This is a genomic window from Yersinia frederiksenii ATCC 33641 (assembly GCF_000754805.1).
GTDB lineage: Bacteria > Pseudomonadota > Gammaproteobacteria > Enterobacterales > Enterobacteriaceae > Yersinia > Yersinia frederiksenii.
Genome location: NZ_KN150731.1, coordinates 4715671 through 4773341 on the forward strand (window position 1 = coordinate 4715671; position 57671 = coordinate 4773341).

Genomic DNA, 57671 nt, shown 5'->3' on the forward strand with positions numbered 1-57671 from the left:
ATGTAATATCCATATAATAAAAAAGACGCTATTTTTATCGGCACTCTGCAATGATACTTTACGCTTTAGTCTTTAACTCCCTTATCTGGCACGTTAAAAGAGCTGCCCTTGCAGTTATGACCTCCAGCAACCCCTGTTGTGTACCCCCTTGAGCACGGCACATTTTATGTGCTTTTAATATCTTTGCAGTCAATTAGCCATAGCCCTGTTATGGTAAATACGACCGAATAGTCTAGTGGTTATATCCTATAGCAGTAAAATTAACTTCCGTTCCTCGCTCATAGCTGACCGAGAGCAGCACACATTGTTCCGCTCTGTGCCAGAAGCGGATGTTTAAGCATTGCGCTATGTTAATTTACGGGGAGCCGATCAGGTCAGTCGTGTGCTTTCTCTTTCAAGCCGGAGTAAATATGGTTTATCCCTATGGGATCTTAGCAACTCGATACTACGAAACCTGCGAGGCGAACTAATCACCTATGCAATGAAAATGAGGGTGTAAAGGAAATGGATCTTAGTGGGTATAGTTTCGAGCAGAAACTTTCCGATCTTCTTCTGCCAAATAAAGAATTTTACGTTACCGTAAATGCTGCATACTTTAATACTGGTGGTGTGTACGTTCTACGGAGTTTTGACGATGCGGGGCAAGTGCTGACCATACCAAGAGTATTAGGTGATGACCATGATGGGATTTTGTACATCGGCAAGGCTAAACTATTTTGTCATCGCACAGGCGACCTTGCACGTTCTTTTAGCTTTCAATATCGGCAGAGTAAGCACCAGACCGGGCAGCGTTATTGGAGCGACGAACGATACCAGAAACGTTACCCGTATGAGCATCTAAGAATGTTTATGTGGGTTAGTGATTATCCCACCGAACTCGAACAGTCATTCTTTCAGAGCTACCTTACAAAATTTGGTGAGACTCCCCCGCTTAACCGAGTGTAGATGAAGGACGCACTTTATATTAGTGGATAATGTGTATGGGCTCAGATTTGGTATGACACTGTTACTGCACAGAGCAATCCCCTAATCTGAGCAGCAGTGTACTAAAAACGGACCTTGACGCTATAAATTTACCCGCCTGATTTTTTCTTGAGAATTGAACAGTACCCGGGTGCGGTATTTGGCTCCTTTGGCAAATCAACGCCCTCGTGAAAATCGCTGATCAAGTCTTTTCTCCGGATTTCATCGAACAAGAACTGATTTTCTGGCACGCCAGCAGCATACCCAGGCCTGGCAATGACATATCTTGCGTTAAACGCATCACAGGTTAGGATGTAGCACGAAAGATGTCGCTGAGCCATTCCCCTAACCTGCCACTTAGTACCTAAGTTCTGGCCCTTTAGAAATCGCTGGGCATGAGCTCTGGAGAGGAACAAGAAAGCTGTCATGATTTTGTTTTTCGTATCGATGTGTCCGAATGGTGAATATTCCTCAGTATCAAAAATAGTCCAGAAAGGCTGACCTACCGTGTCTTCATCGGGAATAACTACATTTGTCAGTCTTCGAGAAAGAAGATTGCCAATGGAGGGCAGCTCTGAGTAATCCATGAGCGTAACGTTATTTTGTTCAGCAAATTCGCGCGCTCCTTTCTGAAAACTACCTGAGGATACGATAATCCCATGGCTTAGGCAGCATTGGTGTATCTTGGCATGAAAGGCTAATACGCTATCTCGCTCCAGTGGCCGGGAGCGGTTCTTGCACTCTACAGCAACGCGATGACGTATACCTGCCATCTCAAATTCATAATAAACGTCTATCTGATAGCTGCTGCCTTCTCTACCCGAGATCTGCACATTACGGGCTACCATGGTCTTGTTACCTTGAATATCGAGCAGTTGCTGATAGACGCCCTGAACATGCGATTCCAGGTCCTGCCATTTTTCAGGTGGTGGTGAGGTGGGAGACTTACTGAGCAAATCTACTAAGGCTTTCATGGAGGGGCGAGTCATGTTGGTTCCTTAAGAGATTGTTAAGGATTTCAGATATAACCATACATTGCACGCACTGCCAAGGCCAAAGCTTGTCCTTACCGTCCCCTTAAAACCTTGAGTCCAATATGTAACTGGGCGTTCTGTTGGCCAGAATGCCCTGACAAATGGATGTAATGACCTTCTCCCTGTTGATTAATATTTGGCAATACAAGTAATACTCATGGCTATTCATTTGCCAACGTCCGCTTATCGCTCAAAGCTGACCTTCAGCTCAGTTAGCTTGTCCGCTCCGTGCCAGAAGCGGAAGTTCATCGTGATTTGTCATCTGCCTTCAGTTTAATGAGTTATGCATTATGGAATGTTTTCCGCCACTCCCTGGGACTGACACCGAATTTTTCCCGAAACTGCTGCCTAAAAGTTGGTGCGGACTGAAATCCCGATTGTTCAGCTACCTGTTCTATAGAAAGATCCATGTTCTCCAACAGCTCCTGACTGCGGTGCAACCGTGCCGCCGTAATCCACTCAACGACGGACATACCGGTCGCTTTCGTGAAATGTCGCGTCAGTGTCCTGCGACTCATTGAGGCGTATTCAGCCAGAGAATTAATATCGTGCGGCTTCTGAAGGTTTAGTAGCAGGTAATCAAGCACCATATTAATCCTACAGTCGGCAGTCTTTTGAGTTACTGGATGATCAATATACTGCGCCTGACCACCTTCACGGTGGGGAGGTGTGACCATCCTGCGGGCAATGTGATTAGCCGTTAGGCTGCCAAAATGTTGACGAATGATATACAGGCAGCAATCCATCGCTGCAGCTGTTCCGGCAGATGTAGTCAGTCCATCGTCATCAACATAGAGTTCGTTAAGATTCAAATGAACGGACGGAAACAACTTCCGAAAATCTTCCTCATACTCCCAGTGTGTTGCCGCCATATGCCCATCCAGCAAGCCTGCATAAGCCAGCACGAAAGTGCCTAAGCACAACCCCACAATCTGAACTCCCGCTTCGCGCGCTTTTATCAGCGTGTTCAGCAGATACTCGGATGGCCGTTTCCGCACATCTCCCCAGAAGGGCACAATGATGGTATCAACCTGAGTCAGAACGTCCAGACCATGATCGGCCTGTATTGCCGTTCCTTCGTCAGACCAGATGAGACCCGGCTTTTCAGCACATATCAGGCGGGTAAAAAGCCGCTGGTCTGTGACGGTATCGCCAAAAAGGATCAGCGGAACTGATACGTGATAAGTGCTGAAGCCTGGAGTAACAAGTATGGCAACTGAAATCACAGACATCGCGGCTCCTTAGTATCGGTTTGCGTCAGAACGTAACAGATTCACCGTCTGCAGGCGCTGAAACGTAATCCTGAATATGATTAATCTGCGCATATTCCAGGATTTCCTGTCGTGTGACCAGACAGTGGTTAACAGCTTCCATGTGAGTGGCAACAATTTGGGCTTCTGGTAATACAAAGTGCGCCTTCGAAATATCCTCTTTGCCAAATATGATTGCGCCGTAGCCCAGCACATGAGCCCAGCCAGTGTTCATAATCAACACACCCGGCATATATTTTCGCATGTTTTCTTCGACGGCTTTAATCCAGATAGAGTCACCAACAAGATATAAGGTTTTTTCTGATGGATGACGGAACACAACACCACTGGCATCGCCAAGAATTTCTGCCAACTGAGGGTTGGCATAGGCTTCATCGGAACCGTGCTGACATACTGTCTTAATCAGTTGAATATCTTCAAGGCTGCTAGTTTCGGTGAGAACAACCAGATTAGTGAAACCCTGATCACGCAGCAGCACTTTGTCACTCTCATTTTGGACGTAGATCAGCTTATCTTTTGGCACAATATCTGCAGCGGCCTGATCCCAGTGATCCGGGTGGGTGTGAGTGACAATGATTGCATCCACATCAAGCAGTGAGCTTATGTCCAGAGGCAATTCCACCATAGGGTTACGAATTTCTGAGCGAGCCGTTCCCTCAAAACCTTCCCATGCATCTTTGTCAGAAAGCATAGGATCGATAAGGAACTTCTTACCTGCATATTCGAGGATCTGAGTGGCATTACGGACCTGAGTGATTTTCATTATATGTTCTCCAAACGTTGTTTAAACCGGCAGGAGCCATGACAGTCATGACCCGATAACCAATTATAGTGATTATCGGGCAATACGACTGCGTCATAAGGGCCAAGTTTCGCGCATATCGGGTCAAGTTTCCGTTAGATTATGCAAATATGTGTAGCAATCTAAGCACCTCTTTTACGTCCGCTCTTCGCTCATAGCTGACAGCGAGCAGCGCTTCGGGCCGTTCAGAGCCAGAAGCATAAGTTGGCGCTATCGTCATCCGGTCGAGGTGAGTGATGCGCAAAGAGCAGCATTGTAAGATTCATTGATTTGGTTAGTGAAACAATGGCGGGTAATCTATCCACCATAAATGTGCCTAGTCACTGAAAGATTTTGACTGTCCTTGCCAACCTGTAGTACGCAGAAATTGCTCCCAAGTCAAAGTCTGGGGATTAATTTTCCGGCTCCATAACAAGTCACGATTTTTATGGTAATAACCATATTCAAATGCGTATTCAGCCATGCCCACAATTTCTGCCGTTAAGCCATCCATGCCTGAGTATGACGGGAAATGGTGCAATAATTCCTTGAGGGTGATGGCTGGACGGTACTGCGCTTTTATCCCCGTCACTCGAGTGAATGTTTCGACCATTTCTCGAGGCGAAAGAAATTCGCCAATAATCGGCAACGAACAACCTGCGTATTTATCTTGATTATCAAAAAGTTCCAGCACCGCCGGGCCGGTTGCCGTCAGCGGGTCAACAAAAGGCGCACAAAAATCTTCGGGTAAATAGAGAGGAAAAATTAATGTGTCACCTTCCTGATACGGCGGATAGTACTCCATTAAATTCGTATAAAAGAACCCCATATAAACAAACGAACTCTTGATTGGCAGCGTGCGAATATATTCCTCAACTTGTGCTTTATCCGTGAAATGTGGCACCCATTTTTTGCCTTCAGTAATTTTATCAACATTCTCAAGGCTGGTAAAAACCAGATGCTGCACACCCGCTTCCACCGCCGCATCGGCAATCTCCTGTCCTAATTCTCTTTCGTGCGTTAGAGCGAGTGGCGCGTCTGGCATGATACCTGGAGTCATCATAAATACCCCGTTAGCGCCTTTGAAAGCCTCAATGAACTCCGCTTTGTGGCCGAGTGAAAGGGGGACCTGAATCAGTTCGGCGCCCAAATCTTTCAGTTCTTTCGCTTCCGGTGAGCTGATACGACGAGTTAATCCGCGAACACGATAACGATGGCTTTCCAGCAATGAGCGTACAACGCTGCGCCCCTGTTTGCTGAGTGCGCCGACCACGGTGATGAGAGGTTTGGTATTCACTTGCATAATTTTACTCCTGACCTTTTTGATATTGAGCTTGAATTATCAGAAGCGGTGAGGGATAAGTAAAATCGATTGTTTTATATTTAGGAATCCACCCAATGGATACCACAAAGCTTGATCTAAACCTATTACTTACACTTGAAGCATTGCTTGCTGAACAGAATGTGACAAAAGCGGCAGTGCGATTGCATCTTAGCCAGCCTGCTGTCAGCGCCCAGCTAAATCGCCTGCGAGAAATGTTTGATGACCCATTATTGCTTCCTGCAAGGCGAGGAATGACGCCAACAGATAAAGCCCTTGAGCTGTTGATTCCGCTGCGCGAATCACTGGAGAAACTACGCCACACGCTGTATTCACATCAGAATTTTTATCCTGAACGGGCCAACCTGACAGTGACTATTGCCTGCACTGACTACATCCAGGCTGCCGTAATCATGCCGCTGGTGCTTGTTCTGCGAAAAAAAGCGCCGGGAGTGCGTATCGCTGTCCGGCATCTCGATATGGCACAGTTAGACCAGCAGTTAGCTCGCAGCGAGGTGGATCTTGTCTTTGCTTCTCATGATTCCTTTCACACGCAGTTACGAACCCGCTACCTGTTTGATGAGAGTTATGTACTGATTGGACGACACGACCACCCAGCACTTAAAACTAATCTGTCACTGGAAGAATTTGTGAAACTGGAGCACGTCATCGTCTCACCCTCTGGGGGCAGTTTTACTACGCCGATTGACGACGCACTTAAAGCATTCGGGCATAAGCGTAACGTGGTGATGTCGGCAGCTTCATTTTTATTTCTTCCTGAAATTGTTAATAAAAGTGACCTTGTTGCGCTTATTCCCCGGCGTTTATTGCAAGTACACTCGGGACCACTCACTGTCACAGAACTACCCTGGCTTGCCGAACAATTTGATATTTGTCTGATCTGGCACGAACGCAGTCACAGTCACGCGGGGCATCGCTGGGTGAGAGAGTTGATTATTGAAATGAATGGCTGAGAAACGTCCGTTTTTCGCTCTTAGAGGACTTGGTGTCCCTTCGTTCTGGCTGCTACGTGCCAGAAGCGGACATGGAAAATGTACAATTCTGATCCACAGGCGATTATCCTGTCTTACACAACGAATCTGTAATGTGTGCAATTCTGAGGATTTTGAGATGATTACTTTTCATCAACGTCTTACTGCTACCAGTCTGCGTGGCAAGCTCATTTCTATGGGTGACTATGCTGGCAAGGTGGTTCTGGTGGTTAACACTGCCAGCCATTGTCGCTTTACGCCCCAATACGCGGGCCTTGAAGCGCTTTACAGGAAGTACGCCGCACAGGGTCTGGTGGTGCTTGGTTTCCCCTGCAACCAGTTCGGTAAGCAGGAACCCGGCGGTGTCGATGAAATAGCGCAGACCTGTCACATCAACTACGGTGTGAGCTTCCCGATGTTCGAGAAAGTGAAAGTCAACGGCTCCGCAACGCACCCGGTATTTCGTTACCTGAAAGATGAGTTGCCCGGTTTACCGGGCGGGTGGATCAAATGGAACTTTACGAAGTTCCTGATTGGACGTGACGGTAAACCGCTCAGGCGTTTTGCACCGATCACCACCCCGGAGAAGATGGAAGCTGCAATCCTTGCTGCACTTGAACTCTGAGGGCAGCTGCGTGCCAAGAGCGGAAGCTGGAGTGCCAGAGGCCCTCTAAAAATTGATGGTTCGTTTGCAGGGATACTTACAGCCGTACTGGCTCAAGTCGGCTCTCGACCAAGCTATACCGGGGCGGTTAAGCTCAGAATCTGGATGAAATAAAGGATCCAGATGCGGATCCAATACCATTTTGACTTCCTATGTAGCAGGTGAAATGGTCAGTTCCAGTATTCATATTTCGCCGTCATTACGGCGTTATGTTTGTCCACGTACTGTTTACCTGTCCGATCAGTTGGGGTGATTGTGATATCCATATTGGCGCGTGTGCATTCTCCATGTGAGTTCCACTCCTCGCAGGTGGTCAGATTTTTTTCGATGGTGAAATACGTCTTGGTCTTGCTCAGGGTCAACTCACGGCCCTCGTTATCATAGCCATACTCTTCTATGGTTGAGGGTGATTGGGTTTTGATCAGGCGATGATTGCCATCATAACTATATACAATCGTATTATTATCTATCGCCATACTTCCTTTGCTTGCCGCGCTTGCCAGTAATCCTGATGAATTGAAATCGTAGTCGATTGTGCCTACTACGGTTTTATCTTTATCTTCCGGTTTTGTGGCCTCGATAACCAAACGATTAACTGCACGGCTGATAATTCCTTTATCGTTAAGCAGGTAAATTCCCTCAAGAGTCTGCCGATATGCCTGCGTGGTTTTCTGACTGTTTTTATCGGCTATGACCCCGTTTGAGTCCACCTGGATGCGCCAGCCAAATTCCGTTTTATTCAACTGAATTTCAGAGGTTGCAGTGAAAACTGCTTTCTGGCCTGTTGAGGTTTTGACCTCTTTCATACGGCCGCCAATTAACTCACCGCATTGACTGAAGTTGCTTTGAACCGATGTGCGAAGATACCCATCAGGACTATCAATAGTGATTGATACAGATTTGGGAATTTCAGTTCTTGTCGGCTGGCTCAGAAGGATGAAGTTGTTCAGTTTGTTTTTAGCGAAGATTTCCGCAGTGCATTGTGCTGCATAAGTCTGAAATGTGCAGAGGGATAAGAGAGTAATTAACAGTTTTTTATTATTGAATGACATTATTTGTTGTCCTCATGAACCGATCAGTTATCCAGATTTGGTTAAGTTGGCGAAGTTTTGTTTCATTGGCTGCTTGTCTGGTTTGACTCACTTGTCAATCAGTGGCTTCACTGTAATCTGGCTGCATGCTTTGTACAATAAGGTCCGCTTTTCGCTCACAGCTGCCCGTCAACGCCTGTCTGCTTAAAAACGAGTTTAACGTAGGTGTTTTCCGTTTTCTAAAGGATCCCTTAAACTAAACCGCGCAGGTCAAAACATACTAAGGAAGTAAGATGCTTTTGCCAGATTTGAGTTTTATAAAAACCGTATATCAATCGTCATTTCAAGAATGACTCCCCCCCTGTTTATTTCTCTGGATGGGCCCAAAGGGGTCGGCAAAACCACACTGTTGGAGGCCATTACGAAAGAACTAAGGGCTGACAACAAGAAGGTTATCCGACTTTGCGAGAAAAAAAGCGATCCCTATAGAAGGGAAACAATGGCCCTCGTTAACAGGCTCGCCAGAAATCCCTCGCTGGATTTGGAACGGCAGGTTTGTGAGCGCTTTGCTGATAGCCGTGCCTGGATTTCCCGGCATGTGCTGACTAAACAGCCCCCGGGAAGCATTATCTTGATGGATCGCTGGTACCCGTCGGATGCCGCGTTTCGCCGGATGGTGCCATTTGCAGATATTTTACAGCTTAACATTGAACGAAACGTGCGAGTGCCAGACCTGCATGTCGGGGTTGTTACTGCGCCTGATATCTCATGGGCGAGGGCCTCGGCCCGAACGCGTGGGCTGAGTAGTACGGTGATTCATAAGCTGGATGATCATGTCGCTTGTACCCAAGCGTTCGAGCGAGAAATTGCAGGTCAGGGCTGGTTTTTATGCCGTAATGAAGGAACGATCGAAGAAGCAACGATGCTGGTGATATCTGAGATCTACAAAGTGCTTGGATGCTCCACCGGCATCGGTTTTGCGGGCAGAACTTCTGCCGCATGCCGCCAGTAATTACGATAACCTATTCTGTCACCCTCCACCTCAGCGGGAGCCTCCGTTTTGGGGGGGCATATTTGTGCAAACAATCGAGAACTTCTGTTTTTCACCCAAAGCTAACATCAGATCAACAGAAAGCAAAAATCCCGCTTAAGTTTCCTTAAGCGGGATTTTCTAATTTGGCTCCTCTGACTGGACTCGAACCAGTGACATACGGATTAACAGTCCGCCGTTCTACCGACTGAACTACAGAGGAATCGTGTGAACGGGGCGCATGATATCTAGCATGCCTGATACTGTCAACGCTAAATTGGAGGATTTAGACTGACTGCTCAGCATATGAACAAATACTTCATATCTTTCAAATTGCAACGATATGGGTAACCTACAAACCTGCTCTAGGCGTGACCAAATCACTTAAATGATTAAACTTAGTTAGGCTCTCTTTTACGATCTTTGCAATCTGCTGGGTTATAGCTGGCTATTTTCCCCAGCGTTTTAGTCTGGCGAGTGGGTCTTGGCGATAGAAAGCACAGAAATGCCGATAAACAGCAGGAAAGCGATTTTCTAACAGTTCCGGTGCACTGAAAAAATACTCAGACAGTACCGCAAAACATTCTGCGGGGTCGCTGGCAGCATAAGCATCCATACTGGCAGCTTCGATACCCACCATATCTATCTCATCTTGAATATTGTCCATCGCCTGATGCAGGTCATATTCCCAGGCTGCAACATCACGCATAGCAATCGGCGGTACCCCATTAGAATGACCGCCATTACGCATATCAAGCTTATGAGCGGCTTCGTGGATGACAAGATTAAAGCCGGATAAATCGAATGAATCTTGAATATCTTGCCAATTCAACACAATCGGCCCCTGTTCCCAACTCTGGCCGGACTGCACGGTTTGACCTGAATGAATTAGGCCAGCATCATCTTGCCAGTCATCATCAACCACAAAAGGGGACGGATAAATAAGCACTTCATGAAAACCATCTAGCCATTTAGCGCCCAATTCCATGACTGGCAGCGCAAATAACAGCATCAAGCGAGCCTGCATTAATGGGGTCAATACCAAGCCTTGCAGCGGAACCAAGCGTTTTTGTTGCAGCAAATGACTTGCAATAGCGACCAGTCGCTGCTGTTCCTGCTCATTTAAAGGTGCCAGCAGGGGAATATTCAGCGCTTCACGCCACTGTGCAAGCATCTCCGCTTGCGGTTGGTTTGCTTTCCACAGCCACTTAATCATCAGGTTGCTCACAAAGTGATAATTCGAACGTCTAAAGCAGGGAAGTGTTGTTGTAAACATGCCGTAAAAAGGGGCATGAACGCAACCGTTTCATGGGGAGATACCCAAGCGGTTGAAAGGGGTGTCTCGAAAATCGTTGAAAAGAAAACCTTTCAGGGGGAAGAAATCCCTTTCGCTCTTTCATTATTCAAGCACTTATAGAAAAAAAATTCAGCGATCCTTATCACACTAAACCTGTTAATCGGGCTGATAAATAATACGCTGGCTCGGCACAGGCTTTTCAGATATTAGGTATATATTTAATCATAAGGGCAGGTTAGGGATTTCTTATTACTTACCTCATATACGGAAAAATATCATCTGGGGATTAATCTGCACTTTCTAACCCATTTTTTATTCCTTGATACGGAGTTGAACGATATGGCTGAGTATCGGTTTTCCACTATCTGGCGAATCAAAGCGCCATTACAGACCGTATGGGATACTCTTTCTCATCCTGATCTGTGGCCAGGTTGGTGGAAAAGCCTAGAGCAGGTCGTGGAGATAGAAAAAGGGGATGCTCTCGGTATTGGTGCTTTGCATCGCTATACTTGGAAAGGTGCACTCCCATATCGAATAACGTTCAATATTCATGTGGTTACCATTAAACCCTTATACTTGCTTGAGGGCGTGGCTAGCGGTGAAGTTGAAGGGATTGGGCTGTGGTCATTATTCTATGATGGTGCGAATACTGTCGTCCGTTACGACTGGCAGATTCGTACGAATACGTGGTGGATGAACTATTTGTCACCCATTGCAGCACCCTTATTTCGTTGGAATCACCATAGTGTAATGTGCGAAGGTGCTAAAGGATTAGCTCGTAAATTAGGCACTAAAGTTGATATTAGTTGATGTTGACCCATTAACTTTCGGGTAATACCGCGAATAATCGATAGAAATAGAGTTCCACACTGAAACCATTTTCAACTACAAAAATAAATAGCATTATTTTAAAGAGAAAAAATATAAATTTTATAGATGGAGATATTTCGACCAACACAGAAAAACATGGTTTATTTATATATTATTATTTAAGTTTATCTTGTCGTTTTATATGAGAAATAAGCACTCTAATTTTTTTAAAAAAATATCAATTGTTTGATTTTATTGATGTTTAACTATTTTTTCGAATTTTTTTTTGCGATTTATTTGTGGGTTAAAGAAAAAAATACAAGTATTTTCTCTCGAAAAATAAATGAAATACAGCATGTTAAATAATTTTACGTAGGATAATTCCTACAACAAGTCGGCCTGTAGTCTGATATACAAGGAATGTCTCAAAACGTTTAATGGCGGCATAAATTTTGTGTTCACGCTTTGATCTGAATCAATCAGATAAAAGTGAATTCAATTCCCAGGCACTAAGCCTATTAAAGTGTGGGTATCGCGACGCGATAAACGTTATATATCAGGATTATTTAAATGAAAAAGCAACTGGCTAAAATGACTGTACTGTCTTCTTTAATTTTTGGTATTAATGCTGCCAATGCAGAGGCGCCAACTGCAGAATTAAAAGTTGTCGGTACTTTGACGGTGCCAAGCTGCACCATTGTTGCCCCAGATGAGGGGGTTTATGATTTTGGTCATCTGTCTTCATCATTAGTGAAATCAGGTGTTGCGACAACGGCTCTGACACCCATCACTAAAACCTGGACGGTAAACTGTGATGCCGAGACTTACCTAAATTTCACGCCAGTTGATAACCGCACTGCTTCAGCAAGTGTTGTAGCAACAACTAACTTCGGTATGGGTAATGTGAATGGTAGTGGCAAGCTCGGTTACTACACTGCACAAATGAAGAACGGCACGGTTGATGGCAAAACATCTAATGTGTTCTCTTCTGCGACCACGACTTTCGCCGCTGCTAGCGCTGCTAATTTGACCACGGGTCTGCGAACTGGTTGGTCATCTGCGGCTAACACCCAGAGCACGGGTAAAGTGTTCACTGCTGACATCACTGTTAGCCCGACCTTGGCAGGTACGACTACCATGGGTGGCCCGATCACTGAAGATGCAGAGATCGACGGCTCAATGACGATGAACTTCGCATTCGGTATCTAACTTCCGCAGACGCTACTTCATAAAATAAGGGCAGAATTTTATCTCTGCTCTTATTTTAGTTTTTTTACTAATCAAGAAAATTCCGATAAATCAATCTGATATATCTAATTTCCCCTTTGTTTTTCCTGTTGGTCTCTTAGGCCACAAATGATACCTTTCTAGAATCATTTGGTGTGGAATATTCAAATACCCCCTCACCAGGCAATTGCTGACTTTCTCAGGGTCAATACACAGGTGTATTTATGACGCTTTATGATATTAAACCGCGATTTCAGGCGTTACTGCGCCCGTGTTTGGTTTGGTTGCATTTGCGGGGAGTTACGGCAAATCAGGTTACGTTGTTTGCCCTGATAGCCTCATTAGTGGTTGGCAGCCTATTTATATTATTTCCCTCGCGGATGATGTTTGTCCTACTACCCGTGTTCCTATTTTTCCGAATGGCTTTGAATGCCATTGACGGTATGCTGGCGAGAGAGTTTAACCAACAGTCGCAATTAGGGGCTTTATTAAATGAGATTGGCGATATCATCTCAGATGCTGCGCTCTACCTACCATTTGCTTTATTACCCTATGCCCGCCCTGAATTAGTGATATTGGCGGTATTTCTGGCCCTGCTGAGTGAGTTTTGTGGTGTTATGGCCCAAACATTGGGCCGCCCCCGTGGATATCAGGGGCCAATGGGGAAAAGTGACCGTGCGCTGTTATTCGGTACTTATGGATTGGCAATTGCCCTTTGGCCTGAGGCCTTGGTGTATTCCGGGGGGATGTTTGCGGTGGTATCCGCATTACTGCTATGGACTTGTATCAACCGCTGCCGGGCAGCACTAAAGCCAGAGGCATAATATGAACTCGACTCTTGTTGTCAGTCTGTCCGTTATTTTTGCTTTATTAGCTGTAGCTAGCGTCACTATTTGGGTCTTGATCTTGCGCTACCCACAAAAGGACTGGCTGGAATTACGCCAGCGCATTACCAGCTGGTGGCTGATTATTATTGTTTTTTCTGTCGCCATGGTTAGTCCAAAATGGCTGTCACTGGTTATCTTCGGTTTTATTAGTTTTTTGGCATTAAAAGAGTTCTTAACACTTATTTCAACTCGCCGCTCTGACAATATTCCTTTGCTGTGGATGTATCTCGCTATCCCCATTCATTATTTATGGATTGGGATGGGGTGGTACGGCATGTTTGTTATTTTCATTCCGATTTATGCTTTCTTATTCTTGCCGGTACGCATGGTGATGATTGGTGACACCAAGGGCTTCTTGCACGCGGCATCTAATATGCACTGGGGGTTAATGACCACAGTATTTGCACTCAGTCATGTTGCATTCCTAATGGTATTACCCGGGGGTATTGGCGGGCAGGGCGCGCTGTTAGTGGTGTTCTTGGTGGCATTAACCGAACTGAACGATATTGCTCAATACTTATGGGGGAAATCGTTAGGCCGCATCAAGGTCACGCCGAAAGTCAGCCCGAATAAGACGCTAGCCGGTTTGCTGGGCGGAGTGGCAACTACCATGCTATTAGCGGGTATTCTGGGGCCATTATTAACACCGATGAACCTCGCATTTTCACTACTTGCCGGGCTACTGATTGGTTTAACCGGGTTCTGCGGCGATGTAGTGATGTCAGCGGTTAAGCGTGATCTTGGGGTGAAAGATTCCGGCAAATTATTACCCGGTCACGGTGGTATTCTCGACCGGCTGGACTCGCTTATCTATACCGCGCCGCTCTTCTTCCATTTTATTCGCTATTTTTATTATTGAGGGTTGGCCGTGAACCGACTATTGCGCTGGATTTTTACGCTGTGTGTGGCGTATCCGGTAGTGCTGGTATGGCTGGGGGTTTCTGTCTGGCAGCGAAAACAGCTGCCACTTAAAGGGCCGGCAATTGTGGTGGCGAACCATAATAGCCACTTAGATATATTGACGCTGTTTACCTTATTCCCCTTATCAACTTTGTCACAGGTTCATCCGGTCGCAGCCGCGGACTATTTTCTACGTAACCGCGCTATCGCCTGGTTCGCCACTAAGGTAATTGGCATTATTCCGGTCACCCGTGGTGGCGCAGGCAAGGGCAGTGACCCTCTGGCCGGTTGTATCGAAGCACTTTCTAATAACAAAATTGTGATTTTGTTTCCTGAGGGAACCCGCGGCGAGCCGGAAAAGTTCTCCGAATTTAAATCCGGTCTGTGGTATTTGAGCCGCCAATTTCCCAGCGCGCCGATTACTCCTGTATATATGCATGGGTTGGGACGAGCGATGGGGAAAGGGCAGCGCATTCCAGTGCCATTCTTTATTGATATCTATGTTGATAAACCTTTCTATTTTCATGACGACAAACAGACATTCCGAACTGAATTACAGCAACGCTTTATCGCCCTGCAACAGCTCGCTACAAGGAAAATGCCGTGACTCAAGGAAATCGTATTGCTCAGGAACAGACATTTACCACCAGTGACCATGTCGCGCTATTTTACCGCTGTTGGCCGGCGCAACATGGCCCAGCCAAACGGGTAATTGTGCTGTTTCATCGTGGTCATGAACATTCAGGGCGTTTGCAGCATATTGTTGATGAATTGATGCTGCCGGATGTGACATTTTATGCTTGGGATGCCCGAGGGCACGGTCAGTCGCCGGGGGATCGCGGCTATAGCCCAAGCCTGGCGCGTTCAGTACAAGATGTTGATGAGTTTGTCCGTTTTGCGGCTAGTGATAGCCATGTGCCGCTGCAAGATATTATGGTGGTGGCGCAGAGCGTAGGGGCGGTGTTGGTCTCAACGTGGGTGCATGATTATGCGCCAAAAATTCGTGGAATGATCCTGGCGTCGCCAGCATTTAAAGTCAAACTGTATGTGCCGTTTGCTCGCCCAGGGTTAACCTTGATGCACCGCTTACGTGGGCTGTTTTACGTTAAGTCCTATGTCAAAGGTAAATTCCTGACCCACGATGCACAGCGTGTTGCCAGTTTTGATAACGACCCACTGGTCAGCCGGCCCATCGCGGTCAATATTCTGTTAGATCTCTACCGTGCTGCCGACCGAATTGTGCAGGATGCAGCGGCCATTACCTTACCGACACAATTGCTCATTTCAGGTGACGATTTTGTGGTCCATCGCGCACCACAGCAAAAGTTCTACCAGCGGTTGAGTAGCCCGGTGAAAGAGCAGCATGTTTTGCCCGGTTTCTATCACGACACCTTGGGTGAAAAAGAGAGGCAACTGGCGTTTGATAAAATGCGCATTTTTATTGAGCGCCTGTATACCGAAGAACTGCCTTACCACAATTATCGCTATGAAGATCGCTGGAGCGCGAGCGCGGACAGCTATCGTGCACTGCAAGTGCCGCTAAAACCCTATTGCGCTGAAGGATTATACTATCGCGCATTGCGCTATGGCATGAAGACGTTGGGTAGCAGTGCCACTGGGGTACGTTTAGGATTCGAAACGGGTTTTGACTCTGGCAGCACGTTGGATTATGTCTATCGCAACCAGCCGGAGGGCAAGAACACGCTAGGAAAGTATATTGATCAGCAATATCTCAATAGCATTGGCTGGCGCGGTATTCGGATGCGTAAAGTCCATTTACAACAGACGATTCAAATGGCTCTGACGCAACTACGTGATAAAGGGATGCCACTGCGAATTGTCGATATCGCGGCTGGTCATGGCCGTTATGTACTGGATGCCCTGACCGAGCAACCTGATGTTGAGCAAATCCTGCTACGTGATTACAGCGAGCTGAATGTCGAAAAAGGGCAGGCAATGATTGCGCAGCGTAATCTGGCTGAGGTGGCCCGTTTCGAAAAAGGCGATGCCTTTGACCGGGACTCTCTGGCGAGTCTGACGCCCAATCCTACACTGGCGATTGTTTCTGGCTTGTATGAGCTATTTCCGCAAAACGAGAGGGTTGCGGCTTCATTGGCAGGGCTGGCCGCGGCGCTTCCACCCGGTGGCGTGCTGGTCTATACCGGGCAACCTTGGCATCCGCAACTTAAGATGATTGCCCGTGCATTGACCAGCCATCAGGGTGGTCAGCCGTGGGTGATGCGGGTGCGTAGTCAGGGCGAGATGGATGCTCTGGTCGAGCAGGCCGGTTTTGATAAATGCCATCAGTTGATTGATGAGTGGGGGATTTTTACCGTGTCGCTGGCGGTACGTCGTGCGAATAGCTGAGGCTGATAGCGTGGTAAGCCGCAGGCAGCTCTGGCGACGAGCGGTGCTGTGGCTATTGTTGCTGGCCCCGCTATTCTTTATCAGCTACGGCCAGACCAACCATTTCACTGCCAGCCGAGTTGGTGTGGGCAGTGTGGTATATGGCTGGGAACACCATATTCCTTTTTTGCCCTGGACGATAGTGCCCTATTGGAGCATTGATCTGCTCTATGGTTTGTCGCTCTTTATCTGCACTTCGTTACGAGAGCAAACCCGCCATGCATGGCGATTGGTTATGGCCTCGCTGGTGGCCTGCCTCGGTTTTCTATTATTCCCACTCAAATTCAGTTTTGTTCGTCCAGTCACTGATGGGCCATTTGGTTGGCTGTTCCAACAGTTGGAACTGTTTGATTTACCTTACAACCAAGCCCCTTCACTGCACATCATGCTGGCCTGGTTGCTATGGTTGCGCTTTTGGCCGCACTGCCAAGGAATATTGCGTTGGTTAATGAGTGGCTGGTTTGCATTGATTGCAATATCAGTTCTGACCACTTGGCAGCATCATGTGATTGATATTGTCACTGGGTTGGCGGCAGGTGTGGTTGTCAGCTATCTGATTCCAATCAATAGCCGTTGGTGCTGGCAGCGACCATGTCGTTCGGCCCTGAAACTGGCACTTTGGTATGGCGCTGCTGCTTTACTTGTCGGGAGTTTGGCTCTGTGGCTGGGAGGCGACTGGTCAATATTGGGGTGGCTGGCATTGGCCCTGCTTGCGGTGGCTGCGGGTTATAGCGGTTGGGGGGTGGCGGTATTCCAAAAGCAGGAGAATGGCCAGATTTCACCTTCAGCCCGCTTGCTGTTATGGCCTTACCGGCTGGGAGCGTGGATCTCGATGTATGGCTTCACCCGCCGATTGCCCCAAGCTGTAGAAGTAGCGGACGGCGTATTTATTGGCAGTTACCCAAGAATACAGCTAATGCAGGCCGGTGTGTTGGATGTCACCGCAGAATTTAACCGTAGCCGTTATAGTCGCCATAAAGCCTATATATGCTGCCCATTGATGGATTTAGTGGTACCCACTCAGCAACGATTGGTTCAGGCAGTTGCGAGCCTTGACCAACTTCATCAGCAACAGGGGACGGTGTTGGTTCATTGTGCACTCGGCATGTCGCGCAGTGCATTGGTGATTGCGGCCTGGTTATTGGATACACAACGGGTCGCGACTGTGCCGGCGGCGCTGGAGTTGCTGCAACAAGCTCGCCCCCAAGTGGTGCTGCAGCCGCAGCATTTACGCACGCTCGCGCTATGGCAAAAAAGGAAAATCGCATGCTAAATCATCCTATCGCAGGGCAGGTTTTGACCATTCATCTTGCCAGTTGGCGGTATCTGGCCGCCTTGACGCTGCCCCCCATCATCTTTGCCCTATGGGGAGCTGATAGTATCATTGCGGCACTATTATTGCTGCTTGCCGGTGTCAGCCATTATTATTGCTGGCGTTTATGGCTTGATGAGCGACTTTTTACTTTGCTGTATAGCAGTGAGCCGCAAACCGATGATTTTGATATGGCGTTACAGCAATTATGGGGTGGAAAACCAGAAAATGGGCGCTCTCTCGACTCGCGCTGGCGGGGATCCACTAAGCTATTGCATCGCGCGATGTGCAGCATTTTATTATTGTGGCTGGTGATGGTGAGCGCGCCGTTGATTGACCTGATTTGGACGAGCGGAGGCAACATCTAGCAGGCTTTGCAGCCTGCCGGTGCTTTATATTCAGATTGTGGGTTCCTGATTACCCAACGGTGTGACGACCAGTTCCACCTGTTGTTGCTGCAAGAGTGCTGCCATTTGCGAAGGCGGTGGCACATTAGTGAATAGCGCCGTCGCTTTGGCGACATTCCCAATTTCTACCGCGGCAGAGGCATGGAATTTGGTATGGTCGGCGGCCAGTAAAATATGGCGGGAATGCGCCATCATTGCTTTTACCACTGTGGCCTCATTCACATCAAATTCCAGCAGGCTGCCATCAGTATCAATGGCTCCCATGCTGGTAATCAGATAATCAGCACGAAATCCCTCAACAAAAGAAACCGCGCTGGGGCCAATGATGCCGCCATTATTGGGCCGTAATGTTCCTCCCGGCACCATCACTTCAAAATCGGTATTCTTATACAGGATATGCGCCACCCGTAGGCTGTTGGTGATAATTCGCAAGTGGCTGTGATTCATTAATGCACGGGCAATGTGTTCAACAGTGGTACCAATGGTGATAAACACCGTGGAACGGTCGGGAATATAATCAGCAATCGCCTCGGCAATGGCCATTTTCTCTTCTGTATATGAAAGCTCGCGCTGCTCAAAAGCGGTATTCACGACACTAGAAGCGCGCCCGGCACCACCGTGATGACGAGTAATTAGCCCTTGTTCACTAAGCTTGCGGATATCTCGGCGCACGGTTTGAGTCGAAACATCCAGCAATTGCGCTAATTCATCAATATTCATATAGCCACGATTGGCGATCAGCTGAATCAGTTGATCGTGACGTGGGTTTCCGGTCAGTTCGGTCAGACTCATGCTTAGCTCTCTCTCATTCATCATACTATTGTTTATTTTATACAAAATGCGTCAGGAAAGAGTCAGTTTGATCACAATCAGGTATACCGGCTCGCCCGCCTGGGCGGGTACACTTCAACGCCGCGACGGCATTAGCATAGCGCACTGCCAGCGCAATAGTGCTTTTTTGCCCCAGAGCCACCGCCAGAGCACCATGAAACACATCCCCCGCACCTGTGGTATCGACCACATCCACCTTAAAGCCAGGCTGATGTTGCTGTTGCCCGTCCTCTAACCAATAACAGCCTTTTTGACCGCGAGTGACATAGACATGTCCGTTTGTGTCATTTGCGGCTAATAACAGTGCTATATCAGTGTCATTTTCCCCCGTCATCCGCTGTAGCCCCGGTTCAGAAAATGCAGCATGGTCGGCCAGAGCCACTAATGGGCGGATATCTTGTGGCGTCACATCGGCATCAAGCAATGTTGTTACCCCAGCCTGGCGCGCCAGGGTAAATGCCGTCAGTACCCCTTGATGCCAGCGGACATCTGCCAGTACCACATCATAAAGGCTAAAGTCTATCTCCATTAACCACTGGGCATCGTCCGGCAAATCGGGGCTAGGGTGGTTGATGATAATGCGCTCACCCTGGCCGTCGACCAATATGGCCGATTGTGATGAGCGGGCATTAGCGTAACGGCGACTCAGTCTGGTGTTAACACCATAACTTTCCAGCTCTGCCAACAGAGCATTACCGGTGGCATCATCGCCAACCCGGCCAATAAAATCGACCTGCGCACCCAATCTGGCTGCGGCCACAGCTGCTGTTGCCGCTGGCCCTCCGCCGATCTCTCGATAGTCATGGGCCACATATTTCCCCCCGCCATCAGGCAGCGTTGCCAGGTAGTAGAGGCGGTCCTGCACCGTAATTCCGACACATGCAATCCGGGTCATGGTTCTGAGTTCCTTGTTTAGCCAAAAAAGGGCGGTTGATCACGATGTGACCATTTTAATTCGTTCAAATGTTAAAAGAGTGACGAATGTCAATTTTTTGACTATAAATTACAAATACGATCAAAAACAGACAAAACATTCCAATTCAGTAACGAAAAATGACATCGAGTGACAGGAGAGAGTAATGGCACAGGTAGCATTCATTGGGTTAGGGCAAATGGGAACTCCCATGGCACACAACCTGATTAAACAGGGGCATCAGTTGCATGTCTTCGATATTAGCCCCGCCGCTGTCGCGGAGTTAGTCGCTTTGGGGGCGACAGGCTGCCGCGATGCTGGGCAGGCGGCTGAGGGGGCAGAGTTCGTTATCACCATGCTGCCTAATGGGGATCTGGTGCGTGAGGTGCTATTCGGCGCTGATGGGGTATGCAGCGGTTTGTCGCCAGACGCACTCGTGATTGATATGTCCACCATCCACCCATTACAGACTGACCGTTTGGCGCAAGAGATGCAGGCCAAAGGGTTCAGCTTTATGGATGCGCCGGTGGGGCGAACTTCCGACCATGCACAGGCGGGAACCTTATTAATACTGGCGGGAGGAACGCAGCAACAGGTTGAGCGGGCCACACCATTGCTGATGGCGATGGGGTCTGAGCTGGTCAATGCGGGGGGGCCGGGAATGGGGATCCGCGTCAAGTTGATTAACAACTACATGAGTATTGCCCTCAATACGCTATCGGCAGAGGCTGCGGTGCTGTGTGAGGCTCTGGGGTTGTCTTTCGATATCGCACTGCAAGTGATGAGCGGTACACCCGCCGGTAAAGGGCACTTCACCACCACCTGGCCCAATAAAGTGCTCAAAGGCGATTTGACTCCGGCGTTCATGATTGATTTGGCACACAAAGACTTAGGCATTGCCCTGGATGTTGCTAACCAGTTGCACGTCACTATGCCAATGGGGGCGGCATCGCGCGAAGTATACAACCAGGCGCGGGCCAATGGGCGCGGGCGGCAGGATTGGAGTGCCATCTTGCAACAGGTTCGCAGTCAGTCTGGTTTGTAATTAACTAAATGATTTTTCATTGATTTATTATTCAAAAGCGGCTGAAAACAGCACGCAGAGGGAGAGAAAATGCCTTATGTATCCGGTAATACCTTAGTTCAACACGCTTGGCAGCATGGCTATGCCATAGGTGCCTTTAGTGCCCACAACGCTGAAACCATCCGCGCCATCTTGTTGGCGGCGCAAGCAGAGCAAGCCCCCATCATGCTGCAAATAGGGCAGAAAGTAATCAGCGTCATGGGGCTCAAACCGATGAAAGAGATGGTCGATGCCTTTATGCATGACATCACGGTGCCGGTCTGTATCCATCTGGATCACAGTCGCAGTTTTGAGCAAACCATGGCGGCGGTTCAGGTCGGTTTCCAGTCGGTGATGTTTGACGGCTCCCACCTTCCATTTGATGAAAATGTGCGAATTACACGCGCAGTTGCTGATGTTGCCCGTGCATTAAACATTGGTTCTGAAGGTGAGATTGGCAAAATTGGAGGGACTGAAGATGATATCTCCGTTGATGAAAAAGACGCATTAATTACCAGCTGTGATGAGGCACTGAAGTTTGCCGAACTGACGACAGTCGACTATCTGGCGGTATCGATTGGTACTGCGCACGGTCTCTACAAGCAAGAGCCGAAACTGGCATTTGAACGCTTACAGGAAATCCGCGAAATCGTTAAAAAACCTATCGTGCTGCATGGCGGCTCCGGTGTGCCAGACGAGCAAATTCGCCGTGCAATTACGTTGGGTGTGGCCAAGATTAATGTCGATACCGAACTGCGTCAGGCCTTTACCCAAGGGGTCAGCGAGGTGCTGAGTCAATCCCCTGATGAGTATGTTTTGGCTGTTTCTCTGGGCCACGGACGAGATGTTATGCAGCAAAAAGTGGTTGAAAAAATCCGTCTCTTTGGCAGCCAGGGTAAAGCCCGTGCATTCACAGGCTAACAGCCACACGAAATATGAGGTTGAGGTTATGACAACAATTCAGCGCCAACCCTTTGGCGAGCATCAGGGTCAGGCCGTGTCACTGTTCACACTGACGAACCGCAGTGGCATGAAGCTTTGTGTCACTGATTATGGCTGCATTATCACTCAGCTTTGGGTGCCGGATCGCCAGGGCGAACTGGAGGACGTGGTGATGGGGTTTGATGATTTGGCATCCTATCAAGCCGGTCACCCATTCTTTGGTGCTATTGCAGGCCGCTGCGCTAATCGTATTGCAGGTGGGCGCTTCAAAATCGATGGGCAAGAGTTTCTGCTGGCAACCAATGAACTGACTACCGGGCAGCATTTACATGGCGGTATTCGTGGGTTTGATAAATATGTTTGGCAGGCGCAGGAGGATGGCGATGGCATTATTTTTAGCCGCACGTCGCTTGATGGTGAAGAGGGATATCCGGGGAATTTGCAGGTACGTCACCGTATCGGCCTGACGGAAGATAACGTGATGACGTTCAGTTTTGAGGCTCAGACCGATAAACCGACGGTGGTCAATTTGGTTAACCACAGCCATTACAACTTACGCGGTCATACCCATCTGATTCATGACCAACAGCTGAAAATTGATGCTGACTTTATGACACCAGTGGATGAAACCAGCATGTTGCCGACTGGAGAGATAGTCCGGGTTGCCGGTACGGCATTCGATTTCCGCCATGCCCGCCGTTTGGGTGATGCCATGCTGGCGCGGCCAGCACAAGATTTCGATGTTAACTATGTCTTGAAAAAAAACCAGCCCCTACCAAAACACGACTTATCGATAAAACAGCGCGCCAACTTACAACCGGCAGCATTGATGATTTGTCCGCATTCTGGCCGGGTGATGGAGGTCCATACCACATTGCCGGGTATCCAGTTTTACAACGCTTTTAAGCTTTCCAATAAGGTATGGAATGGCAAGTCGGGGCATCGGTATCAGGCGTTTTCAGGGATATGTCTGGAGACGCAAGCCTTCCCAGACAGCATTCATCATGAGCACTTCCCTGATGTGGTGCTACGGCCTGGAGAACAATATTACAGCAGTACCGAACACCGCTTTAGTGTTGTCGCCTGAGCCGCGCCAACCCATAAATTATTAAATTCACTGGAAGCAATATGATGAATAAAAAAGCAAAAGTGGGCGTATTGGCCTTAGGCCGAAGTACTTTCGATGTGCCCTATGCACAAGAAATGTTGGCATTGGCGTGGAACACACTGTCCATGATGGACATTGAATTAATTGGCGCTGCGGAATTACAGTTTGATGCCGAGTCTGCGCTACAGGCCTTGCCAGCACTGAAGCAGGCTAATCTCGATTTGTTGCTGATTTTGCAAGTGACGTTTACCGATGCCTCGTTGACGTGCGAAGTGGTACGCGATTTCCCGGTTCCCACGGCGATGTGGTCTTTCCCGGAAGCCCGTACGGGAGGGCGTTTGCGGCTGAACTCTTTCTGCGGCGTGAATCTGGCTTGCCATGCATTGAGTCGGGAAAATATTAAAGTGCAAACGGTGCATGGCCTACCGGACGATGCCCGTGTGGTGGGTGAATTGCAACAATTAGCCCAAGCTGCCGCTATCGTTAACCGCTTTAAACGCGCCAAAGTGATGGTCATTGGCGAGCATCCACTGGGCTTTGATGCCTGCAATTATAACCAGCAACAACTGACACAACACTTTGGCGTAAGTGTTGATCGCCAACCAGTGTTGGCGTTTATTGATGAAGTAAAAGCGTTGCCGGACAGCGTGGCTGATGCCCCTTATCAGCGCCGCGCTAAAGACTTCCCCAATCTGGCAGACATGGACCAAACTGCTACCTGCAAAACGTTGAAGGTTTATTCAGCCTTACGTGAGAAAGCTCAGCGGGAAGGTTATAGCGGTATTGCAGTGCGCTGTTGGCCGGACTTTTTTACCGACTATGGTTGTGCTGCCTGTGGCGCGTTGGCATTGATGAACGAAGACAAAGTGCCCTGCGGCTGTGAGGCCGATATGTTCGGCGTGCTCTCCTCTTTAATGGCGCAATGGGCTTCAGGCAATGCAGCGTTCAATACCGATCTAGTGGATATCGATCCGCTAACCAATAGCGTGGTGTTCTGGCACTGCGGCCAGGCCCCGATTGAAATGGCTGACTACGATGGCCCGGTACAGGCGACCATCCACTCCAATCGCAAGTTACCTCTGTTGTCCGAATTTGCCCTCAAACCGGGCCGAATCACGCTATGCCGTATCACTCAGGGCGAGGGCAAGTTGCGCCTGATGCTGGCAGGCGGCGAGATGATCAAAGCGCCATTAGCCTTCTCCGGTACTGCCGGGACCGCCCGATTGGATATCGATGCTGACAGTTACCGCCAGCGGCTGCTGGATGCGGGGATGGAGCACCATACCTCGCTGGTGTACGGCGAGCATCGTCCCCTGTTACGTAAAGTGGCCCAGTTACTCAACCTTGAGGTTATCGAACTGACTTAATTGGGCGATTTTGCTAACCCACTATTCGGATAACAAGGTATCTGGTCAGTGCCGGATACCTTAACAAAATCAACAGTATCTATATCTTTTGGGGATTTTATTATGACTTATCAATCAGGCGGTCAGTTGGGTCTGGAATTAATCGAGCAGGGTGATGGTTTTACCCTCTCATTTCAACAGCGTCTGCTGCTTAAACATAGCCGGCAAGCACCTTGCTTATGGATTGGTCGCGGTAAAGCCGACATCGACATGTTCCGTGGCAATTTCAATATCAAAGATTGTTTAAGTGAAAAGCTGGCCCTGACCGATGCGGTAATTACTGCCAATGGGCAGGGATGGGATATTCACTTCAGCCGTGGTGAGGTGGCCCAAGCCCACTTGCATATTGCCATTGATGCCGCCGGGCGTCTGGAGATGACCCTGAACAATGGAGATAAAGACAATAACCGCATGTGGCTGCGATTAGCAGCACAAAGCCAAGACCATATTTACGGCTGCGGTGAGCAATTTTCTTATTTTGATTTGCGCGGCAAACCGTTCCCGCTGTGGACCAGTGAACAAGGCGTGGGGCGCAACAAACAAAGCTATGTTACCTGGCAGGCAGACTGCAAAGAAAATGCCGGTGGTGATTACTACTGGACTTTCTTCCCACAACCCACCTTTGTTAGCAGCCAAAAATATTATTGCCACATCGACAACAGTTGCTACATGAATTTCGATTTCTCGGCCCCGGATTACCATGAACTGGCGATTTGGCAAGATAGTGCAGTACTGCATTTTGAATGTGCGGACAGCTATATCGGCCTGTTAGAAAAACTGACCGCGCTGCTGGGCCGCCAGCCTGAGCTACCGGATTGGGTCTATGACGGGGTGATTCTGGGCATTCAGGGCGGCACTGAAGTGTGCCAGCAAAAGCTGGATGTGATGCGCGAACATGGTGTGAAGGTCAGTGGCATTTGGGCGCAAGACTGGGAAGGTCGTCGTATTACCTCGTTCGGCAAGCGCCTGATGTGGAACTGGCGTTGGGACAGCGAATTGTACCCGGAGCTGGATACCCGGATTCCACAATGGAAAAAAGAGGGAGTGCGCTTCCTCGGTTATATCAACCCCTATGTGGCGATTGAAAAAGAACTCTATGCCGAAGCTGCCGAACAAGGCTATCTCACCAAAGATTACAGCGGCAATGATTATCAGGTGGAATTTGGCGAATTCTATGCCGGGGTAGTTGATTTGACCAAACCTGCCGCCTACGACTGGTTCAAGGAGGTGATCAAGAAGAACCTGATTGAGTTCGGACTTGATGGTTGGATGGCAGATTTTGGCGAATATCTGCCCACCGATACCCTGCTGGACAATGGCATCGATGCCGAAATTATGCATAACGCCTGGCCTGCGCTGTGGGCTAAGTGTAATTACGATGCGCTGGTTGAAACCGGCAAGCTAGGTGAAATCCTGTTCTTTATGCGTGCGGGCTACACCGGTAGCCAGAAGTACTCGGTCATGATGTGGGCCGGTGATCAGAACGTTGACTGGAGCCTGGATGATGGGTTGGCATCGGTTATCCCTGCGGCCCTCTCTCTGGCAATGACAGGGCATGGCTTGCATCACAGTGATATCGGCGGCTACACCACACTGTTTGATATGAAGCGCAGTAAAGAGTTGCTAATGCGCTGGTGCGAATTCTGCGCCTTCACTCCAGTAATGCGTACCCACGAAGGTAACCGCCCGGATGATAACTGGCAGTTTGATCACGATGTTGAAACCATCCGCCAGTTTGCCCGTATGACCCACATTTTTGCTGCGTTGAAACCTTATATCAAGCAAGCGGTGGCCCTGAACTCACAGTCAGGTTTACCGGTGATGCGTCCACTCTTCCTGCATTACGAAGATGATGCTCATACCTACAGCCTGAAATATCAGTATCTGTTTGGCCGTGATCTGCTGGTAGCGCCGGTCTATGAGGAGGGCCGCAGTGACTGGACTTTATATCTGCCTCAAGACAGTTGGGTCAACTTGTGGACGGGTGAGCCACATTGCGGTGGGGCAGAAGTGACCGTCGCCGCACCTATGGGGCAGCCGCCGGTGTTTTACCGTGCGGGCAGTGAATGGGCCGAATTATTTGCATCATTACGGGCGTTATAACACAGGTAGGGGCCTGCCAGAGGCGGGCCTTTCAGGAGAGTCACCATGAGTGAAATACATCAAGACCCGGTCAAACTGATACTTCCGCTGCGCGAGAAATTCTCCTACGGAATTGGTGATGTGGGGTCCAACCTGCTGCTGTGCGTGGGTACATTATATTTACTGAAATTTTATACCGACGTACTGGAAATCCCCGCCGCTTGGGGTGGGCTAATTTTCCTTATTTCCCGCTTTTTCACCGCATTTACTGATATTGGGACTGGCGTGATGCTTGATAATCGCCGCAATATCGGGCCAAAAGGTAAGTTCCGCCCATTTATTTTGTATGCCTCTATGCCGGTGGCTCTTCTGGTGGTGGCTAACTTTATTGGCACACCATTTAGCGTTACGGGCAAGACGATTACAGCCACACTGATCTTTATGAGTTTTGGCTTGTTTTTCAGCATGATGAACTGCTCTTACGGTGCAATGGTGCCCGCGATGACCAAAAACCCGCAAGAGCGCGCTCAACTTGCTGCCTGGCGTCAAGGCGGGGCGACTGTGGGGTTATTGCTGTGTACGGTGGGGTTTGTACCGATTTTGTCGTTATTTGAAGGGCGGGCGCAAACCGGCTACCTGGTGGCTGCTGCCATCTTTGCCTTTGTGGGCATGTTATGTATGTGGTGGTGCTACTCCGGTGTGAAAGAGCGCTATGTTGAGTTACCCAAACCGGGGGCGGCCAAACCGGGATTATTGCAATCTTTTAAAGCGATTACCGGCAATAAGCCCTTGTTTGTTCTCTGTATTGCCAATCTGTGCACCTTGGCAGGCTTTAATATCAAACTGGCAATTCAGATTTATTACACTCAATACGTGCTTAATGATGTGACGTTGCTGTCCTACATGGGGTTCTTCAGCATGGGCTGTATTTTGCTGGGAGTCCTGTTAGTGCCAACAGTCGTGAAGCGCTTTGGTAAGAAAAACGTCTATTTGGGTGGGTTGAGCCTGTGGATTCTGGGCGATGCGATGAACTACATGTGGGGCAACACCTCGACGTTGTTTGTCTTGTTCTCTTGTCTGGCCTTCTTCGGTACGGCATTTGTTAACAGCCTGAACTGGGCTCTGGTTTCAGACACCGTGGAGTATGGCGAGTGGAAAACCGGTGTGCGCTCAGAGGGGACGGTATATACCGGTTTTACTTTCTTTCGCAAGATTTCCCAAGGGCTGGCTGGTTTCTTCCCCGGTGTCATGCTGGCTTATATCGGTTATGTGCCTAACGTGGTTCAAGGAGAAAGGACGCTGGAGGGCTTAAGCCAGCTTATCTTCTTGTATCCTTGTGGGTTGGCTATTCTGACCGCTCTGACCATGGGGCTGTTCTACCATCTGACCGAGAAGAACTACATCAAGATTGTGACTGAACTGGAGGCACGCAAATGCGATGTCAGCCCGGCAGTTTAGTGTTGCCGATAGTAATCAAATGAATTAACACCACCAAAACCCTACAACCCGCTTATGGCAGGCTCTGGTATACGAGATAGTCCACCGGAGGTAAGCGGGTTAAAAAAATAAAAAGGACCTGTCAGATGTCGAATTCAACTTACCAGGACGCCGTAACACTCAGGTTGCCGTTGCGGGAGAAAATAGCTTACGGAATGGGCGATTTTGGCTCCAACCTGATGTTGTGCATTGGGACCCTGTATTTACTGAAATTCTATACTGATATTCTGGGGATTCCGGCTATTTATGGTGGCGTCATCTTCTTGATAGCGAAGTTCTTCACCGCTTTTACCGATATGTTTACCGGCGTACTGTTAGATTCGCGCCGTCATATTGGTGCCAAAGGCAAATTTCGACCGTTTATTTTATATGCTTCACTGCCGGTGGCATTACTCGCGGTGGCAAATTTTCTCAACACCGGTTTTAGTCTGAATATCAAAACTGTACTGGCGACAGTATTGTTTATGCTATTTGGTTTATTCTACAGCTTGATGAATTGCTCTTACGGGGCAATGGTTCCGGCCATGACGAAAAACCCGAATGAGCGCGCCCATCTGGCCGCCTGGCGTCAAGGTGGGGCAACGGTCGGGTTATTATTGTGTACCGTAGCTTTTATGCCGATCCAACTACTTTTTACTTCCTCACCTGAAGTCGGTTATTTGGTCGCAGCGATAATATTTGTCACTTTCGGTTTAGTTTGTATGTGGTGGTGCTATTCCGGCGTCAAAGAACGTTATGTTGAACCGGTATCGGTACACCATAAACCTGGTATTTTTAAATCATTCTGCGCCATATTTAAGAATCCACCACTATTGGTACTCTGTATTGCCAATCTGTGTACGCTGGCGGCATTTAATATCAAACTGGCCATTCAAGTTTATTATACGCAATATGTACTGCAGGATATCCATTTACTGTCCTATATGGGCTTCTTCAGTATGGGATGTATTTTGATTGGCGTGCTGTTGGTCCCGACGGCAGTGAAGCATTTGGGTAAGAAAACGGTTTACCTCGGTGGTTTAATGCTATGGGTTTTGGGAGATGTGCTGAATTACGTCTGGGGTTCCAGCTCAGTAACATTCGTGGCCTTCTCCTGTATGGCTTTCTTTGGCACCGCCTTTGTCAATAGCCTGAATTGGGCATTAGTCTCCGACACCGTAGATTACGGGGAATGGAAAACCGGTATTCGCGCCGAAGGGTCGGTATATACCGGATATACATTCTCGCGAAAGATTTCAGCCGCGTTGGCCGGATTTCTACCGGGTATTATGTTAACTCAGATTGGGTATATTCCGAACGTGGCACAATCTGAATCGGTACTGGAGGGACTACGCCAACTGATTTTTATCTACCCTTGTACTTTGGCATTAATTGCTGCCATAACCATGGGGCTGTTTTATAAACTCAATGAGCAACGGTTTGTTAAAATCATTGCTGAATTGAATTTGCGTAAAATGGCCACAGCAGAGTAAGACAGTTTCTCCATTAAAGACTGACATGCTGTTATTTCGATTGTGTTATTTCTCTGCCATATATTTATGGCAGAGGCGTAGCCATGACAATTACTTGTCAATTTTCATGATGTAAGAAAAATAAAAAACCTTCATTTATTGTTCTCAATAGGGATTTGTCATGAATAAATATAATTCAATTGTCTTGATTACCTCATTAGTATGCTCTGCCAGCGCATTTGCCGGCAGAGCTTACCTTGAAACCCGGGAAGCATACAATACGGCATCTGAACAGCATGAAGTCATCCTGCGCGGCGGGTATAACTTTGATAATGGCTCCGGATTAATGTTAACCAATGCTTATAATGCAGGAAAGCTGGATCAGTTAAAACACAGTTATAATGAGCTGGAGGGCTGGTATCCGCTATTTAAACCTAGTGATAAATTTACTATTTCTCCCGGTGGACTGATTAATTCTAGCAGTGCGGGATCGGGTGGTTCTGGATATATAGATTTTAATTATAAATTCTTACCCATTTTTAATTTAACTGCCCGCTATCGGTATAACCACAATAATTATGAATCAAAAGATCTTAATGGTGATTATGCCCATAATGATACGCATGAATTTGCGACTTATTGGAATTTCAAGCTGACAGATGCCCTATCATATACTCTTGAACCTCACTATTTTGTCCGGGTCAATGATTTCCACGGCAAAAATGGCAAAAGCTCTCATTGGGAAGTCACCAACAAATTCAGTTATAAAATTGATACTCACTGGATGCCTTATTTTGAGTTGCAATGGCTTGATCGTTGGAATGAATACAACCGTGAGCAGTACCGTTTTCGCCTCGGGTTACGCTATACATTCTGATAGTTGACAACATCCATCGCCACCACAAAAAAAGAGACGGCACCATTAAGTGCCGTCTTATACGATTAATTCAGAGAACTGAAAAGGCTAGCGGTCTTTTTTCTTAGCAAAAATCTTCAGTAAGGCACCGACGGCACAGCCAATAACGACACCCAGAATAACCCATTCAGTAAATGACATAATCAAACCCTTTCATTTGTTTGGCCTGATTATATAAATTATTCTCGGCTTGTCCATGTCAGGCCATCTCCACTTTTATAGCTTCGCCAGCATTTCTCGGGTGACAAGGACAATGCCATTGTCTGAACGATAGAAACGGCGAGCATCGTCATCTGCATTTTCACCAATAATCATCCCCTCAGGAATGGTACTGGCACGATCAATTACGCAGCGTTTTAATCGACAAGAGCGACCGACATTGACGTCAGGCAACAATACGCAAGAATCGATATTACAGAATGAGTTAATGCGAACTCGGGAGAACAATACGGAGTTAACCACCACGGAACCGGAGATAAAGCAACCGCCGGAAACCAACGTATTCATGGTCATGCCATGACTACCAGAGCGGTCTTGGACAAATTTTGCCGGTGGTAGCGGCTCGGCATAGGTACGTATCGGCCAATGTGGGTCATACATATCGAGCTCAGGTGTGATGGCGGCCTGATCGAGGTTAGCCTGCCAATAGGCATCCAGTGTTCCAACATCGCGCCAATAATCCGGGGCATCTGGCGAGGTGGAAACACAAGATAGAGAGAATGGATGTGCCCAAACATGGCCCTGCTCGGTGATTTTCGGCAGAATATCTTTACCGAAATCATGGCTACTACTTTCGTCCGCATGATCGCTTTCAAGTAGGCCAAACAGGAACTCGGCGTTAAACACATAAATCCCCATACTGGCTAGACTACGGTCTGGCTTGCCCGGTAGTGTCGGTGGGTCTTCGGGTTTCTCCCAGAACATTTTTACTTGCAGGTCTTCGGATACTTCCATCACGCCGAAAGCGGCCGCTTCTTCCTTAGGAACTTCAATACAAGCTACGGTGCAGGCTGCGCCACTCTCTGCGTGGTCCAACAGCATGCGCGAATAATCCATTTTATAAATGTGGTCCCCGGCTAAAATCACGACATATTCGGCACGATAGCGGCGGATGATATCCAGATTCTGGAAAACTGCATCTGCAGTACCGGTATACCAGTGCTCTCGCCCTTGACGTTGTTGCGCCGGTAATAAATCAACAAACTCATTCATCTCTTCACTGAGAAATGACCAACCATGCTGGATATGTTGTACCAAAGTGTGGGACTGATACTGAGTTATCACACCGATACGACGAATGCCTGAATTTAGGCAGTTAGATAGTGCGAAGTCGATAATGCGGTATTTGCCACCGAAGTGAACTGCTGGTTTTGCTCGGACAGACGTTAGATCTTTAAGGCGTGAGCCGCGGCCACCTGCAAGAATCAGGGCTACAGCTTTATTGGGAAGTTGTCTGGCCGACATGACTCTGTCGATATCGCCTGCTTTCCGCATGTCAGACTCCTTAATATTTGTCTATTGGATTATGGGTTATTTCCATCAACCCTACGGCGCTCGCTATTGATAGGATAGTAGGTCTGTCTGGTTTCTCCTTAAGTATAAACGTTGTTAATTACATAATCGGTTAATTACGGTTCTAACAATGAGAAGCGAATCAAGTTTAGCGCGTCTCAGTACAAAATTTTTTCATGTTAGCCCTTCATCCATTATGGGTATGCATGTTAGTTCCTTAAGTACATGGTGAGGCGAGTTATCATCGACCATACTCGGTAGGGCAAAAAAATTCGTAGTTTTAATAAGGATATAAAATTATGACAGTAGCAAAAAATCGTCTGCGGTTAGTCGCACTAACCTTGATACTGAGTAGTTTTACTATCAGTGCTACGCCGGTTGTCGCACAACCTGGTGGTTACACTTTGGAACGCGTGGTTATTTTGAGTCGCCATGGTGTTCGTTCACCGATAAAACAAACACAGCTAATGAATGATGTAACACCTGACAAGTGGCCGCAGTGGCCTGTAAAAGCAGGATATTTAACTCCCAGAGGAGCGCAATTAGTGACGTTGATGGGCGGATTCTATGGCGATTACTTCCGTAGTCAGGGGTTATTGCCTGCGGGGTGCCCGGCAGAAGGTGAGATTTATGCACAAGCAGATATTGATCAACGCACCCGATTAACCGGGCAGGCATTCCTCGACGGCGTCGCCCCGACTTGCGGTTTGAAAGTACATTATCAGGCTGACTTGAAAAAAATTGACCCACTATTTCACCCGGTTGAGGCGGGTATCTGCAAGTTAGACTTGGCACAAACCCGTAAGGCAGTTGAGGAGCGGTTGGGGGGGCCATTAAGCACATTGAGCCAGCGCTATGCCAAATCGTTTGCTCAGATGAGCGAGGTGCTAAATTTTGCCGCATCACCTTATTGTCAGTCGTTACAGCAAAACGGAAAAACGTGTGATTTTGCCACTTTTGCCACCAATGAAATTGAGATGAATAACGAAGGAACTAAAGTCTCATTAAATGGGCCACTGGCACTGTCATCCACATTAGGTGAAGTTTTCCTGCTACAGAATTCACAAGCTATGCCTGATGTTGCCTGGCATCGGCTCAGTGGGATTGAAAATTGGTTTTCTCTATTATCACTACACAATGTGCAGTTTGATTTGATGGCTAAAACACCCTATATCGCCCGCTCTAAAGGCACTGCGTTGTTACAGCAGATTGACACCGCGTTAGTGCTTCACCGCGATGGACAGGGGCAAAAACTCCCCTTATCACCACAAACTAAAGTACTTTTTCTCGGTGGGCATGATAGTAACATCGCCAATATTGCAGGTATGCTGGGGGCTAATTGGCAACTGCCACAACAACCGGATAATACGCCGCCAGGAGGGGGATTAGTATTTGAGCTTTGGCAGAACCCTAAGAACCATCAACGCTATGTGGCGGTGAAAATGTTTTATCAAACCATGGATCAGTTAAGAAATGCCGATAAATTAGATCTAAAAAATAATCCTGCCGGTATTGTTTCTGTAGCAATAGATGGATGTGAAAATAACGGTGATAACAAACTTTGTCAGCTTGACACTTTCCAACAGAAAGTGGCTCAAGTGATTGAGCCAGCTTGCCATATTTAAACCACACTTATCCGGCGGTTAATAACACCCGCCGGATAAGTGTGTTATTCTTGATTGTAAATTGATATTGTCATTATCATAATTACATTTTGCTATTAAATGGTTTTTTGATAATCACTGTTGTTATATAAATGACAATGACCGGAGCAACCGTCTAAATAGGGGGTGGCTCCGGTATAATAAGTATCGATACTAATAAATTGAGTTTCTAGCCTACCAATATTCTATGTGGAGAAGATGACTAGCCTAGCCTGACTAAATCGAAAGGCACATAGCGCTCACCGGTTTGCTGTAACTCAACAACTGGCTCACGCTCAGCTTGTACAGGTGCCAGACCTTCTGCATGGATAGCCTTCGCTACGTCGATCTCCCCGGTTTGCGCGACCATGACACGTTTGCCTGGGATAATTTGGTTTCTGTTTCTGTCATAGACTTTAACCATATTAACCTCCAATAGTTATCCGATAAGGTTTAACAACTATCGAGTGCAGCATTCGCACCTAATATCAAACCACTATCTAAGATATATACCTATAGCCAAAACAAAGATGAATAGCTAAATAACTGCCACACATAGGCTACGCTCGATGAGGTCAATTTCTTTGCCTCAGGTCAAACTATTATTGGGTTGGCTTACATTGCGGGGGAATGATATTAATTTTCGCGTCAGTGATCAAGTCGGATAAACACATTTTTATGCTTAATTTATCGTAAATATAATGTAGCCTATTGCTGTGATAAATCCGCCTTATCAGCTGATTTATCGCTGTCAGTGGCTCTAGTGAGCCACAAGTTATATCAGCTTTTTCTGGGTCAATGACTCCAGTATTTTTAACGGGGATTGCTGAGGGTGCTTCATTCCGTCCACTGGCAGTAGGAAGGTCTGCTCCAACATATATTGCCCACCCATTGCCGCATGGGGGGGTTGATCTGAAAAACAGATCCAACTGCTGCCCGAAGGGAAGTCAATGGCTTGTTGTTGACCATTCTTTTGATAATCCAAATCTGATTTCATCTTATCATGCAACTGCAGCATCAAATGATCGTAATGGCTGCGGCGGCGCTTGGTAATACCAACCTTATGTTGCAGCCAACTGCTAATAGGAGAATAGCTATCGAGCTGTGGCAAATAGCGGCTGGCAAGTTGTGTAAAATCTTCACCGACTCGCCATGATCGCGGTTCGCCATGAGGGTTGATATTGGTAAAAATTCGGATGATACGCTCGCCATAATTTGGCCGCGAAGGAAAAGCGTCAATATGTAAGCGGCTATCATCTTTACGCCACGATGTTTTCTCGCGCCAGGCGGTTACTGGATGTAGACGCAGACTGTTGGTTGGGTTGCGCAGGGCGGTAGTATATTCAGGCAATAATTGATTCACCAGACTGAGGCAACTCTGGTAGTAACGCTCAAGTAACTGGCGAGTTAATGCCGCTTTACTTGCATCAGTAACCCCGGTAAGTGTGCCTTCTTGTGGTTTAAAGCTGATATTTTTGCGTTTAACATCAACCAATGCAGGGTCGAGCAGTTGTTTTTCCTGCTCACTTAACTCAAAGGCCAGATGTGGTAAAAATAGCACTTTACCTTGCTCCAGCGCTTCGATGGCGCTGGTGCTTCCCGTGTTACTTTGATCCCAACTACTGTAGGGGAGCGTAAGAATCGATGAATCTAACGCATGACTTTGATTATAATCGTTCATCAACTATCCGCTTCTAGATATTAACTTTGTGGATCATAACTTTTTATTATAGGTAATGTGAGGTCTATAGCACAGATTTTAGATTTTGTTTGTCTTGGTTATCTGCACTAACGGCGGTAGCCGTCGCATAATAGGGGAGGATTTTACAATTGAAGTCTGGATTTCTGCATGCTCTGACCAGCGATCAATGATGGTATCCAATTGATCCATAGAGTGAATGTATAAACGGCTAACAAAACAGTCGTCACCAGCAACTTTATCACATTCAACACATTCCAACGTTTCCTTCATCATCTCCTCAGTGATTCTCAGCATTCCTGCCAAAGGCTTCACACGTACAATAGCTTGTAAACCATAGCCAAAGGCCCGTTGGTCTAAATCTAAGGTATAACTACGGATGATATTACGTTCTTCAAGGCGTCGTAGACGCTCGGATGTGCTGGGGGAGGAGAGGTTGACTTGCTGAGACAGGTCTTTCAGGGATATCCGTGCGTTCTCTGCTAAAATTGCAATCAATTGTTCATCAATTTTGTCCACGCCTGTCGCCTCTTATCATTAGATACAATAGCGTTATTATAGGCATCATTTTGATTTATTAACGATATTTACCTAGCAAAAAGAATCTATCAGCTCAATAAAAGATCAGTTTTCGATTATCGTCAATGATGATAAAGATTGGCGATGGCCTCAATGAAAGCTGCTAATCATCAATGATTGAAAGCGTCTATTTTGGTTAAAAGATGAACTCATACCTCACCTCACCTGTGGTAGGGTATGAGTATGTTGTTGGTCGACCATTAATGTCGGATCGCCGATGTACTGGCTAGTGAAGCGGTATCATTCTGTTCATTGGTTCGTGTCGACTTTTTTTGTAGATAGGCTAAATCATAGACATCATAAAAGTCTATTTCACCTTTATTACTAATTATATTTTTAACCCGCAACTTAAAGTTATCACTGATATTTTTACTATTGAGTATTTCATCAATTGCTTGAGTTGATAATGCGCGACTAAAGAACCATTCACCGTTATAACAAACACGTAAATCAAGAATGCCAATATCTTCAAACTTAAATACTGGTTTGATTTCCATCATCAGAACTGCTGACATCAAGATAAAGAACACAGTAAAGGCAATCATATAGCCAGTACCAAAGTAAGGTGTTAAGTACATCAAAACTAATACAAAAAAGTATGAAATCAGCATCGCCAGACAGAGGTAGGGGTGTTTGTAGACAAAATCGCTGTTAAATTTTAACCGACCATCTCTATTTTCTTTCTGATTTATTCTTGCGATGTCATCGATTAATATTTTTTTAATTATGTCCATAATTATAACCTTGTGTTTAATAATGCGTAAAAATTAAACCATAATGGTTTGTTATAGGTTAGCATGAAAAGTTAAATTTAAGGTATATCAATTCGATGAATTTGTTTGCAAAACTGTTATAGCTAAGCAGGGAGATTATCACTATATAATTTATTCATCAGGTGAAAGCAATCACTTCAACCTTCACCTGATGAATCTTCATAATACAGGTAATTATAGGCCAAAACTGCGCTAAGTGGTCAGGACAATTTTGCCAATATGCGTACTACTTTCCATTAATGCATGGGCCTTGGCTGCGGCTTCCAATGGGAACGTCTGGAATATTTGTGGCTTTATTTTGTTCTCACCCAACAGGGGCCAAACTTGTTGTTCCAGCTCTTTGGCGATGAGTGCTTTTTCTACCACACTGCGTGAGCGTAAGGTAGAACCTGTATGTGTGAGACGTTTTAGCAGCATCAACATCAAGTTAAGATCTTTGGCATTACCATGCTGCGTACCAATTTGAACAATACGACCATTCATCGCTGCAGCTTCATAGTTACGTGCGACATAATCGCCAGCAATTAAATCAATAATGACATCAGCACCTTTCCCGGCAGTGGCTCGCTTGGTTTCAGCGACAAAGTCTTCGGTATGATAATTAATGGCAATATCGGCACCTAGCATCAGGCATGCCTGACGTTTCTCTTCGGACCCTACGGTGACAATAACTGTTTTTGCACCGAATGCCTTACTTAATAAAATGGCAGTGGTCCCTATACCAGAAGAGCCTCCGTGAATTAATACCGTTTCACCGGCTGTAAAATGGCCGCGCTGAAATAAATTGGCCCACACGGTGAAGAATGTTTCTGGCAGAGCTGCGGCTTCTATTTCTGTCAGGTTGTCGGGAATAAGCAAAGCATTGGTTTCATGTATGACACAGTACTGGGCATAGCCACCCCCCGCGATGAGCCCACAGACTTTATCTCCAATCTTAAAGCGGCTGACATCGGCGGCAAGGGCCACTACTACACCTGCGACTTCTAGCCCTGGAATATCTGACGCTCCGGGCGGTGGAGCATATTGTCCGCGACGCTGCATGACATCAGGGCGGTTAACTCCAGCGGCTGAAACCTTAACCAATATTTCACCCGCAGCGGGCATAGGTGTCGGTCTTTTTACTGGGGTAAGAACTTCTGGACCGCCAGCTTGAGCGATTTCAATCGCGACCATATTTACCGGCAGATGCGTTAACGATGTCATAATATTCCTCTTGTCGCATGAAGATACTAAGTCAATAGCGATGCTAATAACCGAATGACTATCTTAGACCCGCAATAAAAATAGTTCATGGCGAGAATGTGCTTAAGTGATGACGATATTATAAGAGCTTGAGGGTATCGCAGGAGTAGAAAACAAAAAAACGCCCGATAGGGTGGGCGCATAAATTTGCAAAGGAGTCGTACATGTATGACTTACTGCATGGCGACAATCAAGACTAAGAGATGTTAGAACACTTTGATACTAGGAGGGTTCCTCTTGAGAGGATATAGGTATAAATCCGAAATCGCAGGAAGTGGCTGCTGAATTTATTCCACCCTTATAAAGACAAAACCGGGCTTAGTTGCCCGGTTTAAATAGTTAAGGATTTACCATTCCCAACGTAAACCGGCATTCACCTGCCAGTTAGTGTTGACATCCCCACCGGCGGATTTTTCTACATCGAGGTAGAAACGTGAGTTATTCTCTTTGGTTAACTGGATATTGGTACCAATACCGTAAGTTATCCAGCTATCATCCCCACCTTGTTTTGTCGTTAGCGTAGTGTCTTTGCCTAGCACGGTGACACTACGATCACCTGCAAATTCATGCAGCAAGTCGGCTTTCAGATAAATATCATTATTGCTATTGTCTTCGAACCGGTGTCCTACACGTACTCCGGCACGGCCAATCACACTATTAATATTATCTTGATTCACTTCTAGTCCACTACTGGTGGTGTAGTTGGCTTTATTGATATAGGTGTAAACCAACTGTCCTTGAGGTTCGATAAAGTTACCGTTATCCAGTGAGAATTCACGACCATATTCAGCACTTGCGCTCCAAGACCAGTTACTCCCAGCACCATATCCGCCAGCACCGAATGTATTTTGGTAATCAAAGTGATTCTTCAGATGGCTATACTTCAATACCAAATCAACATAGTCTTGTTTTTCATGCCGCTGCCACGAACCATAAATAGTACCGCCGTAACTTTTATTATCGCCAGAGCCGTAAGTAAATTCTGATTTTCCATCTAGATAATGTGCGGCAATACCTTTAGTCCATATTCCATGTTCATTTTCATCTTTGTTGTCATAACCTAACTGATAGAAGTGGTATTGGTTTTTAAAGTAGCTGCCATGCTTACTTTTCATTTCACCCCCTTTATAACGCAACCAAAGTCCATATTCCTGTTGGTCATTTCTTAATTCACCCAGTCGCTTGTTAAGGCTATCAATTTCAAGGCGAGCGGTGGCTGTGGCATAATTAAGGCTAGCATTAGCCATCACCGTGTGACTAGGAGCACTCAGTTGTTTATCAATTTTGGTTATGTACCAGTTAGTGCCATATTGGCTTGCTGGGTCACCGGGTTTAATATCTGAGCGGAGAATAGGTTTATAGTCATAAACATATTCGTTGGTAATATCGATCTGCTCGTAAGGCTTAAAGGTGATATTATTGGCGGCATCGGCAACCCAAATGTCTTCACTTAAATCTGCAAATTTATTGGCATTCAAGGCTTCAATATAGTGAGAGCCACCTGTGCTGCTGCTGACAACTTCAATAAAGTCGCTGCCATTTTTACACTGACCATCCGTTTTACTGGTATTTACATCAATCAGGAAAATACCATTATTCCCTTTCAAGTCATAAATTTTGACGCTCTCATTCTGGCTTTTATTTGTATGTAGGTTGAAACCATGTAAGTTAACTACACCGTCTTTTTGTAAGTTTAGCGCACTGATCTCAGCATTTAATTCATCGGGTATCCAATGGGCTTTATTCATTAAAGTCACATCCAGTGCTCCGATCCATGCATTAGAGGTTGTATCGTAGAAGTTCACTTCATGACCATGCCAATAGGAGTCCGCACCATTGAACACTGCGGTAATACCGCCACCTCCTTCAGCGGCATCATCGCCAAGATCCATATTTCCCAGTACATTGAGTCTATATTGACCAGTTTGGTTGACGGTTACCTGACCTCCATACTTACCGCTAATTGCGTCACTTTTAGCACCACCTTCAGGATATGTATTATTATGCTCTAATAATTCCAAGAAATTTTTAGTGTAAGTGTTGATATAAATATCGCCACTATTGGCAGTAATACTTGTACCCTCGTCTTTTGCATATAAACCATTGTTTGCCGTGGTTGCTGTGCCTGTCCCACTGGTATCCATTTCCACCAGAGAGTTAATATAAACTTTCCCGTTAATTGTGATGTTGGAACCGTTAGCGGCTAACAGTGCCGTACTATTATTGTGGCCATCACCAACGACCAGACTATTTATAAAGCTGAAGTTATTTAATGAGATTGTATTATTTTTCTGGGCAGACAAACCAAAGAATGCAGTATACCCCTCAGGGTTTAATATATTATTCCCGTGTATATTGACGAAATAATCACCGATGTGATAATTTTCATCATCAGTTTCCGCTTGAGCAATATAGACCTCTAGTGCTGGATTAGGGTTGTCAACACTAATGTTGGCGCTATAGTTACCGTCAGTAGCAATGACATCAGAGAGGTTAAATGACTGTGGATCAATCTTGGTAGAGGTGTAAAATAAATCAGAACTTCCAGCCATGCCGTATCCAGAGCATATTATATTGCTAATAAGGATAGGCAGAATTAGTGGTCTGATTTTCTTTAATTTATTCTTCCAAGAATACATGTTTATAAACTCCGAAATTTAAAAGAATATAAAGCAGGCATATAGTTATATTAAGGCCAGTTAACTGTGGTAATAATAGAGCCGACAATAACTGACGTGTGCAATATGAATAATATATTGCGCACTATGTCATTTTGTAAAATAAATTGATTATGTCAATATGCTACAATAGTAATAATACATAATTTTACATTTGTGTCTAAGTTGTTTTATGAGTGTAATCAGTATGATGTAATTTCTATTTATTTTTTACGTTACCACCTATGATGGTTGTTTGTATTTATTTTTGGTTTTTATGGTGGAGATTAAAGAGGTGTAAAATAGTTAATTTGTTATATGGATTAATAATGTTCCCATGTCATTAAGTTCTGTCGCTATAAAATCCAGGAATGTAAATGACAAGCCTGGATTTTATACGACCTGATTATTGGGCTTTGTACTGCCAACTAACTTGATACTGATAAACCTCATCAGTCAGTAAATTATCAACATGGACACTAGGGCTCCAGGAATCATCGCCCCCCACGCCCATATGAAAACCATCAATATTTAGCCAAGTGCCCGGCTCCGGTTTAAGCAAATGTTGATGGCTGGTAGTCATTAACTGCTGCGTGCTATAGCGGCTGATACCAAAATGGAACCACCCAGTTAATTGCCAATTTCCGTAATTCAGGTTACGGGTGTTGCAACGCAGACCATTTTCACTTGGGAATATATAGGGGGTATGCATTTGGCTGAGTGATTGTTGCCAATGCCCGAATTGTGCGGAGAGCTGGCGGTCAGGATAGTTCTCGTGCGGTCCTAAGCCTAGCCAGTCAACATTTTCAGCAACATCGGATAACTGGCAACACATACCAATTCTTGCCAGCGAGGGGAGTGATGTGGCTACTTGAACCCGGACATCAATAGTCATTCGGCCATGCTGATCAAAGTGGTATAGCCAATGTGATTGTAATAGCTGTTCATCATCAAATTTGTAGCTATATTCTGCACTAATCTGTATTGAGTGAGATAATTGGTCGGCCTGCAGAGATAAACAGTGCTGCTCTAGTTGATACATTCCAGCTTTTATCCAGCGCTCAACCCAGGCGTTGGGATCAATACAAGTTGCCTCACTGATACCGATATCGTTGTCCAAAGGGGCGCGGACAAATTGATCACATAATGGGGTCAGTAACATGGCCTTTTCGCCTACCCACCACTGTTCTAGTAACCCAGTTTGCCGACTGAACTGCCAGCGCTGCTGCTGATGGACCACCATAATATGGTGTGTATCTTGCTGTAGTTGGAGATTACTTGGTGTAGCAACTTTAGCTGAAGAATGGCGAGTGAAAGGGAGCGCTTGCGGTAAAGGCCACTGATGCCAGGCACAGCGATGATTATTTGGCGACCAAGATGTTTCTTTTATTTGCCTGACTTCAACGTTTAACCATAGATTTCCTGGTTTATCGATGGTCGGTAACTGTTCAGCTAGAGTGTACTGTTGTGTATTCTCTGGGGATAAATTCAGCACAAAATTTCCTTCCAGAACTAATTCACCCTCTGACTCTATTCGCCAATAGAGCTGTTCGTTGTCACTGTTTCTGAACAGATATTCGCTGGTTATGCTTATCATTAGCGGAGTGGTGCTCAGTAATGAGAATTGGAAAAATTGCTGAGCACATTGTGCTTCATACAAGCTTGGATGAGGGCTACGGTCCGGGAAAACTAATCCATTCATGCAGAATTGGCGATCATTTGGGGTATCACCAAAGTCTCCACCATAAGCCCAATAAGATTGGTTATTTTCATCATTACGAATTAGGCTTTGGTCTACCCAATCCCAAACAAAGCCCCCTTGTAGACGGGGATGCTGACGGAATGCTTGCCAATAACGGGCAAAACCACCAAAACTATTTCCCATCGCGTGGGCATATTCACATAAAATCAATGGGCGAGATTCATCTGGTAAGCCAATCCATTTTTTTATTGACCATTTAGGTACGGCAGGAAACGGTTGGTCTTCATCCACTCGGGCATACATTGGGCAAATAATATCGGTTGCAGCGGTATTGGCTCCCCCTCCTTCATATTGGACTGGTCGGGTGGGGTCATTGGTTTTTATCCAACGATAAAGGGCATCATGAGTGGCACCATGGCCTGATTCGTTACCTAACGACCAGATAATAATACAAGGATGGTTACGGTCACGCTGAACCATGCGAGTGACTCGCTCACTGAAAGCAGAAAACCACTGTGGGTCATCGGCTAATCGCCCCATCGGTTGCATTCCATGGGTCTCTATATTGGCTTCATCAACAACATACAGTCCATAATGGTCGCACAACCGATACCACAATGGATGATTGGGATAGTGCGAGCAACGTACAGCATTAAAATTATGTTGTTTCATCAGAATGATGTCTTGCAACATGCTTTCTTCATCAATGGCTTGACCGGTTTGTGGGTGATGTTCATGACGGTTAACCCCACGAATCAGCACTGCTTTGCCGTTTACCTTGAGTTGCCCTTGATGAATTGCAACTTGCCGAAAACCAACATCGTAGGCTTCTGCCTCGATAAGCTCTTGTTGACTATTGAGCAGAGAAACAACAGCGCGATACAGTGTGGGCTGTTCTGCACTCCATAATAATGGCGACGATACCCGAAGGTTTAAGTGGGTACGATCCTTATAATTGCCTCGTTCATCAATCGCCTGTGTACCCAGGGGCTGCTGTAAATCTGCGACCAAAGTCTCTGCGAGGTAAAGCTGAACACGAACTTGGTAAGCTTCGTTGACTTGTGGGTTATTAATATCAAGCGGTGGGATATTAATCGCCGCCATCACCTCTAAATTAGCCGAACTGAATTCAGGAGATAGGTGGGTTGTAATATGAATATCTCGCAAATGAATATCAGGTTTGTGCAGCAAACTGACATCACGGAAAATACCACTCATCCGCCACATATCCTGATCTTCCAAATAACTGCCATCACTCCAACGCAACACCAATACCGCAATGCGGTTATCGCCTGTTTGTAAATATGGCGTGAGATCGAATTCCGCAGGTAAGCGACTGTCTTGCGAATACCCTACCCATTGACCATTACACCATAGATAAAACGCGGAATTTACCCCATCAAAAATAATGCGGGTTCGCCCTGATAATAGCCAGTTAGGTTCTACAGTAAAATGGGTTGAATAGCAGCCAGTTGGGTTTTCCTGCGGGACATGAGGAGGATCGACAGGGATAGGATATTGCACATTGGTGTAAATAGGCGTATCGAAACCATGGAGTTGCCAGTTAGCGGGCACGGGTAGCGATGTTGCTTCAGGTAAATCATGCTCAACCCAATCATTGGGGACTAACTCGGGCTGAGTAAAGTAGTTAAATGCCCATTGTCCATTAAGCAACCGGCGTTGTGGCGATGCGGTGTCGTTTTGAGCTGAGTTAATATCACGCCAGCTGTGAAATGGGGGGTGTGATTCGAGACGATGATACTGCGTTACTTGCGGGTTTTCCCAATCCCTGCGAGACAGAATCTGCGATAGAGTCAGTTTCACTTGTTGTTGAACCTTATGCAGTGACGTCATGGTATCAGCCTCATATTCTGTGAGTGTCTTTTTGTTTTAGTCAGCGATAAAAATAAATGTTATGCGCTCACAATTTAGATGCCACCAAGATGAATTCAGCGGAAAGTAAAGTAAACAGCGGCGGGTTAAATAGTCGAGAGTGATCGCATTTATTCACTTTCATGCGCTTTAGGATTAAATATGGCAGTGGTTTGGCGTATCGTCAGTTCGGTGGCCAACAGTAAAGACTCAGAAGGGGGCTCAATGGTGTGGTGCAGTCTGACAATCAGGCGAGAAACACTCTCTTCGCCTAATAATTTAAAGTTTTGCCTGATAGTCGTCAGTGGGGGCTGAAAGTAGGCACTGTCAGCGGTGTCATCATAACCAATCACAGAAACTTGGCCTGGCACATCAATATTGTGCTCATGCAGGGCACGTAGTACTCCTAGCGCCATTTGGTCGTTAGCAACTAAAATGGCACTAAAGGGTGTATTGCTGATCAGCAGTTTCTGTGTTGCCTGATAACCACTCTGTGCATTCCATTCGCCATAATAGACCGCCTGTGGCACTAATGAGGCTGTACTGAGTGCTTGTAACCACCCCTGACAACGTAATTGAGCAGAAATAGTCTCTTTCGGCCCGCAAATAAACACGATTTGTTGATGGCCTAATGCTATGAGGTGCTCAGCCCCCTGAATTGCCCCTAATTTAGGATCAAATAAAACACTAAACGCGGCGGATTGCGGGTCTACATCAAGAAAAAGTGCCGGGGTATCAACACATTGTTGGGCAATTTTCTGGCTGCGCTTTGGTTTTAAAGGAACATTAACTAAAATGCCATCAACCCGTTGAGCCAATAGCTCATTGATAGCTTGTTGGCAGGCATGTTCACTGTGGTCATCAACCATAGCAATAACAACGTTGTACCCTAATTCACGAGCTTTCCGTTTAATTGCCGCCGCTATCTGTGAGGGGGCGTGCAAGGAGAGGTCCGTGGTGGCTAACCCTAGTGTCTGGCTATGTTTACCAGCAAGTTGCTGGGCAACCCGGTTTGGGACGTAACTGAGCTCAGCCATCGCCAACTCCACCTTATGGCGAGTTTTAGGCGAAACATGCAGTGCCTGGTTTAGAACGCGTGATACGGTTTGATATGAAACACCAGCCTGGCGTGCGACATCATCTAAAGTGGCAGACTTGGCTTTCATGTATTCCTCTCAGGTATAGACGGGCGCTTATTATAGCAAATTCAATAGATAAACTTTCAGCAGCTACCCGCAAAGATGAAGAAAATAGCCTGTTGAAGATATTTTTACTCTGTTGAGACTAAAAACACCGCAGTGCCACCACCTATTAATAATAATTCTGATAATTATTCTGAGTAAAACAAAGCCTCAAGAGTATAATAAATAGCTTTTTTGGCTTTATTTTAGTCATGCAAACAAGAATCTTCAGTTTGCTCGCTAAAAAGAGTTGCTATTAAAAGCCGGTCATGAGTTAATGCGTCTCGGCCTGTGGTACAGACCTATTTATGCACGACATCTTGAGTAAAGTGGTTCATATTTAAAGCGTTATCGTTGATAGCTCTTCACTGACGAATTTCCTTCATAGTGCCTCCATAAGTAACGACTGATAACCGGCTATAACACGCCCATGGTGGCAAAATTTTTTAATAAAGGAAATACACATGTCTAACATGATGAAAGGTCAAGTAAAGTGGTTCAACGAGTCTAAAGGCTTCGGTTTCATCACTCCAGCTGATGGCAGCAAAGACGTGTTCGTTCACTTCTCTGCAATCCAAGATCAAGGCTTCAAGACCCTGGCTGAAGGCCAGAATGTACAGTTCTCTATCGAGAACGGTGCTAAAGGTCCGTCTGCAGCAAACGTAACTGCAATCTAATTGGCCTTTGGCTGATTATAAAAAAACCCGCTAAGGCGGGTTTTTTACTTTCTAGTGCCAAGCTAAAATCAAATTCATTAATTTGTCCTCTACTCTGCTTTCTGATTCCCCCAACTTATCCCTTACGTGAATACTTCCCTTCAATATTTTCATCAAAAGCATACCGTTGTATCCGCGTAAACCTTATCATTCTCACCTGATTCTGTACTACACTAGCAACATTGATTTAATCAAAGGTAATATCATGAAAGTTAATGATCGGGTGACAGTAAAAACCGATGGCGGCCCACGGCGTGAAGGGGTTGTTTTAGAAGTTGAACAATTTAGTGAGGGCGTCATGTACTTGGTTTCGCTAGAGGATTATCCAGCGGGCGTCTGGTTCTTTAATGAAATTGACAGCCATGATGGCACTTTTGTTGAGCCACTACATCAGTAACTTCTTTGGCCTCTTTATCTGGCAGCAGTTTATCGAACAGCCATAAAAAACCGGAGGAAGATGAATACCTTGCCTCCGGTTTTGTTATCTACTTTTATTAATCATAACTCGACTGAATTATTACTGATGTAACTCAGAAGGTTTCCCAATTCAGCGAGTCATCACCTGATTTTTTATTTAGATTGGTTTGATTTTGGCCTGTCGACATCGGTGTTGGCGTTTTAAGTGTTGTGGACGGGTTACGGCCCTTCAAATGGAATACCGCCACCGCTTGAGTCAATACTTCAGCTTGCTGTTCCAGAGAAGCTGCTGCTGCGGATGCTTCCTGCACTAAAGAGGCATTCTGCTGTGTAACATTGTCCATCTCGGACACGGCTTGCGCCACCTGACTAATACCACGGCTTTGCTCATCAGATGCTGATGCAATCTCACCCATAATATCCGTTACATGGGTGACGGCGGTGACTATCTCTTTCATAGTCTTACCCGCATCGGACACCAGAATTGAGCCATCGCCAATAAGATCAACTGAAGCTTCAATCAATGATTCAATCTCTTTGGCGGCATCGGCACTGCGCTGTGCCAAATTACGAACTTCACTGGCTACCACGGCAAATCCACGACCTTGTTCACCTGCGCGGGCGGCCTCAACGGCTGCATTTAATGCCAGGATATTAGTTTGGAAAGCAATGCTATTAATGACGTTGGTGATTTCAGCAATTTTCATTGAACTGAGGGATATTTTATCCATAGTGCTGACAACATCGTTAACGATATCACCGCCTTGGGCCGCTTTTCCTGATGCATTAGCAGCCAGTTGGCTAGCATGGTGTGCATTTTCCGCATTCTGTTTCACTGTGGCAGTGAGTTGCTCCATGCTGGCAGCCGTTTGCTCGAGCGAAGCCGCTTGTTGCTCAGTTCGGGCGGAAAGGTCAGTATTGCCCAATGCAATTTCACTGGAACCTTGATAGATAGATTCAGCACTGCTGCGAACGGCTTCAACCGTTAAGGATAATGAGTCCTGCATTTGTTGAATATTGTTGCCTAGCACACCGATTTCATTGCGCCCAAATGAGACAGAGCTTTGTGTTAAATCACCTTGAGCGATGCGCTGGATCCGCTCTACCAACCAGTTAATCGGCTTGATAATCACTTTGCTGATCACCAAGAAAGCAATGACTGTCAGTAACAGCGCGAGAATAAAGGCTCCGCCCATCAGAATGTAGCCCAGACGCGCTTCTTGTTGAGCTGTCAGATTGATTTGATTGGCCCGCTCAGTGCGATATTTGACGGCTTTTAACAGTGGTTCATTGTAGGCATCATCTAACTGATTGAGTTTTTCTGCCTCTAGCGAAATGACTTCTTCAAAATGCCCCTCTTTGGTCGCGGCCAGCATGAGTTTCATCCCGTCGTCGCGATACTCTTCGTAAGCTTTTTTCAGCGGCGCATCTAGCGCGGTGTCGGTTTCGGATTTTATCGGGCGGTTATAGTAGAGGTTAAACATTTGCTGAGATTGAGAAAGAAGACTTTCTGCATTTTTCAGACCTTGTTGATAACCTTGCGTGTCACCGATACGTGCCGATGATGCCGCTTGAATCAAAATAAGGCGCGCAGTACGCAGGTGGTTCGAGCTGTTAGACAGGCCCAGGCGGATATCCAGTTCTTGAGTCGCTTCTTCCAGCGATTGGTTACTTTGTTTTAAAAAGTAGCCAGAGGTACCAATTGCCGCTGCAAATAACAGCAGTATTCCCGCCAAAATGGCGATAAACAGAGTGACCAGACGCATATTATTAACAAATAATACTTTCGTATCTTTATTATGTTCTGGCGTTATTTTTATATCCGATGACTTATGCGTACTTCCACGTTTCATTATTAGTTCCGTTTCTATAGTCGCTCGAGGAAAGGTCCTTGCCTTATATATCCTTACTTGGTGCTCCGTGCTGTTAACTGACAGATGGCAACACCAGTAACTCTGGACGTAGGCTTCGCTACTTAAAGTTAATCCACCCCTATATTTGAAATAATCTTCACAGTCCTTTAAGAACCTATCGGCAACGGCCCTAAAATAGTTAGGGCTATAAATGAGATCACGATCGCAATTTGGATTAAAGGTTCATTAAATTTATGTAATTGTGTCAATGACTTGATGGGGGGTTCCCCAGCGCTGCGCACAAGTTACACAGGCTAGGCGAAGAGGAATTACAGCCACTGTGCTGTTGCTTTTCCGAGAGGTGAGGCGGGCAACCTCCAGTGCCACTGTGTGCTGGATAATGATATTGGTGCGCGTAGGCATAGAATTGGGCCCCAATAGGTCGTTTCGGGCTGCGGTTGATAATCGCCAGTCGGTGAAGCGGGGCATTGGTGTGTAAGCGGATTCAGCCACCACTGGTCTGATAATCCCCCACAATGGCATCCCATGCCGATGGTAATGGCCAGTTTATCGGTTTCAATGACCACCCAACCCATAAGGAAGCCAAATGGCTATTAACAGTGACTAAGAGGCACAAACTAACGGCGTTACCGGAAATACTGATGGCAGTTGTTCCTCTCCGACAAACACTAATTGATCCTTAGGGAGGCCGAGATAACCCAAACTTTGCCATAAATGGTGCGTTAGTGTTGTTGTGAGTGGTGTTGTCATGAACTGCTCCAGTGATAACGTGATATTTGCAGTGTAGCCTACTAGGCGAGTTTTTCGATTGAGACCGATGAATATGATATGTGGCAATACAGTATTATTAAAAACTGATATTCTTAATATTATGCTATTACTTATTTAACGGATATTGGTTTAAGTTTTGTTTAGAAATATAACCTTTACATAATTATCACACGCAATTATAATCGTGGAAAATTTCGGTGGAGAAACTAATGGATACGCAAAGTAGTAGTCAAATAAGCAAGGCAAGCTAACTCATCTCCCACTGATTTGTTGCTTGCCGAAAAATGGCGGGCAGCACCCTCTCTGTATTTCCTGAGCTGTGCATACCCCAAAAATTATTTAACTCGATGAATATCATCGAGGGCATTAATTCGGGTTTTTATTATGGTATTTAACAACCACGCACTCTTTCCTCCAGGCACTAATACTGGTTATTGCTGATTTCCTTCGGGGATATATCAGCACGATTACCTGTGTGCTAAATAGCACATGATTATTCTACCAATGATTAATTCATGGAGAGAATCATGGCATTAACTCCTTTTGTCGTAAATTTATTACTGGCGATGTGTCTGGGCGCGTTAATTGGTGCTGAAAGACAATGGCGCCAGCGTATGGCTGGTTTACGGACTAATGCATTGGTCGCGACCGGTGCTGCGGTATTTATTCTTAGCTCTTATGCAACATCCCCTGATAGTCCAGGCCGAATTGCTGCTCAAGTGGTTTCCGGTATTGGTTTCCTCGGCGCTGGCGTGATAATGCGTGAAGGCATGAATATTCGTGGACTGAACACGGCCGCCACACTCTGGTGTTCCGCAGGGATTGGCGTGCTTTGTGGTCTGGGACTGTATTGGAATGCTGTTGTTGCGACTGCCGTTATCCTTTGCGCCAATATATTGCTACGTGAAGCGGCGCAACGAATTAATATGCAGCCTCAGCAGCAAGCTGTTGATTTAGAAGTCCGTTATCGGATTCAAGTCACTTGTGGCGCTGAGGACGAAGTCTTGGTTCGCACGCTCATTTTACAGGCACTAAATGGTGTGGCATTACGATTACAGTCTCTTTGTAGCGCTGATATTGCCAGGCCGGGGCAGCTAGAGGTCTGTGCTGAAATTATGGCAACTCCGGCAGAACAAAAAGAAATTGAAAGTATTGTTTGCCGTGTCAGTTTAGAGCGCAGTGTCAGCTCCATTCACTGGCGTATTGCATCTGAATTACCGGTATAGCATTTATTTGGTATTGCAAGAATTGTGGTAATGCCAATTGTAGTGAACATGATTAATTCAGAGAATTAATCAGTGGTTTAAAATGGAATAAATAATGCTAACCCATGTGGTAGTAAGGAGTCGTTATGGACGATCACCCCGGAGTTAACTCAATTAGCCGCTGCTAATTAAATATAAATACAAAGTTGGCAGCGCAATAATAGTTCAGCACATTTATCTCTCAGCCATTGAGCGGATAAGTCCTGTGCGTTTAGAATTAAAAGAGAAGCGTTATGACCAAATTTAAAAAGACAGCTACAGGCCAAGGTAATAATAAAAAATCGTTTACTATTGCGCTAGAGGCTAAAAATAGCCTGGACCAAACATTATCCAAGCTAAATGCAAATTTGAATGGATTGACAGAGGAAGATGCTCAAGAACGTTTGGAATTATATGGTATTAATCAGGTTGCACATGAGAAAGCTCCTCCAGCATGGGTTCAGCTCTTATCGGCATTTAATAACCCTTTTATTTTTGTTTTAATGATTTTGGCAGCAATCAGCTTTTTTACTGATTATTGGTTGCCTCTGCAAAAGGGTGAAGAAACGGATCTGGTTGGCGTCAGTATTATTGTAACGATGGTACTCATTAGTGGGTTGCTGCGCTTCTGGCAGGAATATCGTACTAATAAGGCTGCGGAAGCACTGAAATCGATGGTGCGCACCACGGCAACAGTGTTACGTCGTAGTAGTCACAGTGCTCAACCGGCAAAAAAAGAAATAGCCATTAAACATCTGGTGCCGGGCGATATCATTCTATTATCTGCCGGGGATATGATTCCGGCTGATTTAAGACTGATTAAATCCAGAGATTTGTTTATCAGTCAGGCTATTCTGACGGGCGAAGCGATACCCATTGAGAAATATGATGCAATGGGCGCAGTTACTTCAAAGTCAGTCGATGCGAATACCAGCAGCGAAAGCGAATTACTCGAGCTATCTAATGTTTGTCTGATGGGGACTAACGTTGCCAGCGGAACAGCGATGGCAGTGGTGGTTGCTACTGGTGGGCATACTTATTTCGGGTCGCTTGCCAAGTCGATTGTCGGCAATCGTGCGCAAACTGCTTTTGACCGTGGGGTTAATAGTGTCAGTTGGTTATTGATTCGCTTTATGTTGGTGATGGTACCAATTGTATTGTTGATTAATGGCTTCACTAAAGGGGACTGGAGCGAAGCTGCGCTGTTTGCATTGGCTGTTGCAGTCGGGTTGACCCCCGAAATGCTGCCGATGATTGTCAGTTCCAACCTGGCGAAAGGCGCGATAGCAATGTCGCGGCGAAAAGTTGTGGTTAAGCGACTGAATGCAATACAGAACTTTGGCGCAATGGATGTGTTATGTACTGATAAAACCGGGACTTTAACCCAAGACCGCATCATTCTTGAGCACCATTTAGATGCGCGTGGCAGCAATGATAGCCAAGTATTACAGTTGGCATGGCTCAATAGTTTTCATCAAAGTGGCATGCGCAACTTGATGGATCAGGCCGTTATCAAATTCAGTCGCGGCAAGCCAGAAATTGATGCTTTACGCAGCTTTAATAAGGTTGATGAGCTACCGTTTGATTTCGTCCGTCGCCGTTTATCCATCGTAGTAAAAGATGAGCAACAACATCAGCAGCTGATTTGTAAAGGTGCAGTAGAAGAGATGCTTAGCATCTGCACCCATGTACGTGAAGGTGATGAAGTTTATGCACTGGATGATGCTCGTCGCATGTCATTACTGGCGCTCGCCACGCAATATAATGAAGATGGTTTTCGTGTTTTGCTGCTGGCCACCCGCGAGTTGGGCAAGCAAGTCAGCGAATTACCTTTAAACATTGCAGATGAGCGCGATTTGGTCGTTCAGGGCTTATTGACCTTCCTTGATCCACCTAAAGAGAGCGCCGAGGCTGCGATTACCGCATTACGTGAAAATGGTGTTGCCATCAAAGTATTAACCGGTGATAACCCTATTATTACGGCCAAAATTTGTCGCGATGTTGGGCTGGAACCTGGCGAACCGCTCAGTGGCCGAGCGATTGAGGATATGGATGATGAAACACTGGCGCGTGAGGTGGAGCTACGCACCGTGTTTACCAAACTGACACCATTGCAAAAATCACGAGTGCTGAAAATGCTGCAAAGTAATGGGCATACTGTCGGGTTCTTGGGAGATGGCATCAATGATGCACCAGCACTGCGTGATGCAGATGTGGGGATCTCAGTAGATACCGGGACGGATATTGCTAAAGAGTCAGCCGATATTATTTTGCTCGAAAAGAATTTGATGGTGTTAGAGGAGGGCGTGATTAAGGGACGCGAAACTTTTGGGAACATCATCAAGTACCTGAATATGACCGCCAGTTCTAATTTCGGTAATGTCTTCTCTGTCTTGGTTGCCAGTGCCTTTATTCCATTCTTGCCGATGCTCGCCATCCATTTGCTGTTGCAAAACCTGATGTATGATATCTCTCAGCTCTCTCTACCGTGGGATAAAATGGACAAAGAGTTTTTACGTAAACCGCGTAAGTGGGATGCGAAGAACATTGGCCGTTTTATGCTATGGATTGGGCCAACTTCCTCCATTTTTGATATTACAACTTTCGCCCTGATGTGGTTTGTTTTTGCCGCAAACAGTGTTGAACATCAGGCATTGTTCCAGTCTGGCTGGTTCATTGAAGGTTTGCTGTCACAAACGTTAGTTGTCCATATGCTGCGCACACAAAAAATCCCGTTTATTCAAAGTACTGCGGCGTTGCCTGTGCTATTGACTACCGGAGTAATTATGGCAATTGGTATTTATATTCCATTCTCACCTTTAGGGACATTAGTTGGGTTGCAACCATTACCATGGCAATATTTCCCATGGCTGGCGGGCACGTTGATCAGCTACTGCGTCGTTGCGCAACTGATGAAGCAATTCTATATTCGCCGCTTCGGTAAGTGGTTCTAACGGTTTTTGTTTAGAGTCTAACTATACTGTTTTATATAACAATTCCGGGGCCATGAGGCCCCGGAATGATGACACTCTTTTTATTGCGGCTATTCGTTACTGACGCGAATCACCAGCTTGCCAAAGTTTTTGCCCTCAAGCAGGCCAATAAAAGCTTGTGGCGCATTTTCCAATCCTTCGACCAGATCTTCCCTAAACTTGATTTTCCCTTGCTCAACCCAAGGGGTCATGTGCTGCAAGAAATCACCAAAATGCGGGGCGTAGTCATCAAAGATAATAAATCCTTGCATCCGAATCCGTTTTCTCAAAATGATGCTCTGTAACAGAGGTAAACGGTCTGGGCCATCAGGCAACTCGGTGTCGTTATAGCGTGCAATTAAGCCACATACCGGGATACGGGCACGTGGGTTGAGTAACGGTAATACCGCGTCAAAGACGGCCCCACCAACATTCTCATAATAAATATCAATACCTTCCGTACAGGCTTTTTCCAGTTGTTGCACAAAATCGGTGGCACGATGATCAAGACAAGCATCGAAGCCTAACTCTTCGACCACATAACGGCATTTTTCTGCGCCGCCAGCAACGCCGATGACTCTACATCCTTTCAACTTGCCGATTTGCCCCACAACTGAACCTACCGCGCCGCTGGCTGCGGCAACCACTATTGTCTCCCCGGTTTTGGGCTGACCAATATCCAACAAACCCATATAAGCGGTGAAACCTGGCATGCCCAGCACTCCTAAAGCACGTGATGGGTGTGAGAATTGTGGCCCTAGATTGCGAATACCGGTGCCATCAGAGAGCGAGTAATCTTGCCAGCCACTGCTAGCCAGAACCCAGTCGCCGACTTGAAAATCAGGATGTTTTGAGATTTCGACTCGCGAAACCGCACCACCCACCATGACCTCTCCAACTTCAACCGGGGGAGCATAGGACGGTGCATCGCTCATTCGGCCGCGCATATAGGGGTCAAGAGAGAGATAGCGGGTGCGAAGCAATATCTGACCTGCTGCGGGCTGTGGAATAGGCTGAATATCTAGTGTGAAATTTTCAGCAGTTGGTGTGCCATGCGGGCGTGAAGCCAGCAGAATACGGCGGTTATTGCTTTTATCTTGTGGCATCAGATTCCCTTACCTGTAAGAAGTCAATCGGGGTAGTGACGAGAGAGTGTGCTGAAAATCATAGTAGAACTCTTCAGGATGGTTTCAGCTAATAGTGCGAAAGACACTGCTATTTGACTAAGTAGACGCAATAAGGAGGAAGAGTGCCGCAGATCAGAGAGGAACAACCAGCACATCAACCATACTGGTATTAATTAGTCGGGCAGATGAACAGGAAAATTTATTCATCAGACTTGCACTATGATTGCCACATATCACTAAATCAACATGCTGTTGCTGACAGAAATATGCCATGCTGTCGGCAAATTCACCATGCGCAATATTTCTACTCTCAATGGGATAATCAGCATTGGCAACTAACTCCGCCATAAATAATTGCGCTTCTTCTTGTATCACACAACGCAAATCACCCAGCATAGGTGCCGCATAGCTGCTATACATTTCGGGTTCTGTTGTCAGGGTAATTAGCGAGACCTTGCCATTATAGGGTCGAACGATGGAAACCGCTTTATTAACCAATTGTTGGCTATCAGCTGTGAGGGCGACTGCGACCAGCACATTCCTGTACCCCATAATTAAGCTCCTATAAGCGTTGCTATAACTTAAAGATTAGGGGATCACACCTTTCAGAAATGAGAGTTTAATCACACTTGACCACTGATAGGTAATAAAGCCAGTAATAGCGGGGCTTTATTAGATGAGGCAACACAAAACAGGCTATGAAACTTATGTTTCAAACATTATTAATTAATTAATCTTACATTTCAGTTACAGGGATCTGCAAAAGTACAGATATGAACCAAAGTTGAAAATGTGCGGATGAAAATGTGTACGGGAGAGTAGGAATGAAATATATGGTTACCTTTGTTGCCTTTATTAATACGTGTCGTCGATTTTTTTAACGCTAAAAGGTAAATAGGTTAATAAATAGTCGCAAAATGTTTTTTTTGCGACAGCATAAGTATTCGTTAAAACCAAATAGTTTAGGAAGGTTACTTATAGGATTTTCGAGTTACAAACCCCTACATTAGTCCTTAATGCTAATAATTTAGAGTTATGACAGATTTATGTTCTGCTATTTTGCTTTAGGAATGCTTTTGTTCGAATTGATCTAAAAACACTAAGAATTGGGCCTATATTACTAGTTTTTTAGCTCTTTTCTGACTTCTGATTGTTTTTTGAACACATGAATGGTTAAAAAGTGACCAAAAAGTGCGACACGGAACAACTTTATATTTTATTTTTGTGATGTATATCACATTACATTTAAAATGAATCACTAGTCACATTGTATGTGCTAGCGATTCGGGAGTAGAGTTGGGCCTCTTTAGGAATAATCCTAATGTTTTGTAAGAAAAGTTTCATGGTGTAGGTGCAATATTAGAGCTGCATAAAACTTCAGCAGCCAAGACCTGTAACAGGTTATTTAATACCAAAATGGTATTTTCGTCATATAGCACCAGTATGGTTTCAATTACTTTTAGTTCTATAGGTTCTAATTAACTGTATAACGGGAAGGATCCCAGGTCTTGGGTGAAGAATACTATCATCCAACTTATGTTTTAAAACATAATCAGTCGGGATGTTTAAAATGAGTACGTCTGAATTACTCAAACATATTTACGATATTAATTTGTCATACTTGCTTTTAGCACAACGGTTAATTAACGATGAGAAAGCCTCAGCGATGTTTCGTCTGGGTATTACCGACACCATGGCTGATGCATTATCACAGTTAACATTACCGCAGATGGTTAAATTAGCTGAGACTAACCAATTGGTGTGTCATTTCCGCTTTAGTGATCACAATACTATTCATCATCTAACGAAAGAATCTCGTGTGGATGATTTGCAGCAAATCCACACAGGAATTTTATTGTCGAGCCACTTACTCCACGAGCTATCGTTAAAAGACGGTAGTGCGCCTAAGAAAAGAGCATGACTAATGGTTGAGAAAAGTATTGTCCAGGAAGCCAAAGACATTCATTTGGCAATGGAGTTGATAACTTTAGGTGCGCGTTTACAGATGCTTGAAAGCGAAACGCAACTTAGCCGAGGGCGTTTAATTAAGCTTTATAAAGAGCTGAGAGGCAGTCCACCACCGAAAGGAATGTTACCGTTTTCGACCGATTGGTTTATGACCTGGGAACAAAATATTCACTCATCGATGTTTTATAACGCTTATAGCTTTTTGCTAAAAAGTGGTCAATGCACTGGTGTTGAGGCCGTCATTAAGGCTTATCGTCTTTACCTAGAACAGTGTCCGGATCAGTCTGGAATAGCGCCATTACTGGCGTTAACACGAGCCTGGACTCTGGTTCGATTCGTTGACAGTGGTATGTTGCAACTTTCCGGTTGTAGCTGTTGCGGTGGGACTTTTATCACCCATGCACATCAACCACGAAACAGCTTTGTTTGCAGTCTCTGCCAGCCACCTTCCCGCGCAGTAAAAAAACGTAAACTTTCTCCGCAATCTGCCGATATAACTTCACAACTGCTGGATGAGCAGGTTAGACGCGCAGTTTGAGTTTTTTTGAATTGTCAGAATTTCCGGTTACAGCAGGGGTATGGATACCGTTCCTGTAACCGGTTAATGGCAGCCACCAGACTCAAAGAGCGCTAACGCCTCACCTTCCACCCACACACTTTGCTAAGGATATCGCGTGTTAGTTATTTTGGGTTATATCGTGGTCTTAGGTGCGGTTTTTGGCGGCTACATCATTGTTGGTGGTCACCTAGGCGCATTATATCAACCCGCCGAGTTTTTAATTATCGGTGGGGCCGGTATTGGCGCGTTTATTGTGGGAAACAATGGTAAAGCGATAAAAGCCACAATGAAGGCAATGCCAAAATTGATGCGTCGCTCTAAATATAACAAAGTCCTCTATATGGACTTAATGGCGCTGCTTTACCGCTTATTAGCTAAATCCCGCCAGCAGGGAATGCTTTCACTGGAACGCGATATAGAAAGTCCATTGGAAAGCGAAATTTTCTCTAATTATCCGAGGATCTTGGCCGATAAGGTATTAGTCGAGTTTATTACTGACTATTTGCGGTTAATTGTTAGTGGAAATATGAACGCTTTTGAAATCGAAGCTTTGATGGATGAAGAGATCGAAACTCACGAGCAAGAATGCGAAGTTCCGGCTGGCAGTTTAGCCATGGTGGG

The 57671-nt window shown here is 46.0% G+C and carries 50 protein-coding genes and 1 tRNA gene (2 of these 51 only partly in view); 28 read left to right on the forward strand and 23 right to left on the reverse strand.

What is annotated here, in order from left to right; all coding sequences use genetic code 11:
• Positions 1–2, reverse strand: a 2-nt sliver of a protein-coding gene (locus DJ58_RS01120; RefSeq protein WP_004710401.1) for a hypothetical protein. It extends 622 nt beyond the left edge of the window; a 2-nt sliver of its 624-nt coding sequence is all that appears in the window; only part of the start codon is in view: it crosses the left edge, with 2 bases visible at positions 1–2; its stop codon lies off the left edge, out of view.
• A 502-nt stretch (positions 3–504) separates the two neighbouring features.
• Here DJ58_RS01120 and DJ58_RS01115 point away from each other — a divergent pair.
• A complete protein-coding gene (locus tag DJ58_RS01115) occupies positions 505–945 on the forward strand; it encodes a hypothetical protein (protein WP_032913286.1) in 441 nt (146 codons plus the stop codon).
• 128 nt (positions 946–1073) lie between these two features.
• Here the strand turns inward: DJ58_RS01115 and DJ58_RS22265 are convergent, their stop codons facing one another.
• The 4 genes from DJ58_RS22265 to DJ58_RS01100 all read right to left on the reverse strand — a co-directional run bounded on the left by DJ58_RS22265 (position 1074) and on the right by DJ58_RS01100 (position 5352).
• Positions 1074–1952 carry a restriction endonuclease gene (locus DJ58_RS22265; RefSeq protein WP_004708037.1) on the reverse strand — a complete coding sequence of 293 codons (879 nt, stop codon included), beginning with the start codon at positions 1950–1952 and terminating at the stop codon, positions 1074–1076.
• 326 nt (positions 1953–2278) lie between these two features.
• Entirely contained in the window at positions 2279–3229 is a 951-nt protein-coding gene (locus DJ58_RS01110) for a GlxA family transcriptional regulator (protein WP_004708039.1), read from the reverse strand.
• Between the two features lie 25 nt (positions 3230–3254).
• Positions 3255–4031, reverse strand: coding sequence for an MBL fold metallo-hydrolase (locus tag DJ58_RS01105; RefSeq protein ID WP_004708041.1), 777 nt, complete (start codon positions 4029–4031; stop codon positions 3255–3257).
• A 355-nt stretch (positions 4032–4386) separates the two neighbouring features.
• Positions 4387–5352, reverse strand: a complete 966-nt coding sequence (locus DJ58_RS01100; protein WP_004708043.1) for an NmrA/HSCARG family protein — start codon at positions 5350–5352, stop codon at positions 4387–4389.
• A 95-nt stretch (positions 5353–5447) separates the two neighbouring features.
• On the opposite strand from DJ58_RS01100, the gene DJ58_RS01095 reads away from it, so the two are divergent.
• Positions 5448–6344, forward strand: coding sequence for a LysR family transcriptional regulator (locus DJ58_RS01095; protein WP_004708044.1), 897 nt, complete (start codon positions 5448–5450; stop codon positions 6342–6344).
• 157 nt (positions 6345–6501) lie between these two features.
• Entirely contained in the window at positions 6502–6987 is a 486-nt protein-coding gene (locus DJ58_RS01090) for a glutathione peroxidase (protein WP_004708045.1), read from the forward strand.
• Positions 6988–7196: 209 nt separating this feature from the next.
• On the opposite strand, the gene DJ58_RS01085 is transcribed toward DJ58_RS01090, so the two are convergent.
• Complete coding sequence (locus DJ58_RS01085) at positions 7197–8078, reverse strand: hypothetical protein (protein ID WP_004708046.1); 882 nt, start codon at positions 8076–8078, stop codon at positions 7197–7199.
• A gap of 307 nt (positions 8079–8385) precedes the next feature.
• Between DJ58_RS01085 and DJ58_RS0122060 the strand changes: the two genes are divergently transcribed.
• On the forward strand, positions 8386–9069 hold the full coding sequence (locus DJ58_RS0122060; protein ID WP_115155790.1) for a dTMP kinase: 684 nt from the start codon (positions 8386–8388) through the stop codon (positions 9067–9069).
• A gap of 165 nt (positions 9070–9234) precedes the next feature.
• Here the strand turns inward: DJ58_RS0122060 and DJ58_RS01080 are convergent.
• A tRNA-Asn gene (locus tag DJ58_RS01080) sits at positions 9235–9310 on the reverse strand.
• 225 nt (positions 9311–9535) lie between these two features.
• Entirely contained in the window at positions 9536–10303 is a 768-nt protein-coding gene (gene mtfA / locus DJ58_RS01075; protein ID WP_032910758.1) for a DgsA anti-repressor MtfA, read from the reverse strand.
• A gap of 420 nt (positions 10304–10723) precedes the next feature.
• Between mtfA and DJ58_RS01070 the strand changes: the two genes are divergently transcribed.
• From DJ58_RS01070 to DJ58_RS01035, 8 genes are all read left to right on the forward strand, one after another.
• On the forward strand, positions 10724–11194 hold the full coding sequence (locus DJ58_RS01070; RefSeq protein ID WP_004708051.1) for an SRPBCC family protein: 471 nt from the start codon (positions 10724–10726) through the stop codon (positions 11192–11194).
• A gap of 570 nt (positions 11195–11764) precedes the next feature.
• Positions 11765–12403, forward strand: coding sequence for a DUF1120 domain-containing protein (locus DJ58_RS01065; RefSeq protein ID WP_004708056.1), 639 nt, complete (start codon positions 11765–11767; stop codon positions 12401–12403).
• A 242-nt stretch (positions 12404–12645) separates the two neighbouring features.
• Positions 12646–13245, forward strand: coding sequence for a CDP-alcohol phosphatidyltransferase family protein (locus DJ58_RS01060; RefSeq protein WP_004708058.1), 600 nt, complete (start codon positions 12646–12648; stop codon positions 13243–13245).
• A gap of 1 nt (position 13246) precedes the next feature.
• A complete protein-coding gene (locus DJ58_RS01055) occupies positions 13247–14167 on the forward strand; it encodes a phosphatidate cytidylyltransferase (protein WP_004708060.1) in 921 nt (306 codons plus the stop codon).
• A 9-nt stretch (positions 14168–14176) separates the two neighbouring features.
• A complete protein-coding gene (locus tag DJ58_RS01050) occupies positions 14177–14815 on the forward strand; it encodes a lysophospholipid acyltransferase family protein (protein WP_004708062.1) in 639 nt (212 codons plus the stop codon).
• Positions 14812–16575 (forward strand): bifunctional alpha/beta hydrolase/class I SAM-dependent methyltransferase, encoded by a 1764-nt coding sequence (locus DJ58_RS01045; RefSeq protein ID WP_032910759.1) that lies wholly within the window; start codon positions 14812–14814, stop codon positions 16573–16575. Before DJ58_RS01050 ends, DJ58_RS01045 begins: the two co-directional genes overlap by 4 nt.
• Positions 16568–17887, forward strand: coding sequence for a phosphatase PAP2/dual specificity phosphatase family protein (locus DJ58_RS01040; protein ID WP_226977671.1), 1320 nt, complete (start codon positions 16568–16570; stop codon positions 17885–17887). The genes DJ58_RS01045 and DJ58_RS01040 overlap by 8 nt, the downstream gene beginning before the upstream one ends.
• Positions 17881–18294, forward strand: a complete 414-nt coding sequence (locus DJ58_RS01035) for a hypothetical protein (protein WP_071985024.1) — start codon at positions 17881–17883, stop codon at positions 18292–18294. Before DJ58_RS01040 ends, DJ58_RS01035 begins: the two co-directional genes overlap by 7 nt.
• Positions 18295–18324: 30 nt before the next feature.
• Here DJ58_RS01035 and DJ58_RS01030 read toward each other — a convergent pair whose 3' ends face one another.
• Positions 18325–19125, reverse strand: a complete 801-nt coding sequence (locus tag DJ58_RS01030) for a DeoR/GlpR family DNA-binding transcription regulator (RefSeq protein WP_032910760.1) — start codon at positions 19123–19125, stop codon at positions 18325–18327.
• Positions 19126–19162: 37 nt separating this feature from the next.
• Positions 19163–20059 carry a sugar kinase gene (locus DJ58_RS01025; RefSeq protein ID WP_032910761.1) on the reverse strand — a complete coding sequence of 299 codons (897 nt, stop codon included), beginning with the start codon at positions 20057–20059 and terminating at the stop codon, positions 19163–19165.
• Between the two features lie 184 nt (positions 20060–20243).
• Here DJ58_RS01025 and yihU point away from each other — a divergent pair, with 184 nt between their 5' ends.
• From yihU to ompL, 8 genes are all read left to right on the forward strand, one after another.
• Positions 20244–21122, forward strand: coding sequence for a sulfolactaldehyde 3-reductase (yihU, locus tag DJ58_RS01020; protein WP_032910762.1), 879 nt, complete (start codon positions 20244–20246; stop codon positions 21120–21122).
• A gap of 69 nt (positions 21123–21191) precedes the next feature.
• On the forward strand, positions 21192–22061 hold the full coding sequence (locus DJ58_RS01015; protein WP_004708076.1) for a class II fructose-bisphosphate aldolase: 870 nt from the start codon (positions 21192–21194) through the stop codon (positions 22059–22061).
• 28 nt (positions 22062–22089) lie between these two features.
• A complete protein-coding gene (locus tag DJ58_RS01010; protein ID WP_004708078.1) occupies positions 22090–23169 on the forward strand; it encodes an aldose epimerase family protein in 1080 nt (359 codons plus the stop codon).
• Between the two features lie 41 nt (positions 23170–23210).
• Complete coding sequence (locus DJ58_RS01005; protein ID WP_004708080.1) at positions 23211–24557, forward strand: L-fucose/L-arabinose isomerase family protein; 1347 nt, start codon at positions 23211–23213, stop codon at positions 24555–24557.
• Between the two features lie 102 nt (positions 24558–24659).
• Complete coding sequence (locus DJ58_RS01000; RefSeq protein WP_004708081.1) at positions 24660–26699, forward strand: alpha-glucosidase; 2040 nt, start codon at positions 24660–24662, stop codon at positions 26697–26699.
• A 45-nt stretch (positions 26700–26744) separates the two neighbouring features.
• Positions 26745–28136 carry an MFS transporter gene (locus DJ58_RS00995; RefSeq protein ID WP_004708083.1) on the forward strand — a complete coding sequence of 464 codons (1392 nt, stop codon included), beginning with the start codon at positions 26745–26747 and terminating at the stop codon, positions 28134–28136.
• 125 nt (positions 28137–28261) lie between these two features.
• A complete protein-coding gene (locus tag DJ58_RS00990; RefSeq protein WP_032910763.1) occupies positions 28262–29647 on the forward strand; it encodes an MFS transporter in 1386 nt (461 codons plus the stop codon).
• 160 nt (positions 29648–29807) lie between these two features.
• Positions 29808–30503, forward strand: a complete 696-nt coding sequence (gene ompL, locus DJ58_RS00985) for a porin OmpL (RefSeq protein ID WP_004708086.1) — start codon at positions 29808–29810, stop codon at positions 30501–30503.
• Between the two features lie 255 nt (positions 30504–30758).
• Here ompL and glgC read toward each other — a convergent pair whose 3' ends face one another.
• Entirely contained in the window at positions 30759–32036 is a 1278-nt protein-coding gene (gene glgC / locus DJ58_RS00980) for a glucose-1-phosphate adenylyltransferase (protein WP_004708089.1), read from the reverse strand.
• A 317-nt stretch (positions 32037–32353) separates the two neighbouring features.
• On the opposite strand from glgC, the gene DJ58_RS00975 reads away from it, so the two are divergent.
• Complete coding sequence (locus DJ58_RS00975; RefSeq protein ID WP_004708091.1) at positions 32354–33679, forward strand: AppA family phytase/histidine-type acid phosphatase; 1326 nt, start codon at positions 32354–32356, stop codon at positions 33677–33679.
• 241 nt (positions 33680–33920) lie between these two features.
• Here DJ58_RS00975 and ydfZ read toward each other — a convergent pair whose 3' ends face one another.
• The 8 genes from ydfZ to DJ58_RS00935 all read right to left on the reverse strand — a co-directional run bounded on the left by ydfZ (position 33921) and on the right by DJ58_RS00935 (position 45387).
• Complete coding sequence (gene ydfZ, locus DJ58_RS00970; protein ID WP_032910764.1) at positions 33921–34121, reverse strand: putative selenium delivery protein YdfZ; 201 nt, start codon at positions 34119–34121, stop codon at positions 33921–33923.
• 351 nt (positions 34122–34472) lie between these two features.
• Positions 34473–35378: a Kdo hydroxylase KdoO gene (gene kdoO, locus DJ58_RS00965; RefSeq protein WP_004708095.1), complete on the reverse strand. Its 906-nt coding sequence runs from the start codon at positions 35376–35378 to the stop codon at positions 34473–34475.
• Between the two features lie 78 nt (positions 35379–35456).
• Positions 35457–35915 carry an Lrp/AsnC family transcriptional regulator gene (locus DJ58_RS00960; RefSeq protein ID WP_004708096.1) on the reverse strand — a complete coding sequence of 153 codons (459 nt, stop codon included), beginning with the start codon at positions 35913–35915 and terminating at the stop codon, positions 35457–35459.
• A gap of 260 nt (positions 35916–36175) precedes the next feature.
• Positions 36176–36709, reverse strand: a complete 534-nt coding sequence (locus tag DJ58_RS00955) for a YlaC family protein (RefSeq protein ID WP_004708098.1) — start codon at positions 36707–36709, stop codon at positions 36176–36178.
• 231 nt (positions 36710–36940) lie between these two features.
• The gene (locus DJ58_RS00950; protein WP_004708100.1) at positions 36941–37951 is read right to left on the reverse strand and encodes an NAD(P)H-quinone oxidoreductase; all 1011 of its coding nucleotides are present in this window, start codon (positions 37949–37951) and stop codon (positions 36941–36943) included.
• Positions 37952–38337: 386 nt separating this feature from the next.
• The gene (locus tag DJ58_RS00945; protein ID WP_032910765.1) at positions 38338–40629 is read right to left on the reverse strand and encodes an autotransporter family protein; all 2292 of its coding nucleotides are present in this window, start codon (positions 40627–40629) and stop codon (positions 38338–38340) included.
• A gap of 424 nt (positions 40630–41053) precedes the next feature.
• Entirely contained in the window at positions 41054–44203 is a 3150-nt protein-coding gene (locus DJ58_RS00940) for a beta-galactosidase (RefSeq protein WP_004708104.1), read from the reverse strand.
• Positions 44204–44352: 149 nt separating this feature from the next.
• On the reverse strand, positions 44353–45387 hold the full coding sequence (locus DJ58_RS00935) for a LacI family DNA-binding transcriptional regulator (RefSeq protein WP_004708106.1): 1035 nt from the start codon (positions 45385–45387) through the stop codon (positions 44353–44355).
• A gap of 479 nt (positions 45388–45866) precedes the next feature.
• On the opposite strand from DJ58_RS00935, the gene cspE reads away from it, so the two are divergent.
• Positions 45867–46079, forward strand: coding sequence for a transcription antiterminator/RNA stability regulator CspE (gene cspE / locus DJ58_RS00930; protein ID WP_002210893.1), 213 nt, complete (start codon positions 45867–45869; stop codon positions 46077–46079).
• A 244-nt stretch (positions 46080–46323) separates the two neighbouring features.
• Positions 46324–46515: a protein DsrB gene (dsrB, locus tag DJ58_RS00925; protein WP_004708108.1), complete on the forward strand. Its 192-nt coding sequence runs from the start codon at positions 46324–46326 to the stop codon at positions 46513–46515.
• A 133-nt stretch (positions 46516–46648) separates the two neighbouring features.
• On the opposite strand, the gene DJ58_RS00920 is transcribed toward dsrB, so the two are convergent.
• Together DJ58_RS00920 and DJ58_RS23560 are read right to left on the reverse strand one after the other, a co-directional pair.
• Positions 46649–48388, reverse strand: coding sequence for a methyl-accepting chemotaxis protein (locus DJ58_RS00920; protein WP_004708109.1), 1740 nt, complete (start codon positions 48386–48388; stop codon positions 46649–46651).
• A 624-nt stretch (positions 48389–49012) separates the two neighbouring features.
• Complete coding sequence (locus DJ58_RS23560; protein WP_153802878.1) at positions 49013–49159, reverse strand: hypothetical protein; 147 nt, start codon at positions 49157–49159, stop codon at positions 49013–49015.
• A gap of 548 nt (positions 49160–49707) precedes the next feature.
• Between DJ58_RS23560 and DJ58_RS00915 the strand changes: the two genes are divergently transcribed.
• The gene (locus tag DJ58_RS00915) at positions 49708–50406 is read left to right on the forward strand and encodes an MgtC family protein (RefSeq protein ID WP_032910766.1); all 699 of its coding nucleotides are present in this window, start codon (positions 49708–49710) and stop codon (positions 50404–50406) included.
• Positions 50407–50678: 272 nt separating this feature from the next.
• On the forward strand, positions 50679–53378 hold the full coding sequence (gene mgtA / locus DJ58_RS00910; RefSeq protein ID WP_004708116.1) for a magnesium-translocating P-type ATPase: 2700 nt from the start codon (positions 50679–50681) through the stop codon (positions 53376–53378).
• A gap of 89 nt (positions 53379–53467) precedes the next feature.
• Here mgtA and DJ58_RS00905 read toward each other — a convergent pair whose 3' ends face one another.
• On the reverse strand, positions 53468–54502 hold the full coding sequence (locus DJ58_RS00905) for an NADP-dependent oxidoreductase (protein WP_004708118.1): 1035 nt from the start codon (positions 54500–54502) through the stop codon (positions 53468–53470).
• Positions 54503–54655: 153 nt separating this feature from the next.
• Entirely contained in the window at positions 54656–55075 is a 420-nt protein-coding gene (gene uspC / locus DJ58_RS00900) for a universal stress protein UspC (RefSeq protein ID WP_032910767.1), read from the reverse strand.
• Between the two features lie 1018 nt (positions 55076–56093).
• On the opposite strand from uspC, the gene flhD reads away from it, so the two are divergent.
• From flhD to motA, 3 genes are all read left to right on the forward strand, one after another.
• Complete coding sequence (flhD, locus tag DJ58_RS00895) at positions 56094–56444, forward strand: flagellar transcriptional regulator FlhD (RefSeq protein WP_032910768.1); 351 nt, start codon at positions 56094–56096, stop codon at positions 56442–56444.
• Positions 56445–56447: 3 nt separating this feature from the next.
• Positions 56448–57029 carry a flagellar transcriptional regulator FlhC gene (gene flhC, locus DJ58_RS00890; RefSeq protein WP_004708123.1) on the forward strand — a complete coding sequence of 194 codons (582 nt, stop codon included), beginning with the start codon at positions 56448–56450 and terminating at the stop codon, positions 57027–57029.
• A 136-nt stretch (positions 57030–57165) separates the two neighbouring features.
• Positions 57166–57671, forward strand: the 5' portion of a protein-coding gene (motA, locus tag DJ58_RS00885; protein ID WP_004708125.1) for a flagellar motor stator protein MotA. Its footprint extends 382 nt past the window's final position; 506 of the gene's 888 nt are visible here — the first part of the coding sequence; the start codon lies at positions 57166–57168; its stop codon lies beyond the right edge, outside the window.

What these genes read in the sequence shown, in the direction of transcription:
- DJ58_RS00975 (WP_004708091.1), top strand. Translation starts at nt 32,354, where the DNA reads ATGACAGTAGCAAAAAATCGTCTGCGGTTAGTCGCACTAACCTTGATA.
- DJ58_RS01030 (WP_032910760.1), bottom strand. Translation starts at nt 19,125, where the DNA reads ATGAGTCTGACCGAACTGACCGGAAACCCACGTCACGATCAACTGATT.
- DJ58_RS01035 (WP_071985024.1), top strand. Translation starts at nt 17,881, where the DNA reads ATGCTAAATCATCCTATCGCAGGGCAGGTTTTGACCATTCATCTTGCC.
- DJ58_RS22265 (WP_004708037.1), bottom strand. Translation starts at nt 1,952, where the DNA reads ATGACTCGCCCCTCCATGAAAGCCTTAGTAGATTTGCTCAGTAAGTCT.
- DJ58_RS01110 (WP_004708039.1), bottom strand. Translation starts at nt 3,229, where the DNA reads ATGTCTGTGATTTCAGTTGCCATACTTGTTACTCCAGGCTTCAGCACT.
- ompL (WP_004708086.1), top strand. Translation starts at nt 29,808, where the DNA reads ATGAATAAATATAATTCAATTGTCTTGATTACCTCATTAGTATGCTCT.
- DJ58_RS01005 (WP_004708080.1), top strand. Translation starts at nt 23,211, where the DNA reads ATGATGAATAAAAAAGCAAAAGTGGGCGTATTGGCCTTAGGCCGAAGT.
- DJ58_RS01085 (WP_004708046.1), bottom strand. Translation starts at nt 8,078, where the DNA reads ATGTCATTCAATAATAAAAAACTGTTAATTACTCTCTTATCCCTCTGC.
- kdoO (WP_004708095.1), bottom strand. Translation starts at nt 35,378, where the DNA reads ATGAACGATTATAATCAAAGTCATGCGTTAGATTCATCGATTCTTACG.
- DJ58_RS00920 (WP_004708109.1), bottom strand. Translation starts at nt 48,388, where the DNA reads ATGAAACGTGGAAGTACGCATAAGTCATCGGATATAAAAATAACGCCA.
- flhD (WP_032910768.1), top strand. Translation starts at nt 56,094, where the DNA reads ATGAGTACGTCTGAATTACTCAAACATATTTACGATATTAATTTGTCA.
- DJ58_RS00995 (WP_004708083.1), top strand. Translation starts at nt 26,745, where the DNA reads ATGAGTGAAATACATCAAGACCCGGTCAAACTGATACTTCCGCTGCGC.
- DJ58_RS01065 (WP_004708056.1), top strand. Translation starts at nt 11,765, where the DNA reads ATGAAAAAGCAACTGGCTAAAATGACTGTACTGTCTTCTTTAATTTTT.
- DJ58_RS01095 (WP_004708044.1), top strand. Translation starts at nt 5,448, where the DNA reads ATGGATACCACAAAGCTTGATCTAAACCTATTACTTACACTTGAAGCA.
- DJ58_RS01090 (WP_004708045.1), top strand. Translation starts at nt 6,502, where the DNA reads ATGATTACTTTTCATCAACGTCTTACTGCTACCAGTCTGCGTGGCAAG.
- mgtA (WP_004708116.1), top strand. Translation starts at nt 50,679, where the DNA reads ATGACCAAATTTAAAAAGACAGCTACAGGCCAAGGTAATAATAAAAAA.
- DJ58_RS01100 (WP_004708043.1), bottom strand. Translation starts at nt 5,352, where the DNA reads ATGCAAGTGAATACCAAACCTCTCATCACCGTGGTCGGCGCACTCAGC.
- DJ58_RS01115 (WP_032913286.1), top strand. Translation starts at nt 505, where the DNA reads ATGGATCTTAGTGGGTATAGTTTCGAGCAGAAACTTTCCGATCTTCTT.
- DJ58_RS01055 (WP_004708060.1), top strand. Translation starts at nt 13,247, where the DNA reads ATGAACTCGACTCTTGTTGTCAGTCTGTCCGTTATTTTTGCTTTATTA.
- DJ58_RS01060 (WP_004708058.1), top strand. Translation starts at nt 12,646, where the DNA reads ATGACGCTTTATGATATTAAACCGCGATTTCAGGCGTTACTGCGCCCG.
- dsrB (WP_004708108.1), top strand. Translation starts at nt 46,324, where the DNA reads ATGAAAGTTAATGATCGGGTGACAGTAAAAACCGATGGCGGCCCACGG.
- DJ58_RS00935 (WP_004708106.1), bottom strand. Translation starts at nt 45,387, where the DNA reads ATGAAAGCCAAGTCTGCCACTTTAGATGATGTCGCACGCCAGGCTGGT.
- DJ58_RS00945 (WP_032910765.1), bottom strand. Translation starts at nt 40,629, where the DNA reads ATGTATTCTTGGAAGAATAAATTAAAGAAAATCAGACCACTAATTCTG.
- DJ58_RS00905 (WP_004708118.1), bottom strand. Translation starts at nt 54,502, where the DNA reads ATGCCACAAGATAAAAGCAATAACCGCCGTATTCTGCTGGCTTCACGC.
- flhC (WP_004708123.1), top strand. Translation starts at nt 56,448, where the DNA reads ATGGTTGAGAAAAGTATTGTCCAGGAAGCCAAAGACATTCATTTGGCA.
- DJ58_RS23560 (WP_153802878.1), bottom strand. Translation starts at nt 49,159, where the DNA reads ATGACAACACCACTCACAACAACACTAACGCACCATTTATGGCAAAGT.
- uspC (WP_032910767.1), bottom strand. Translation starts at nt 55,075, where the DNA reads ATGGGGTACAGGAATGTGCTGGTCGCAGTCGCCCTCACAGCTGATAGC.
- mtfA (WP_032910758.1), bottom strand. Translation starts at nt 10,303, where the DNA reads ATGATTAAGTGGCTGTGGAAAGCAAACCAACCGCAAGCGGAGATGCTT.
- DJ58_RS01025 (WP_032910761.1), bottom strand. Translation starts at nt 20,059, where the DNA reads ATGACCCGGATTGCATGTGTCGGAATTACGGTGCAGGACCGCCTCTAC.
- ydfZ (WP_032910764.1), bottom strand. Translation starts at nt 34,121, where the DNA reads ATGGTTAAAGTCTATGACAGAAACAGAAACCAAATTATCCCAGGCAAA.
- DJ58_RS01000 (WP_004708081.1), top strand. Translation starts at nt 24,660, where the DNA reads ATGACTTATCAATCAGGCGGTCAGTTGGGTCTGGAATTAATCGAGCAG.
- DJ58_RS01010 (WP_004708078.1), top strand. Translation starts at nt 22,090, where the DNA reads ATGACAACAATTCAGCGCCAACCCTTTGGCGAGCATCAGGGTCAGGCC.
- DJ58_RS00915 (WP_032910766.1), top strand. Translation starts at nt 49,708, where the DNA reads ATGGCATTAACTCCTTTTGTCGTAAATTTATTACTGGCGATGTGTCTG.
- DJ58_RS00950 (WP_004708100.1), bottom strand. Translation starts at nt 37,951, where the DNA reads ATGACATCGTTAACGCATCTGCCGGTAAATATGGTCGCGATTGAAATC.
- yihU (WP_032910762.1), top strand. Translation starts at nt 20,244, where the DNA reads ATGGCACAGGTAGCATTCATTGGGTTAGGGCAAATGGGAACTCCCATG.
- DJ58_RS00955 (WP_004708098.1), bottom strand. Translation starts at nt 36,709, where the DNA reads ATGGACATAATTAAAAAAATATTAATCGATGACATCGCAAGAATAAAT.
- DJ58_RS00990 (WP_032910763.1), top strand. Translation starts at nt 28,262, where the DNA reads ATGTCGAATTCAACTTACCAGGACGCCGTAACACTCAGGTTGCCGTTG.
- DJ58_RS00940 (WP_004708104.1), bottom strand. Translation starts at nt 44,203, where the DNA reads ATGACGTCACTGCATAAGGTTCAACAACAAGTGAAACTGACTCTATCG.
- glgC (WP_004708089.1), bottom strand. Translation starts at nt 32,036, where the DNA reads ATGCGGAAAGCAGGCGATATCGACAGAGTCATGTCGGCCAGACAACTT.
- DJ58_RS01015 (WP_004708076.1), top strand. Translation starts at nt 21,192, where the DNA reads ATGCCTTATGTATCCGGTAATACCTTAGTTCAACACGCTTGGCAGCAT.
- cspE (WP_002210893.1), top strand. Translation starts at nt 45,867, where the DNA reads ATGTCTAACATGATGAAAGGTCAAGTAAAGTGGTTCAACGAGTCTAAA.
- DJ58_RS01105 (WP_004708041.1), bottom strand. Translation starts at nt 4,031, where the DNA reads ATGAAAATCACTCAGGTCCGTAATGCCACTCAGATCCTCGAATATGCA.
- DJ58_RS01070 (WP_004708051.1), top strand. Translation starts at nt 10,724, where the DNA reads ATGGCTGAGTATCGGTTTTCCACTATCTGGCGAATCAAAGCGCCATTA.